General features: G+C 59.6%; 42 protein-coding genes and 2 tRNA genes (1 of these 44 running past the window's edge). 33 read left to right on the forward strand and 11 right to left on the reverse strand.

Annotated elements, in window-relative coordinates; all coding sequences use genetic code 11:
• The 7 genes from HMPREF2527_RS02325 to HMPREF2527_RS02355 all read left to right on the forward strand — a co-directional run.
• Positions 1-2,509: hypothetical protein (locus HMPREF2527_RS02325; protein WP_070506080.1), on the forward strand; the 2,509-nt coding region annotated here is incomplete at its 5' end.
• A gap of 12 nt (positions 2,510-2,521) precedes the next feature.
• On the forward strand, positions 2,522-3,010 hold the full coding sequence (locus tag HMPREF2527_RS02330) for an NUDIX domain-containing protein (RefSeq protein WP_049363050.1): 489 nt from the start codon (positions 2,522-2,524) through the stop codon (positions 3,008-3,010).
• Positions 3,011-3,296: 286 nt separating this feature from the next.
• The gene (gene rpsP / locus HMPREF2527_RS02335) at positions 3,297-3,719 is read left to right on the forward strand and encodes a 30S ribosomal protein S16 (protein WP_005505689.1); all 423 of its coding nucleotides are present in this window, start codon (positions 3,297-3,299) and stop codon (positions 3,717-3,719) included.
• Between the two features lie 2 nt (positions 3,720-3,721).
• Positions 3,722-3,967, forward strand: a complete 246-nt coding sequence (locus HMPREF2527_RS02340) for an RNA-binding protein (protein WP_005505691.1) — start codon at positions 3,722-3,724, stop codon at positions 3,965-3,967.
• A 181-nt stretch (positions 3,968-4,148) separates the two neighbouring features.
• Positions 4,149-4,811 (forward strand): ribosome maturation factor RimM, encoded by a 663-nt coding sequence (rimM, locus tag HMPREF2527_RS02345; RefSeq protein WP_005505693.1) that lies wholly within the window; start codon positions 4,149-4,151, stop codon positions 4,809-4,811.
• Positions 4,812-4,814: 3 nt separating this feature from the next.
• Complete coding sequence (gene trmD, locus HMPREF2527_RS02350) at positions 4,815-5,777, forward strand: tRNA (guanosine(37)-N1)-methyltransferase TrmD (RefSeq protein WP_070506083.1); 963 nt, start codon at positions 4,815-4,817, stop codon at positions 5,775-5,777.
• A 209-nt stretch (positions 5,778-5,986) separates the two neighbouring features.
• On the forward strand, positions 5,987-6,274 hold the full coding sequence (locus HMPREF2527_RS02355) for an antibiotic biosynthesis monooxygenase family protein (protein WP_070506085.1): 288 nt from the start codon (positions 5,987-5,989) through the stop codon (positions 6,272-6,274).
• A gap of 685 nt (positions 6,275-6,959) precedes the next feature.
• Here the strand turns inward: HMPREF2527_RS02355 and HMPREF2527_RS02360 are convergent.
• A complete protein-coding gene (locus HMPREF2527_RS02360; RefSeq protein WP_070506087.1) occupies positions 6,960-7,376 on the reverse strand; it encodes an MmcQ/YjbR family DNA-binding protein in 417 nt (138 codons plus the stop codon).
• A 93-nt stretch (positions 7,377-7,469) separates the two neighbouring features.
• Here HMPREF2527_RS02360 and ettA point away from each other — a divergent pair, with 93 nt between their 5' ends.
• Both ettA and HMPREF2527_RS02370 read left to right on the forward strand, forming a co-directional pair.
• Positions 7,470-9,149, forward strand: coding sequence for an energy-dependent translational throttle protein EttA (gene ettA, locus HMPREF2527_RS02365; RefSeq protein WP_070506089.1), 1,680 nt, complete (start codon positions 7,470-7,472; stop codon positions 9,147-9,149).
• 231 nt (positions 9,150-9,380) lie between these two features.
• A complete protein-coding gene (locus tag HMPREF2527_RS02370) occupies positions 9,381-9,956 on the forward strand; it encodes an HdeD family acid-resistance protein (protein ID WP_049343808.1) in 576 nt (191 codons plus the stop codon).
• 166 nt (positions 9,957-10,122) lie between these two features.
• Here the strand turns inward: HMPREF2527_RS02370 and HMPREF2527_RS02375 are convergent, their stop codons facing one another.
• Positions 10,123-11,031, reverse strand: a complete 909-nt coding sequence (locus tag HMPREF2527_RS02375; protein WP_070506091.1) for an acyl-CoA thioesterase — start codon at positions 11,029-11,031, stop codon at positions 10,123-10,125.
• A gap of 128 nt (positions 11,032-11,159) precedes the next feature.
• On the opposite strand from HMPREF2527_RS02375, the gene HMPREF2527_RS02380 reads away from it, so the two are divergent.
• Entirely contained in the window at positions 11,160-12,014 is an 855-nt protein-coding gene (locus HMPREF2527_RS02380; protein WP_053090273.1) for a DUF8185 domain-containing protein, read from the forward strand.
• 296 nt (positions 12,015-12,310) lie between these two features.
• Positions 12,311-12,913: a phosphatase domain-containing protein gene (locus HMPREF2527_RS02385; RefSeq protein ID WP_049343802.1), complete on the forward strand. Its 603-nt coding sequence runs from the start codon at positions 12,311-12,313 to the stop codon at positions 12,911-12,913.
• 158 nt (positions 12,914-13,071) lie between these two features.
• Here the strand turns inward: HMPREF2527_RS02385 and HMPREF2527_RS02390 are convergent, their stop codons facing one another.
• Entirely contained in the window at positions 13,072-14,226 is a 1,155-nt protein-coding gene (locus HMPREF2527_RS02390; protein WP_246824750.1) for an SGNH/GDSL hydrolase family protein, read from the reverse strand.
• Between the two features lie 286 nt (positions 14,227-14,512).
• Positions 14,513-17,062: an aminopeptidase N gene (pepN, locus tag HMPREF2527_RS02395; RefSeq protein WP_070506096.1), complete on the reverse strand. Its 2,550-nt coding sequence runs from the start codon at positions 17,060-17,062 to the stop codon at positions 14,513-14,515.
• A 379-nt stretch (positions 17,063-17,441) separates the two neighbouring features.
• On the opposite strand from pepN, the gene HMPREF2527_RS02400 reads away from it, so the two are divergent.
• The 9 genes from HMPREF2527_RS02400 (at position 17,442) to HMPREF2527_RS02440 (ending at position 25,168) form a co-directional block, all read left to right on the forward strand.
• Positions 17,442-17,933, forward strand: a complete 492-nt coding sequence (locus HMPREF2527_RS02400; protein WP_005505713.1) for a ribose-5-phosphate isomerase — start codon at positions 17,442-17,444, stop codon at positions 17,931-17,933.
• Between the two features lie 103 nt (positions 17,934-18,036).
• Positions 18,037-18,921 carry an Fpg/Nei family DNA glycosylase gene (locus HMPREF2527_RS02405; RefSeq protein WP_070506099.1) on the forward strand — a complete coding sequence of 295 codons (885 nt, stop codon included), beginning with the start codon at positions 18,037-18,039 and terminating at the stop codon, positions 18,919-18,921.
• Between the two features lie 73 nt (positions 18,922-18,994).
• Positions 18,995-19,065: transfer RNA gene (locus HMPREF2527_RS02410), tRNA-Gly, on the forward strand.
• A gap of 304 nt (positions 19,066-19,369) precedes the next feature.
• A tRNA-Pro gene (locus tag HMPREF2527_RS02415) sits at positions 19,370-19,444 on the forward strand.
• Between the two features lie 107 nt (positions 19,445-19,551).
• On the forward strand, positions 19,552-20,853 hold the full coding sequence (gene tig / locus HMPREF2527_RS02420; RefSeq protein WP_070506103.1) for a trigger factor: 1,302 nt from the start codon (positions 19,552-19,554) through the stop codon (positions 20,851-20,853).
• A gap of 319 nt (positions 20,854-21,172) precedes the next feature.
• Positions 21,173-21,826, forward strand: coding sequence for an ATP-dependent Clp protease proteolytic subunit (locus tag HMPREF2527_RS02425; RefSeq protein ID WP_005505718.1), 654 nt, complete (start codon positions 21,173-21,175; stop codon positions 21,824-21,826).
• A 5-nt stretch (positions 21,827-21,831) separates the two neighbouring features.
• Positions 21,832-22,521: an ATP-dependent Clp protease proteolytic subunit gene (locus HMPREF2527_RS02430; RefSeq protein WP_012903382.1), complete on the forward strand. Its 690-nt coding sequence runs from the start codon at positions 21,832-21,834 to the stop codon at positions 22,519-22,521.
• A 508-nt stretch (positions 22,522-23,029) separates the two neighbouring features.
• On the forward strand, positions 23,030-24,352 hold the full coding sequence (gene clpX / locus HMPREF2527_RS02435) for an ATP-dependent Clp protease ATP-binding subunit ClpX (protein WP_210390356.1): 1,323 nt from the start codon (positions 23,030-23,032) through the stop codon (positions 24,350-24,352).
• A 174-nt stretch (positions 24,353-24,526) separates the two neighbouring features.
• Entirely contained in the window at positions 24,527-25,168 is a 642-nt protein-coding gene (locus HMPREF2527_RS02440; RefSeq protein WP_049363076.1) for a DsbA family oxidoreductase, read from the forward strand.
• Positions 25,169-25,308: 140 nt separating this feature from the next.
• Here the strand turns inward: HMPREF2527_RS02440 and HMPREF2527_RS02445 are convergent, their stop codons facing one another.
• From HMPREF2527_RS02445 to HMPREF2527_RS02460, 4 genes are all read right to left on the reverse strand, one after another.
• Positions 25,309-26,892 carry an LssY C-terminal domain-containing protein gene (locus tag HMPREF2527_RS02445; protein ID WP_070506107.1) on the reverse strand — a complete coding sequence of 528 codons (1,584 nt, stop codon included), beginning with the start codon at positions 26,890-26,892 and terminating at the stop codon, positions 25,309-25,311.
• A 181-nt stretch (positions 26,893-27,073) separates the two neighbouring features.
• Entirely contained in the window at positions 27,074-27,475 is a 402-nt protein-coding gene (locus HMPREF2527_RS09665; RefSeq protein ID WP_141744434.1) for a hypothetical protein, read from the reverse strand.
• A gap of 557 nt (positions 27,476-28,032) precedes the next feature.
• Positions 28,033-30,765 (reverse strand): valine--tRNA ligase, encoded by a 2,733-nt coding sequence (valS, locus tag HMPREF2527_RS02455; protein WP_070506108.1) that lies wholly within the window; start codon positions 30,763-30,765, stop codon positions 28,033-28,035.
• A 19-nt stretch (positions 30,766-30,784) separates the two neighbouring features.
• On the reverse strand, positions 30,785-31,099 hold the full coding sequence (locus HMPREF2527_RS02460) for a hypothetical protein (protein ID WP_070506110.1): 315 nt from the start codon (positions 31,097-31,099) through the stop codon (positions 30,785-30,787).
• A gap of 205 nt (positions 31,100-31,304) precedes the next feature.
• On the opposite strand from HMPREF2527_RS02460, the gene HMPREF2527_RS02465 reads away from it, so the two are divergent.
• The 10 genes from HMPREF2527_RS02465 (at position 31,305) to HMPREF2527_RS02510 (ending at position 48,736) form a co-directional block, all read left to right on the forward strand.
• Positions 31,305-31,619, forward strand: coding sequence for a hypothetical protein (locus HMPREF2527_RS02465; RefSeq protein ID WP_005508144.1), 315 nt, complete (start codon positions 31,305-31,307; stop codon positions 31,617-31,619).
• Positions 31,620-31,754: 135 nt separating this feature from the next.
• A complete protein-coding gene (locus HMPREF2527_RS02470; protein WP_049345606.1) occupies positions 31,755-32,555 on the forward strand; it encodes an SDR family oxidoreductase in 801 nt (266 codons plus the stop codon).
• 542 nt (positions 32,556-33,097) lie between these two features.
• Positions 33,098-34,801: an LPXTG cell wall anchor domain-containing protein gene (locus tag HMPREF2527_RS02475; protein WP_070506111.1), complete on the forward strand. Its 1,704-nt coding sequence runs from the start codon at positions 33,098-33,100 to the stop codon at positions 34,799-34,801.
• A 213-nt stretch (positions 34,802-35,014) separates the two neighbouring features.
• The gene (locus tag HMPREF2527_RS02480) at positions 35,015-36,022 is read left to right on the forward strand and encodes an NADP-dependent oxidoreductase (RefSeq protein WP_070506113.1); all 1,008 of its coding nucleotides are present in this window, start codon (positions 35,015-35,017) and stop codon (positions 36,020-36,022) included.
• 549 nt (positions 36,023-36,571) lie between these two features.
• On the forward strand, positions 36,572-38,557 hold the full coding sequence (locus HMPREF2527_RS02485; protein ID WP_070506115.1) for an adhesin: 1,986 nt from the start codon (positions 36,572-36,574) through the stop codon (positions 38,555-38,557).
• A gap of 297 nt (positions 38,558-38,854) precedes the next feature.
• Positions 38,855-40,669 carry a propanediol dehydratase gene (locus HMPREF2527_RS02490; RefSeq protein ID WP_070506117.1) on the forward strand — a complete coding sequence of 605 codons (1,815 nt, stop codon included), beginning with the start codon at positions 38,855-38,857 and terminating at the stop codon, positions 40,667-40,669.
• Positions 40,670-41,117: 448 nt separating this feature from the next.
• Positions 41,118-42,956, forward strand: a complete 1,839-nt coding sequence (locus HMPREF2527_RS02495) for a hypothetical protein (protein ID WP_246823917.1) — start codon at positions 41,118-41,120, stop codon at positions 42,954-42,956.
• 338 nt (positions 42,957-43,294) lie between these two features.
• Positions 43,295-44,926 carry an enoyl-CoA hydratase gene (locus HMPREF2527_RS02500; protein ID WP_070506121.1) on the forward strand — a complete coding sequence of 544 codons (1,632 nt, stop codon included), beginning with the start codon at positions 43,295-43,297 and terminating at the stop codon, positions 44,924-44,926.
• Positions 44,927-45,104: 178 nt separating this feature from the next.
• A complete protein-coding gene (locus tag HMPREF2527_RS02505; RefSeq protein ID WP_070506124.1) occupies positions 45,105-47,912 on the forward strand; it encodes an HtaA domain-containing protein in 2,808 nt (935 codons plus the stop codon).
• A gap of 83 nt (positions 47,913-47,995) precedes the next feature.
• On the forward strand, positions 47,996-48,736 hold the full coding sequence (locus HMPREF2527_RS02510; RefSeq protein ID WP_210390353.1) for a sirohydrochlorin chelatase: 741 nt from the start codon (positions 47,996-47,998) through the stop codon (positions 48,734-48,736).
• Between the two features lie 140 nt (positions 48,737-48,876).
• Here the strand turns inward: HMPREF2527_RS02510 and nirD are convergent, their stop codons facing one another.
• On the reverse strand, positions 48,877-49,203 hold the full coding sequence (nirD, locus tag HMPREF2527_RS02515; RefSeq protein ID WP_070506128.1) for a nitrite reductase small subunit NirD: 327 nt from the start codon (positions 49,201-49,203) through the stop codon (positions 48,877-48,879).
• Positions 49,204-49,748: 545 nt separating this feature from the next.
• On the opposite strand from nirD, the gene nirB reads away from it, so the two are divergent.
• Together nirB and cobA are read left to right on the forward strand one after the other, a co-directional pair.
• Entirely contained in the window at positions 49,749-52,418 is a 2,670-nt protein-coding gene (gene nirB / locus HMPREF2527_RS02520) for a nitrite reductase large subunit NirB (protein WP_070506130.1), read from the forward strand.
• Between the two features lies 1 nt (position 52,419).
• On the forward strand, positions 52,420-53,331 hold the full coding sequence (gene cobA / locus HMPREF2527_RS02525; RefSeq protein WP_049352392.1) for a uroporphyrinogen-III C-methyltransferase: 912 nt from the start codon (positions 52,420-52,422) through the stop codon (positions 53,329-53,331).
• 229 nt (positions 53,332-53,560) lie between these two features.
• Here cobA and HMPREF2527_RS02530 read toward each other — a convergent pair whose 3' ends face one another.
• Both HMPREF2527_RS02530 and HMPREF2527_RS02535 read right to left on the reverse strand, forming a co-directional pair.
• Positions 53,561-54,517 carry a DUF6318 family protein gene (locus HMPREF2527_RS02530; RefSeq protein ID WP_070506132.1) on the reverse strand — a complete coding sequence of 319 codons (957 nt, stop codon included), beginning with the start codon at positions 54,515-54,517 and terminating at the stop codon, positions 53,561-53,563.
• 343 nt (positions 54,518-54,860) lie between these two features.
• Positions 54,861-55,808: a DUF6318 family protein gene (locus tag HMPREF2527_RS02535; protein ID WP_049362715.1), complete on the reverse strand. Its 948-nt coding sequence runs from the start codon at positions 55,806-55,808 to the stop codon at positions 54,861-54,863.
• Between the two features lie 1,480 nt (positions 55,809-57,288).
• On the opposite strand from HMPREF2527_RS02535, the gene ileS reads away from it, so the two are divergent.
• A protein-coding gene (ileS, locus tag HMPREF2527_RS02540) for an isoleucine--tRNA ligase (RefSeq protein ID WP_070506134.1) crosses the window boundary here: on the forward strand, positions 57,289-57,671 show its start. It continues 2,959 nt past the right edge of the window; only the first 383 of its 3,342 coding nucleotides appear in the window; its start codon is at positions 57,289-57,291; its stop codon lies off the right edge, out of view.

A 57,671-nucleotide genomic window follows, 5' to 3' on the forward strand; every position in this document is an offset into this window, starting at 1 on the left:
CCCCGCCGTTGACGACGTTGCCGCAACCATCCTGAACCTCATTCGTGAAGCCCGCAGCATGCACGATGAAGTGAAGGCGGAAGACCCCGATAAGCAGCGCGCCTGGAACGACCGCACGAAGGTCGACCGCCTCGCTGCAGCCCTTGAGAACGAAGAGTGGACCGTCGATAAGCTCACCGGCATGTGGGATGAGGCCCCCGCACCTGCCGGAACCGGCGAATCGGATAGCCCCGAGTACCTGCGCGCCCAGGACGAGGAGCGCACCGCCGAGAAGCAGCGCAATGAGCGCATCGAGCAGACCATGGAGCTGGAGGAGAAGATTCAGCGCCGCCGCATCATGGCTCGTTCCACTACCGATGAGGAGCTGATTGCCGCCCTCATTGAGGCGACCGCCGCCTCCCCAGAGCTGATTGCCTACGAGATGGGTGAGCATCAGGTGCAGCTCTACGTGCTGTGCGCCGTGGATGATGAGGGCTACATGAACGTGCTGGAGGTCGCTGACGGCCATCTGCACCTGGGTACCCCCGTTGAGGATTACGTGGCGCAGCTGGTGGATCAGCTGCCGGTTACCGGTGCCGCCCTCGAGGGTGAGGCGACCGTGTGGGAGGATCTGCCCGGTGGGCAGGGTGAGCTGGAGTTCCTGGTGGATGGTGACGCCGCGATGCTCGTTGACCTGCCCATTGACATGATTACGGGGCTTCTTTTGGCGTACCTTCCTGCCGGTACTCGGCAGGTTGTTGCCGCGCCGGCGGGGGAATGGACCCTCATTTCTGCCGACCCGGTGGACCTGATGGCGCTGCTGGGCCTGCTGAACTGCAACGCCCTGATTGCTGAGGGCAACGCGAACCAGCAGCACCTGGTGGTCTATGAGGAACCCGCCCGCGAACCCTACTCGGATGAGGAGTGGTACCTGGAGGCGTTCGGCGAACCCTACGAGAATATTGTGGAGGAGTTCACCTGGCAGCGTGTGCCTAAGCGCCTGAACCGTGCCCTCAGCCGTGAGGAAGTCGCACGTTTTGGCGGCGTGTTGGAGGATCTGCTGTCGGAGCTTCCCGGTAGCGCCCCGGAGCTTTCGGGTTCGAAGTTTTTCGGTTCCGATGAGGAGGAAATTGAGCAGGGCATCGCTAATGTCATGGCGATGTTTGGTGTGGAAGCTGACTCCATTGCCGGTCGCCGCCTGAATGCGTACCTGCGCGATACGAGCAATACCCTGGCGTTGGAGTCGGTGCTGCAGCTGCTGGATGTTCCCACGGAGCTGGCGCTGGTGCCGACCACCGGTTTTGATGTGGCGTCGATTAGCACGGCGCGCATCTTCGGCAACGAGGATGAGGGCTTCGCGCAGCCTGCGGCTGACTCTGCTGAGACTAACTCTGCCGACGCAGCTGATTCGGCTGATGAGGCACAGACTTCTGAAGCACTGGACGTTACCTTCCCGCTGGATGACTCCGCTGCCGAGGCTACTTTCTCCGAGAGCACCCCCGTAGAGGACGATTCCTTCGAAGATGACGAGGAGATTGAGCCCTACCCGGGTAACTTCCCCTCGCCCATGGAGCGTAGCTACCGACTGGTTGCGACCGGTCGCCGCGTGACCCTCGCCGAGTGGATGGATGCCATTAGCGAAGGTCATATTCCCTTCGAGTACACTCATATGTCTTTCCCGGAAGACGCTCTTGATGAGGAAGAAGACTTCCTGGACGCTGAGGCGTTTGACGACTTCGAGGGTCCCTACGAACAGGACCGTGATTCCGATAAAGACGACGCGAACCGGCCTACGGGTGGCAGGAATTTCACCCCGGAGGAAGAAGAAGCTATTCTTGCGCATTTGAGGGCTGCCCTCGCACCGCACTCCGCCAAGTCCGCAACAGAACAGCCTGCTGTCTCACAGTCCGAGGCGACCCCGGTTGAGGACGCGCCTTCTGATGCCGCGGGATCTGATGATGCACCGTCTGAGAACGCATCTGCTGAAGATGTTCCGTCTCAGGCAACGCAGGCATCCCCCTCCGCGTGGTCTGTCTCGAAGAAGCCTGCCTCGAAAAAGCGCCTGACTCCGGAGCAGATTCGTGCGAAGACCCGCCGTGTGGGTCTTGTCCTGGGTGCGGATGTGACGGCTCAGAGCGCTATCGCTCTGACCTTGGCGAATGTGGCGCGCCGCCGCCGTGCTCAGGGTAAGGCGAGCCGTAAGTTCTCGGTGGCGGCAGCACTCTTCGCCCTGAACGCTACGGTTGAGTCGGCTCTGATTCCGACGGTTCTGCGTTCATTTGAGCAGACGCAGATGAAGAAGCATGCCCGCCCGGTGGCGGATGCTGAGCTGGTGCATCCGGGTGACACCGCAGGGGAGCAGCCCTCGACCAAGAAGCGCACTCTGATTGATGACCTACGCGAGGGTCACTACCGCACGGTGGAGGAGGCCGCCCCGTCCACGGAGCAGGCACCCTCTGGACTGCGTGAGCGTGCCCTGGGTATAGTGCGTAGCATCAGGCAGCGCGCTGCGAAGAAAACCGACCGCTAAAGGAAAGAAGCCATGAAGGATTCCTATCTGAGCGATGAAGAGCTGAAGGCTTTTATCGCGACCCTGCCTACGCGCCGTTTGGCGGCGGGCGCGCTGATTCGTAATGAGCGCGGCGAGATGCTGCTGGTGAAGCCGAACTATAAGGACGGCTGGATTCTTCCCGGCGGCACCGTGGAGGCTGGCGAGGCTCCCAAGCCCGGTTGCGAGCGCGAGATTGTGGAGGAGCTGGGCCTGGACCTGAAGCTGGGTCGCGTGCTGCTGATTTTCCACGGCCTGTCGCTGGGTGTGTGGGGTGATTCGACCTACTACATGTACGACGGCGGCGTGATTGCAACGGATACGAAGATTACCCTGCAGGATGCCGAGCTGGTGACCTACGAGTGGGTGGCTCCGGAGAACCTGGAGGGTTATGTGCGCCCGTCGATGGTGGAGCGTCTGCGTGAGTGCTACCGCGCCCTGGAGACGGGGGAGACTCTGGAGATGAGCAACCTCGACTCCTAATATCCTCGGCTAGAGCTCGTCGATGAGGGGCTCGCCGGGCGCAGCTATTCAGGTCTAAACCGGGCACAGAACGCCGTTTAAAAGTGATGTTCGGTGCCTGCGGCAATTATTTTTCCGTGTCGCTAGCTTAAAATCTTGGGCTCTGATACCCTAGCTGAGTACCCGGCGACGCGCGACCCCTCTCTTCGCGCGCCGTTGTGTCCATAGAGGCGCCGTGAATGGCCCGCCCCACGGGTGCTGAACCGCGTGCCTCGCACCAAATTATGAAACAGGAGTAACCACTAAAGTGGCTGTTAAGATTCGTCTCAAGCGTATGGGTAAGATCCGCGATCCTCGTTACCGCGTCGTGATCGCTGATTCGCGCGTCAAGCGCGACGGTAAGACCATCGAAGAGATCGGTATTTACCACCCGACCGAGCACCCCTCGCGTATCGAGATCAACTCTGAGCGTGCTCAGTACTGGCTCTCCGTCGGCGCACAGCCGACCGAGCAGGTTCTGGCTCTGCTGAAGCTCTCGGGCGACTGGGCTGCATTCAAGGGCGAGAAGGCAGAGTCCAAGGTTCTGCCCGTCGAGGCTAAGGCTGAGTTCGTTGTTCCCGAAAAGGGTTCCGTGATCCTGCCCGAGGCTATCACCCCCAAGGCTGAGAAGGCTGAAGAGGCTGCTGAGGAAGCAGCACCCGAGGCTGAGGCTGAGGAAGCAGCTGAGTAATTATGTTGGCTGACGCACTCGAACACCTGGTTCGAGGGATTGTCGATCGTCCGGAGGACGTGAAGGTGCGCCTGCGCACTCAGCGTCACCGTGAAACCCTTGAGGTTCGCGTGCATCCGGATGACCTGGGCCGAGTTATCGGCAGGTCTGGTCGTACCGCCAAGAGCATCCGTCTGGTGATGGACGCTATTTCTGATGGCGAGCCGATGCGTATCGACATTATCGACACCGACAAAAAGCGACGCTAGCTCGTAAACGCTTGAAGCCCCCGCTCCCGGAGTTTTTCCGGAAGGCGGGGGCTTTCGCGTACCCGGGTCCCGGTGGTAGTGCGGGCGGCAGCATGCGCCCGTCCTAAGTGCCCGGTAGAATAGTGGGAGCCGTGCACGTGCACGGCGTAGGTTTTTAGCTTGTATCCAGCGGAGGAAAATTATGCAGGTTGTGGTGGCTCGTATCGGTAAGCCTCACGGTATTCGTGGTGAGGTGACGGTTCAGCTCTTTACTGATGCCCCGCAGGAGCGTTTTGCCCGCGGTGAGGTGCTCGGTATCGAGAATTTTAAGCCCGGCTCTGCTGCCGCTTCGGTGGCGCCTACCGGTGAGCTGACGGTTGCCGGTGCCCGCTGGAACAAGAAGATTCTGGTGGTCCGTTTTGATGAGGTGACCACCCGCAACCAGGCTGAGGAGCTGCGCGGTAGCCGCCTGGTCTACGAGGTGCCCGAGGATGAGGGCGATGAAGAGGGCTTCTACGAGCAGGAGCTCGTGAACCTGCCCGTGTACCTGCTGGCGGACGTTCCCGAGGGTGAGAGCCCCGTGGATAACCCGGCTGTGGGCAAGCCGCTGGGTAAGGTGACCGGTTTGCAGACCATGCCGGTGCAGGATTTGCTGCTGATTAAGCTGGCTCGTTCGCCGCGTCTTGCATCCGGTGCGGGTGAAGAGATCATGATTCCTTTTGTTGAGGAGATTGTGCCCGAGGTGGTTCCCTCGACCGAGGATGAGCCCGGCTTTGTGCTGCTGACCCCTCCGGCGGGTTTGATTGACCTGGTCGAGGACGCTGAGCAGGATTCTGCGCAGGCGACCGAGCAGGCGGGGGAGTAGTCCGTGCGCTACGATGTGGTCACGATTTTCCCCGAGTACCTGGAGCCGCTGAAGCTGTCCCTGCTGGGTAAGGCACGCGAGAAGGGTCTGGTGGATCTGCACCTGCACGATCTGCGTGAGTACACGTTTGACCGTCACCGCACGGTGGATGACACCCCGTACGGCGGTGGCGCGGGCATGGTGATGAAGGCGGAGCCGTGGGGTTTGGCGCTGGATGAGGTGCTTGCCGCCTCCCCTCTGAATGCTTCCGAAGACTCTACTGAGGGCACCAAGTCTGAGGGCACTGGGCCCGCCGCCGAACCCGCCGCTGATACTCGCCCGCTGCTGATTGTCCCGTCCCCGGCGGGTGCCGTGTTTGATCAGGCGATGGCGTACGAGCTGGCGGAGGAGAAGCACATCGTCTTCGCCCCGGCACGCTACGAAGGCATCGACGAGCGCGTGCTGGACTGGGCGCAGGAGAGCTTCCGCGTGATGCCCGTGTCCCTGGGCGACTACGTGCTCTACGGCGGTGAGGTCGCGGTCATGGCAATGATTGAGGCTATCACCCGCCTGATTCCGGGCGCGATGGGTAACCCCGCCTCCCTGGAGGAGGAGTCGCACACGGGTGGCCTGCTGGAGTACCCGGTGTACACGAAGCCCGCTGTGTGGCGTGACCGCGAGGTTCCGGAAGTGCTGTTGTCGGGTAATCACGGTGCGATTGCGCGTTGGCGTCGTGACCGTCAGATTGAGCGTACCCTGGAGCGCCGCCCGGATCTGTTGGAGGCGTACCCGGTGGAGCAGTGGGATAAGAAGGACCGCCGTTTCTTGGCTGAGCGCGGGGTGCATTTTGCGAACCCCGCGAAGGCGGCTCAGAAGAAGGCGAAGAAGAGCCCCGCACCGCAGGCTGATACCGCCGCCCAGGCGGATACCGCGCCTCAGGGTGAATCTACTCAGCCCGATACCGCCCAGCCCGAGGCAAATTCCTAGGCCTCGAATAGGCGCTCGCGAGCGCCTCGTAAACCTCTGAATGGGGGTTAGCGTCATATAACTGTTAGTTGGCGCTGACCCCTATTTTTTGTGCCTGCAAACCGTTATTCTGAGGGTAACCTCGCTAAGAACATAGCCTACCTATAGGTGGTGCGAGGTGGTAATACGCTTTCATCGTTGAAAGCACGTACTCAACAGAAGGAGGACACATGTCCGTTGTTAAGGTTCACCGTCTTGCTGTCGTTGGCGACAACCAGGCTGAGCTGGAGAAGCGCTTCACTGCTGCCCGCCACATTGCTGACTCTTTCCCCGGCTTTGAGGGTTTTGAGCTGTGGCGCCCCCTGGATGAGGGCGGCGACTACTTTGTGGTGACCCGCTGGGTTGATGAGGCAAGCCACGATGCGTACGCGGCGGCTCGTCGTGAGCGTGACCCGAACACTGTTGTCTCGCACGCTGATGGCACCATGAGCTTCGAGAAGGTGGAATTCGACGACTAACATCTGTGTTTGTCTGCGTCTGACCGGATTTACGGTTGAAGCCCATGTGAGATGAAGAATTTATCTCATATAGTGAGGGGTCGCGCTGACTTTTCTGAATATTGCTTTAAGTGGGTATTAGCCCATGTGGAGGCGATATAAGGGAGGGTCGGCGCGGCCCCTCCTTGATTTTTCGGGGCATAAAATCTGCAGGTATTTCGTGGTGGTTGGATATGTGGGTTCGGTGCTATAAAACACCTGAATTGTGGTCAATAAATACCCTCTGTATCCTTCAATCCGAAAGTGACACTTTAATGCAAAAAGGTTATTATTGTTCCCGAGAGCACACTTCGTCCGTGCCGGTAGTTCGGGCGAAGACGGCGATCCCCTCTCAGCTGCATCGCATGACGTAGCTGAGTCACTCAAGGGAAATATTCAGCGCACCCAGGTCAGCGCCTCCTCTGCATAGGAGGTTTGGCAAGGGTGCCGACTCAACTATCACGTATTCACACAAGTGGTGCATGGTGCGGAACCCCGCAATATATGGGATGGGAGCTTGGTGGTTCGAGCGTTCATCGTGGTTGATGACCCTCCTTATCGCGGACAGGAAAGTGCTTTGCTTAGCGGGTGGGCAATTCGGTGGTCCGGACCGAAGCTCACCCGCTCCGCTGTTTAAAAGATTCCTTCAGGCCGTAACGCTTTTCGGCTAGTGCTTTTCGGGTACCGGGCGCTCGCGGAACTCGATTGGCCGCTTCGCCTTGGGCAGCGAGTACATGACGCGCAGGTACGCATCCTCCACCAGCTCTTCTAGTACCCGCTCGGTTATGCCTTCGCCGGCGCCCACGGAAATCCAGTGCCGCTTATTCATGTGCCATGCCGGAATAATGCTCGGGTAGATGCGCCGCAGCACCTCCGACTCTTCCGGGTCGGTCTTCAGGTTCACAATGGGGTAGCCGATACCCTCCGTGTACATGGCGAACATCTTGCCGCCGATGCGGTACACCGTGTGCTCGGGCCCGAATGGCTGATCGCGCGTCGCCAGCGGCATGGCGAGCGCGAGGCGGTGCAGGGTCTGCTCCAGGTTCTCGGGTCGCAGAAGTTTGGGGGAGGGGTTTGTGCTCATAGCTTCGAGTCTAGTGCCCCGCACGGTACCCCGCCTAGCACGCAACCTAAAACTCTCGTACTGCCCGGCAAATCCACGCTAAAATAGGTAACTATGGCTGAATTTATTTATCAGATGATCAAGGCCCGCAAGACTGTGGGCGACAAGGTCATCCTTAACGACGTGACGATGTCGTTCTTCCCCGGCGCCAAGATCGGTATGGTTGGTCCGAACGGTGCGGGTAAGTCGACCATCCTGAAGATCATGGCTGGCCTCGACCAGCCCTCCAACGGTGAAGCACGCCTGACCGCAGGCTACACCGTGGGTATCCTCATGCAGGAGCCGCCGCTGAACGAAGAGAAGACCGTTCTGGGCAACGTTGAAGAAGGCGTGGGCGAAATCAAGTCCAAGCTGGACCGCTTCAACGAAATCTCCGCTCTCATGGCTGAGCCCGACGCTGACTTCGACGCCCTCATGGAAGAAATGGGTCAGCTGCAGGAGGCTATCGACGCCGCCAACGCGTGGGACCTGGACTCCCAGCTGGAGCAGGCTATGGAGGCGCTGCGCTGCCCGCCCGCCGACACGCCCGTCACCCACCTCTCCGGTGGTGAGCGCCGCCGCGTGGCGCTGTGCAAGCTGCTGCTGCAGAAGCCCGACCTGCTGCTGCTCGACGAGCCCACCAACCACCTGGACGCAGAGTCCGTGCTCTGGCTGGAGCAGCACCTGCAGTCCTACGAGGGCGCCGTCATCGCCGTGACCCACGACCGTTACTTCCTCGACCACGTGGCCGAGTGGATTGCAGAGGTCGACCGCGGTAACCTCTACCCCTACGAGGGTAACTACTCCACCTACCTGGAGAAGAAGCGCTCCCGCCTTGAGGTTCAGGGCAAGAAGGACGCCAAGCTCGCCAAGCGCCTGAGCGAGGAACTGGACTGGGTCCGCTCGAACTCGAAGGGCCGCCAGGCCAAGTCGAAGGCTCGTCTGGCCCGCTACGAGGAGATGGCTGCGGAGGCTGAGAAGACCCGCAAGCTTGACTTCGAAGAGATCCAGATTCCGCCGGGACCCCGCCTGGGTAACGTGGTTATCGAGGCTGAGAACCTGCAGAAGGGCTTCGACGGCCGCTCCCTGATTAACGGCCTGTCCTTCTCCCTGCCCCGTAACGGCATCGTCGGTGTGATTGGTCCTAACGGTGTGGGTAAGTCCACCCTGTTCAAGACCATCGTGGGCCTGGAGCCCCTCGACGGCGGCACCCTGAAGGTCGGCGAGACCGTGAAGATCTCGTACGTCGACCAGAACCGTGCCAACATCGACCCGGAGAAGACCCTCTGGGAGGTCGTCTCCGACGGTCTGGACTACATTCAGGTCGGCAACGTTGAGATGCCCTCGCGTGCGTACGTTTCCGCGTTCGGCTTCAAGGGCCCGGACCAGCAGAAGAAGGCGGGTGTGCTCTCCGGTGGTGAGCGCAACCGCCTGAACCTGGCGCTGACCCTCAAGCAGGGCGGTAACCTGCTGCTGCTCGACGAGCCCACTAACGACCTGGATGTTGAGACCCTCGCATCCCTGGAAAATGCGCTGCTGGAATTCCCCGGCTGCGCCGTGGTCGTCTCTCACGACCGTTGGTTCCTGGACCGCGTGGCAACCCACATCCTGGCGTGGGAGGGCACCGATGAGAACCCGGATCAGTGGTACTGGTTCGAGGGTAACTTCGAGTCCTACGAGAAGAACAAGATTGAGCGCCTCGGCCCCGAGGCCGCCAAGCCGCACCGCGTGGTGCACCGCAAGCTGACCCGATAGGGTTTGGTGGTGAGCCCCGCCTCCTGATGCTGTTATGGCGCAGGAGGCTGGGCTTTGCTGTGCCCGCTGGACGCCGTAGGCGCTGTATTCCGTATTCGCTGGCGAGCGGCGGCGTGTGTTCACCGGTAGAAATAGTCTGTTCTCTGGTATCGAGCGGATTATGGTGCGGTTCACAGATGTGGTTTAATGGGCACGTATATCTCATGCATGTAATACGAAGGATTGGATGTCATGCTTTCAAAATATAACTGGATGTCCCTAGTCACCGGTCTGCTGCTGGTCGCTGCGGCAGTCTACATGTTCGCCAACCCCGCCACCCCGCTGGCTGTTCTGGGTTTCGTGTTCTCCATCGCGGTGCTGCTCGGTGGCGTATTTGAAGTGGTCCGCTACTTCGGTGTGCTGAAGCCGGCGCGTACCGGCTGGGACCTGGTCAACGGCATCCTGACCGTGGTCGTTGGTCTGATTCTGCTGACCGCGTCTGCGGGCGCGCAGGCGACGTACATTCCGACCATTGTGGGTGTGTGGCTGATTTCCTGGGCGCTGATTCGTCTGATGATCGCTCAGGGGTTGAAATACCTCAGCTATAGTGCTGGCCGACACCTGCAGTTCTCCGCCATCGGAACCCTGATTCTGGGTCTGCTGGTGGTTCTGTTCCCCGTGCTCTTCGGCGTGGCGGCAGTATGGCTGGTTGCCCTGGCGCTTCTGGTGACCGGTCTGGTGTTCGTGGGTGACTTCTTCGTCTCCCGCCGCACCAAGAGCACCGTACACATTTCCTCGGACGGTGTGATTGACGTCGAAGCCAAATAAGAGCTTCTTCAAACCATCTAGGACGTACACTAGAACATAAGAAAGACCGTGTGAGACAACCACCTCACACGGTCTTTCTGTATGCTCTAACGTTTTGAGCTGTCGCTGTGCCGAAGCTTTAGGGTACCTGCGGCTTAGCGGTACTCTACTCTATCGGTACTCTGCTTTAGCGGTACTCCGGCAGACGGAACATCATTTCCTGCGCCACGGTCGCCACCAGCTCACCGGAACGATTGAAAATCGAACCCTGCGCGAGCATCCTGCCACCCTGGGCACTCGGGGAATCCAGCACGTACAGCAACCACTCGTCGGCGCGCGCCGAACGGTGGAACCACATCGCGTGATCCAGTGAGGCGCTCTTGAGGCCCGGCTCCAGCCAAAACTTGCCGTGACGGCGCAGAGCCGGCTCCAACGGCAGATAATCCGAAGCATAGGCGATAGCGGCGCGGTGCTCCGCCTCCGAGGCCTCAGAACCATCAGCGTGCACCAGGCGGTCAAAGGTCTTGAACCACACGCAGGCACGCGGCTGTGTCGAGGAGTCATCTGCCTGAGTGTACAGGGGCGCATCCACGTGTCGCATATCAATCGGGCGTTCCCACGCGACCGCCTGCGCAATCGGATGCGGCAACTCGCCCAGGTAGTCGCTGACCTTCGGCAGTGACTCGGGGTCCGGAACCTCCGGCATGGTCACTGCGGTGTGCTCGGGGCCGCGGCTATCAGACTGGAAAGACATAATCGCCGAGAACATGGGCGCCTCATCCTGGAACACCTGCACGCGGCGGGTCGAGAAGGAACGGCTATCATTCAGACGCTGAGCGGCAAAGAACAGTTCACGCTCAATATCGCCGGGACGCAGAAAATAGGCGTGAATCGAGTGGATGTACTTGCCCTCCACCGTGCGGTCGGCGGCAATGATCGACTGGGCGAGCACCTGGCCGCCAAAGGTACGAGGCTGTTCGCGGGTGAGCGTCACACCGGTGGACACTTCATCGCTACCGAAGGAGGCGGGGGCCGCCTCCACGGGGGAGAGGTCCAGCATCCGCATGAGGTTCTGAGTCACAGTGGGCTTAGTCATGCTTTCATTTTCCCACGTTTTCAGAGGGGCCGAAGGTGGCGTAGAGTGGGAAGGCACACTCTGAGACGCGCGCGGCCTGCACCGACCGCCTCGGAGCGAAGAGATAGAGAATAACCCAAGGAGCTACGATGAGCACCCCGTCCGAGAAGAATCCCGCACCCGCCGCTGAAGACGGCACCCGCGCCCCCATCGAGCTCAAGTACAACCCCCACGAAGGCGTGGAGGAGCCCTACCTGATCCTGCCCGGAGGCGCGCACGGCGCCGCCGTGGTGAAGGACCTGGCCACCTACATCTCCCGCGCTCTGGCCGTAAACCCGGATGCGGCGATCCGCCTGACCGCCCGCGGCCGCGTGCTGGCCGTCTTCGCCTGCTCCCTGGAGCCCGAGGACGCTTCCTCGGCCGCACCCGTCATCATGGGGATGCGCGCCTTGCACCTCGCCGCCGAATCCGCCCTGGACATGACGGTCCGAGCCCAGGCCCTGCAGGAACGCCTGGCTCGGCTGCAGAAGCAGGCCGAACAGCAGGGAGCCGAGCAGCAGAACGCCGAGGGGCAGCAGAACCCCGAGCTCGTGCTCTACATGCCCCCGGTGACCGTCAACGCCGGCTGGACCGGTAAGGCAGCCCCCGTGCGCGGCTGGTCCGAGGTGGGCACCGTGCCGGTCGAGGAGTTTGCCCGAGCCACCGCCGAGGGCCTGGAGGCCGTGGACCGCGCCCTGCCCGAGAACCCGGGGGCTGCGGTTCTGACGACGGTACGCTCTCGCATCTGGTCCTCGCCCATGGTGCTGGAGTACCTGCCCGCCTTTGACGGCGTGCAGGTTCCCACCGGTGCCGCCTTTGCCCTGCGCGTGTACGGTTTCATCCCCGAGGGCTTTACCGGTGAGCTTCCCGTCTTCGCCGCCCGCGTGGGCTCGGACGAGTGGCTGCGCATCGTGGCACCGGCCGGCATGGTGCTGGTGCGCCGCGGCTCCGGTTCCCTAATCTAGTTCTCCGCTCTAGGCGCATAATCGTCGTATTCGGGCCCGTCTCGCCCGCTTCTGTCCTTCACCCCCTCGCGGACCCCGGTCTGCAAGGGGGTGAGATGCGTCCAAAAAGCGATCAGCACGGCTTAATATATGACCGCTGACGAGACAAAACTTTACGGAAAGAGGTAATCTAGAAAGGCTACACCCGCACCGGGGTGTGGCAAACGCACCGATAAACCAGCCACACCGCACGGGAACTCTTCCGCCGCGCCCTCACCAGGCGCATCCTCCCGCGCGGATTGAAAGTGAGACCCCTCATGGACCTGATTGCAGTCGATATTGACGGCACTCTTGCCAGCAACCGAGACCAGATGGACAAGTATCTGAGCGGTTTCTTCACCAGCTACCGCCGCTTTTTCAAGGCCATCCGCCACGCCACCGTGAACGTTGAGGTGGCCGATAGCGTACGCGATATGGCTGAACAGACCGGCGCTCAGATTGCCGTGATTACCGGCCGCGACGGCACCTACATGAAGGAACTGAACGAGTTCATCGCCCGCGCCGACATCAACCCCAAGTACGTGATTGCCAAGCCCGGCCGCGACCAGTCCGACACCGCCGCCTGGAAGAACTCCATCCTGGATTCCCTGGAGGCAGACGGCCACCGCATCATCCACGCCTTTGAAGATAACGAGCACGAGGTGTACCTGCGCCGAGGCATTCCCGTGACCTGGGTGGCCCCGATTCGCGACTACGTGGGCGAGTGGCATTACGAGCCCGTGGGCATCGACCCCGTCGCCTGGGCCGCCGAACAGCGTGAGAAGCAGGCCGCCCGCGAGCGCCAGCAGCGCCGCCTGGCCGACGGCGTGCGCGCCCACGAACGCGCCGAGGCACAGAAGGACCAGCGCCTGGCTGCGTAGACCTCCTCGGTTTATAGGTCTCGGCCATAACCCGGACGCATCGGAGGGCGGCTCCTGACGAGCCCTGCATGAACCCTCCCAATAATTGACCGTAGCGTGAGGCGCCGGAAAGATAGGTTCTTTCCGGCGCCTCACGCTACGCAAAAGAAGATGCGGGGTTAGGAAGCCAGCAACTCGCGTATCCGCGCGGCGAAGGGGGCCGCCATCTTGTACTGGGTTTCGTCCTTCAGATGCAGGCCGTCGGCCATATCGCCCTCGGCCAGGTACAGGGTCAGCCAGTCCGAGGTGTCCATGAAGAGCACGCCGGTCTCGCGGGCACCCTGCCTTGCCACCTCGTTTGCCACGTGACGCTTATGTGCCACCTGCTTATCCGGTGCAGACGCCTCATCCATAGACACCACACCACCGAACACAATCTTCGACGACGGGTACATACGTCGCAGCTGCTCAATGACCTGAGTCTGGTGAGCGTTCACGTGCTCGCGAGCCTTCGTCTCATCCTCGTGAATGTAAATGTCATTGCCGGAGGCGTCCAGGTAAATCACGCCGGGGTTACCGTTCGGCAGAGCCCAACGGCCACCCATCACACCCTGATAGTAGGAAGGGCACACACCCTCGCGGGCGGTCACAAAACCGATGCCGCCGCAACGGAACAGGTACGGGACGAAACCTGCCTGCTTCAGACCCAAACCAACCCAGGAGGTTGCGGTCACCTGCGAGTCACCAATCACTAGGGCGTCCTTAGGGCCAAGAACATTGGTGTTACGCGGCAGACCGTTCGCCTTATCCCAGTAGAGTTCAGCCTTCTCAAACTTGGTGTACAGAACGCCCTTCTTGGATCGCCAGCTCACCGGCAGACCCTCCCAACCGGCAAAGTCGCTGTACCCGCGCTGCTTCCACCAGTGCTCGTAGACGCCGGATTCCACCGCAACCGGACCGTACTTGGGGGTGTACATGACCACGCCACCCTTGAACTGCTGAACCAGCATGTCGGCGGCATCAGCGGAGGCGGGGAACGGCGCCTGAATCTCACCGGTTGCCTGCGCACCCTCCTTGCCGAAGGCGTTCTGCGCGGTGCGTTCCATCTTCTGCGCCGGGGTGGTCGGTTCCGGAGTCGGCTCGGGGGAGGGGGACTCGCTGGGGCTTTCCTGCGCCGACTGGGTAGGCTCGGCGCCCGCAGCAGCGGTAGCGGCGGTGCCACCGGGCGCGATGAAGCCTCCTGCGGAGTACACGCCAAAGGAACCGGCGGCAACCACAGCAAGGATTGTGCCGGTCAGAGAAACTTTCGCGATAGGAGACTTGATAGAAGGCATGCACAACAGTATACGATAGGCGCAACCCCAAGTAGAGAGCTTTTGAGGGATATTCAAATGAAAATAACAAAAAATATGCACCGCAGTGACAAGAATTAGACTCGGTGCGCAAACCGGTGTGCAAACCGGTGTGCAACTTGGGGCACAACTCAAAATAGAACCGGCATAAACCCCATATAGAAACGTCCCCTCCCACCCCGAATCGGGGTAGAAGGGGACGAATAAAAACCCATGAGCAAAACCCTATGAGAGCAGGCAATGAACCCGCCTCAGCTCACAAGCATTGTTAAATGTCAGCCGCCTGAACCCTCAGCGCACGAGCCACGCCGTCGCGTGCCTCCGCAATCTGACGGTACAGAGCCGCAGCATCCTCAGGCAGAGAAGCCAGGTACGCCTCGGTACGCTCCAGCAGCTCAGCGGTCGGCTCGCTCGGGTACATGCCACCAATAATCTGCATGGAAATCTCGTGCGAACGCGAACGCCAAATACCCTCAATCTGCTCGAAGTACGGCTCATTGTACTGGGCAATCAGCTCGGGCTTGCCGGACTTGAAACCGGAAATAGCGTAACGCTGAATCATGTTCGACAGCTCGCCGGTCACCATAATCTTGTTCCAGTACTCAGCCTTTGCCTCCGCGGTCGGAATCGATGCGTATGCCTGAGCGGCGTACTGCTGACCGTTTGCAGTGTTGTCGTTCTCCAGCTCCGCAGCGATCTGCTCGGCGGAGAAACGGCCACCGGTAGCCAGGCGGCACACCAGGTTCCAACGCAGGTCAGCGTCAATATCCAGGCTCTCAAGGGTCAGCTCACCCTCGAAGAGACGCTGCACGTTGTCGTACTGCTCCTCGGTGCGGGTCTGGTTGATGAACGCCTGCAGCAGCTGCAGCTGAGCATCCGAATCGGGCTCTGCAACGCATGCCAGCTCCCAGAGACGGTCAGCGGCACGGTGGCGGGTCTCCTCGCGAGCCTCAGGAGCCACGAAGGAGTGCAGGGTAGCGGACAGGTTGTTAATCTGGGTGCGCAGAGCGGTGGAGTTGGTCTCCTTACCGATGTTGTTCAGCACCAGGTCAACGTACTTACGTGCCGGCATCTGAGCGTCACGCACAGTATCCCAGAGCGAACCCCAGACCACGCCGCGAGCCACGGACGAATCAATGTCGCCCAGGTGCTTGATAGCGGTCTCGATGGAACGCTCGTCCAGGCGAATCTTAGCGTACGCCAGGTCCTCATCGTTCAGCAGCAGCAGGTCGGGGCGCTTCTTGCCGAGAGCCTCCTCAACCACGGTCAGCTCGCCGTCAATGTCCAGCTCGATGCGGTCGGTGCGGGTCAGTTTGCCGTCCACCAGGTTGTAGAAACCAATCACGGCACGGTGCGGGCGCAGAGTCTCGAAGCCCTCAGCGTAGGACTGGCGGATGCCCAGGTTCGAAATGTTGCCCGCCTCATCATTCTCAACCTCAACGGCGAGAGTGTTCACGCCAGCGGTCTCAAGCCACTTAGCGCTCCACGCACGCACGTCACGGCCGGAGGTGCGCTCCAGCTCAACCAGCAGGTCGTCCAGAACGGTGTTGCCCCAGCTGTGCTTATCGAAGTACACCTTCAGAGCAGCCATGAAGTTCTCCTGGCCAACCCACGCCACCATCTGACGCAGCACCGAAGCGCCCTTCGCGTACGTAATGCCGTCGAAGTTCACCTGAACATCGGCAAGGTCACGGATCTCAGCCACAATCGGGTGAGTCGAAGACAGCTGATCCTGACGGTACGCCCAGGTCTTCTCCGATGCGGCGAAGGTAGCCCACGCCTCCTTCGCGTAGCGGGTGTTCTCCGCAGCAGCCAGGGTCGACATGAACTCAGCGAAAGACTCGTTCAGCCACAGGTCGTTCCACCACTTCATGGTGACCAGGTCGCCGAACCACATGTGCGCCAGCTCGTGCAGAACGGTGATAGCGCGGCGCTCACGCAGAGCCTCCGCAACCTTGGAACGGAAGACGTAAGTCTCCAGATAGGTCACGCAGCCAGCGTTCTCCATCGCACCGGCGTTGAACTCGGGCACGAACAGCTGATCGTACTTCTCGAAGGGGTACGGGGTCTTGAACTGCTCCTCGTAGAACTCGAAGCCCTGACGGGTCAGCTCAAACATGTCCTCAGCATCCACAAACGGCATGAGGGACTTACGAGCGTACACGCCCAGCGGAATCACGCGACCCTCAGAGTTAGTCAGCTCGCTGGTGACCTTCTCGTAGGGGCCAGCCACAATCGCGGTAATGTACGAAGACATGCGCGGGGTCGGCTTGAAGAACCAAGTCTTCGCACGGCCGCAACCGCACTCCTTCTCCTCAACCTTCACCTCGGGCTGGTTAGACACAACCACCCAGTGCGAGGGAACGCGCACAATAAACTCGAACTCAGCCTTCAGGTCGGGCTGCTCAAAGACGGGGAACACGCGGCGGGAGTCCGGCACCTCAAACTGGGAGTACAGGTACACTTCGCCGTCGGCGGGGTCCACGAAACGGTGCAGACCCTCACCGGTGTTGGTGTAGAACATCTCTGCGTCAATGACCAGGGTGTTCTCAGCAGCAAGGTTCGGCAGCTGGATGCGCTCGCCGTCCGCCAGGTCGGTGCTCAGCTCTTCGCCGTTGAGGTTAATGGACTTGACCGAGGAGGTGATGGCGTCAATGAAGGTGGAGGCACCTTCCTGAGCGTCGAAGCGAATCTCAACCTTCGAGGAGAAGACGTCTTTGTCCTTCGGCAGGTCAAGTTCAATACGGTACGAGTGCACGCGCTTAATAATGGATGCGCGTTCGGTTGCCTCATTGCGGGTTAGGTTCAGGCCGGGCATACAGCTCCCTCTCCTTAGATGTGAATAGCGTGCCGTGTTGACACGCCCTGTCATGGTGCGCTGGTTCCCGAGGTGCGCGGCTCCTGCGACGCTGCATACGTAGCGCTGGAGGCGTTCAAGTTTGGGCGCGGCGAATCGGGACACCAAAAAGTGCCATATCCCACAGTCTACCGTATAGGTGGGGGTCTAGAAGGCTCCGCATTACCCGAACCCGCGCGAATTCGATACAGTTAAGACAGAAAAAACCCAAACGGGGAAGCGTATCCCACCTGATGGATGCGCGGCGCACTCTAGCAACGGCGCTCAGAACTGAGAACCGGCGCCTCCCACGAACGCACAAACGCACGTCACACCAAGACAAAATCACCAGGAGAGTACCTTGCGCGTACACATCGCAACCGACCACGCTGGCCTCGAGCTGAGCCACTACCTGATTGAGTCCCTCACCGCTGCGGGCTACGAAATGATTGACCACGGCCCCGCCGACTACGACCCGCTGGACGACTACCCCTCGTTCTGTATTAACGCAGCCCTTGGCGTGAAGCGTGACCGCGAGGCTGGCCTGGACTCCCTGGGTATTGTGCTGGGCGGTAGCGGTAACGGCGAGCAGATGGCTGCGAACAAGGTTGATGGTATCCGCGCGGCTCTGGCATGGAACCACGACACCGCGGCACTGGCTCGCGAGCACAACAACGCACAGGTTGTAGCTGTGGGCGGCCGCCAGCACAGCAAGGAAGAAGCGCTGGAAATCATCAAGGTCTTCCTGGCTACCCCCTGGACCAACGAGGAGCGTCACGCACGCCGTATCGGTCAGCTGGCTGAGTACGAGCAGACCGGCGACATTGCCGGCAAGCAGATTGACGCTGCCTAAGCTCTAAAATCTGAGGCGCATAGTGCAGGCTATGCGCCTCAGTCGTCTCTGCACCCCATATAATCCACGCTATTTCTAGCCGACAAGTTTTCGAGGAGAACCCGTGCCCGAAGGCCACTCCATCCACCGTATAGCCCGCCAAATCAGTGACGTCTTCACCGGCGAGCGCGTGCAGGTTTCCTCCCCACAGGGCCGCTACGCTGAGGGTGCCGCCCTGCTGGACGGGCACACCATCACCGGGGCGTACGCGCACGGTAAGCACCTGTTCGTGACCTTCGAAAACGACCTGACCCTGAACGTGCACCTGGGTATTTACGGTAACTGGAGCTTCGGCGGGGACGAGACGTTCACGGGTGCTTCGAGCATTGGCGCGCCCCGCAAGATTGGTGAGAAGGAATACGCGGCGGGGGAGGAGCAGCCCTACGCCGGTCCTCCCGAACCGAAGAGTACGGTGCGTTGCCGTATTGTTTCGGAGCACGGCTGGGCGGATCTGGTGGGCCCGACTATCTGCCGCACCCTCACCCCGGAGGAGGTGCGCACCGTCCGCTCCAAGCTCGGCCCCGACCCGCTCAACCCGGATGCCGACCCCGAACAGTTCTACCGCGCGGCACGTAAGAGCTCCCGCCCGATTGGTGTGATTCTGATGGACCAGGCGGCAATCTCCGGCGTGGGCAATATCTTCCGCGCCGAGTCGCTGTACCGCCAGGAAATTGACCCGCTACGCCCCGGCAAGAGCCTCAGCGACGAGGAGCTGAAGCGACTCTGGGAAGACAATAAGCACCTGCTGGTCATCGGCGTGCGCGTGGGGCGCATCATCACCACCGAACCCGAAGACCGCCCCGGCGTACCCGAAACCGAAGCGTGGCCCGACCACGCCAACTACGTGTACATGCACCACGGCGAGCCCTGCCGCCGCTGCGGAACCACCATCCGCATGGAAGAAATCGCAGGCCGCAAACTCTACTGGTGCCCCGGCTGCCAGGTCTGAAAACAGGTCTAAAAACTACTCAAATATTTGACAGCCCAGATGGAACCTCGCTACTATAGTCAAGTTCCATTCCGGGGATGTAGCTTAATGGTAAAGCCTCAGTCTTCCAAACTGATTACGCGGGTTCGATTCCCGTCATCCCCTCGAGATTTAGGGTCTCGACGCTTTCGCGTCGAGGCCCTTTCTTTTTCCCTCGAGGGGATGACGGGAATCCCTTCCGCATGCGGATTTATTTCCTCGCGCGCTCGGAATCCGCACGCTCCAGCTCGTCATCCCCTCCACCTCGCATCCACACAAAACACCCTACAAAACCAAGGGAGATAGGGGAGTACGCGCTCAGTGGAAATAAACCGCGCACGAGCCGCTGTGTTGGGCATTTAGCGGGAAAACAGGTAAACTAGGGCACTGACTGTGTTAAACACGCAAGTGCGCAACACGGTCGGTTTCACGGGGCGTGGCGTAGCTTGGCTAACGCGCCTGCTTTGGGAGCAGGAGATCGCAGGTTCGAATCCTGTCGCCCCGACGTGAAACGGTTGCCGCGACGCTACAAGGTCGTGGCGCTCTTTCCACTAAGCAACCGCGGCACACACGATTCGTGCCGCACCGAAACTATATGAGGAGATCACGGACGTGAAGACCGCCGTCGAGAAGCTCAACCCGACCCTCGCAAAGATTGAGGTCGAGGTTCCCTTCGCAGAATTCAAGCCCTACCTGGACCGCACCTACAAGAACCTCTCGGGTCAGATCAGCGTTCCCGGCTTCCGCAAGGGTAAGCTGCCCAAGCAGCTCATCGAGCAGCGTGCGGGCTTCGACTACATCGTCGAGGCATCCCTGAACGACGCTCTGAACGACTACTACGCACAGGCACTGGGCGAGAACGAACTCTCCCCCCTGGCGCAGCCCGAGCTGGACGTTCAGTCCCAGCCCTCCACCGAGAACCGTGAGGCAGACGTCAAGCTGACCATCACCGTCACCGTCCGCCCCGAAATCGAGTTGCCCAATTACGAGGGCCTCGAGGTTGAGGTTGACGAGGTAGAGGTCACCGCTGAGGACGAGGTTCAGGCACTGGACGCTCTGCGTGAGCGCTTCGGCACCCTGAAGACCGTTGAGCGCCCCGCAGCTGACAAGGACTTCGTGACCATCGACATCGCCGCAGAAATCGACGGCGAGCAGGTAGATGCAGCAAACGACCTGTCCTACCAGATTGGTTCCGGCACCATGCTCGACGGCATCGACGAGGCTCTGACCGGCCTGTCCGCTGGCGAGGACGCAACCTTCGAGACCAAGCTCTCCGGCGGCGAGCACGCAGGTGAGCAGGCAGTCATCAAGGTCAAGCTCACCGCAGTCAAGGAGCGCGAGCTGCCCGCAGCTGATGACGAGTTCGCACAGCTGGCTTCCGAGTTCGACACCATCGACGAGCTGAAGGAAGACATCAAGAAGCAGGTTGCAGAAGCTAAGGTTGCCGAGCAGGGCACCCAGGCACGCGACAAGGTCCTCGCAAAGCTCGTTGAGCTCGTCGAGATCCCCGTCCCCGAGAAGGTTATCGAGGACCAGCTCGAGCAGCACTTCAACAACCCCAACGCTGAAGCAGACCACGACACCGAGGAGCACCGCGCCGAGGTTCGCGAGAACACCGAGACCGCATTCAAGAACGAGATGGTTCTCGACGCTGTTGCGGACAAGGAAGAAGTGACCGTCGACCAGGCTGAGATGATCAACTACATCATCACCATGAGCTCCCAGTACGGCATGGACCCCAACCAGTTCGCACAGATGCTGGACGGCTCCGGCCAGGCAGGCGCACTGGTCGGCGAGGTTCGCCGCTCCAAGGCTCTGGCAGCAGTGCTGAAGACCGCAGTGGTCAAGGACACCAAGGGCAACGTTGTTGATCTGTCCAAGTACCTGGGCGAGGGCGAAGAGGCAGCTGCCTAAATCCCCGCCACGGTCTGCAAGAAGCCACCCCGCTAGAGGGCGTGAGCTGATTGCTTGAAACGTGTAGCCTCAGCGGGCATCCACCGAATTACCGGTTGGGTGCCCGCTGAGGCTCTTTTTACCCCAAACTATTCCGTTCTCAAGTTATTCCGTACCGAGGTTATCGCCTCGGCTTCACCCCCTGGCGAACGAACAACCCGAAGGGAAGCGGGGGAGAGCAACTATCGGTAAGGTAGTAGCAACGAAACTTTTCGCGTGCGCTCCGGCGCGTAAATCGCGCAAAGATGCAGCGAAGACCCATTAGAGAAGAAGAGGAAGAATGTCCAGCTACATGCCTCTGCCCATCGGCGCCTCCCAGGCAGCCGGCGTGGCGCCCGCGCCGTCTATGGCAACCCCCATCGTTGGTGCCCAGGAAGATTACGTCTACAACAGCCTCCTGAAGGAGCGCATTATCTGGCTCGGCTCCGAGGTGCGCGACTCCAACGCCAACCTCATCTGCTCCCAGATGCTGCTGCTCTCGGCTGAAGACCCCGAGGCAGACATCTACCTGTACATCAACTCTCCCGGCGGCTCCGTCACCGCCGGCATGGCTATCTATGACACCATGCAGCTCATCCCGAACGACGTGGTGACCGTGGTGACCGGTATGGCAGCATCCATGGGTCAGTTCCTGCTCACTGCAGGCACCATCGGCAAGCGCTACGCAACCCCGAACGCCCGCATCCTCATGCACCAGCCCCTCGGCGGTATTGGCGGTACCGCATCGGATATCCGCACCCAGGCTGAGCTGATTCTGGACATGAAGAAGCGCCTGGCAGAAATCACCGCTGAGCGCACCGGCAAGAGCCTCGAGACCATCCTGAAGGATAACGACCGCGACAACTGGTTCAACGCGGAAGAAGGCCTGGAATACGGCTTCTTCGACCACATTGCCACCACCGCCGGTAAGCTGCCCGAATCGAAGAACGCATAAGGGAGATGCACATGAACTACCTGCCGAACGATATCACCACCTCGGCGCCGGCTATGCCGAGCAACCGCTACGTGCTCCCCAGCTTCGAGGAGCGCACCCCCTACGGTTACAAGCGTCAGGACCCGTACGCAAAGCTGTTCGAGGACCGCATCATCTTCCTGGGCACCCAGGTGGACGACGCATCTGCTGACGACATCATGGCTCAGCTGCTGGTTCTGGAGGCGCAGGACCCCGAGCGTGACATCACCCTGTACATTAACTCGCCCGGCGGCTCCTTCACCGCAATGACCGCCATCTACGACACCATGCAGTTCATCCGCCCCGAGATCCAGACCGTGTGCCTGGGCCAGGCGGCATCCGCTGCAGCGGTTCTGCTGGCTGCCGGTACCCCCGGCAAGCGTCTGGCACTGCCGAACGCTCGCGTGCTGATTCACCAGCCCGCGCTGAGCGGCCAGCAGGGCGGTCAGGCATCTGACATCGAGATTCACGCGAACGAGGTTATGCGTATGCGTGAGTGGACTGCACAGACCCTGGCACTGCACTCGGGCAAGACCTACGAGGAAGTTGACCGTTCCATTGAGCGCGACAACATTCTGACTGCGGCTGCTGCCCTGGAGTACGGCCTGGTCGATAAGGTGCTGGAGTCTCGTAAGCTGCGTAAGCCTGCGACCAACACCGCTATTTCCCACACCTAAACTTTAGTTTTGAGGAATATTCCCGAGCGTTTTTCGGGGGAGGGGCGGCATCGCTCCGTGTGCGAGCCTTCGGGCTGGTGCGCGGTGCGGTGCCGCCCTTTTTGCGCCCGCCGGGTGGGGGCGGCGAACCAAGCTGATATGTGGCGTTGACCTGCGCTTTCTTGCCGGGCTTTAGCGTCACATACCTATCGTCATATGCCGGAGTATCAGCCTCGCCGCCGTCATAAAAGACGCGCTTTGTCATATGCCCGGTAAGTCCGTTCATTTGCGGTGCGTAATTCTGAGTTCCGGGGTGAACTCCGGTAGCCTTAGAGAAGGAGAAAATTCGAGTATTTCATACCGGTTTCTCACTCAAACTAAGGCGCCCACCCACCACCGGTGCCCCTCCTGAGAAATCACCGCAGATATCAGGTCACTGACCCTTCTGCACCGATTTCACCACGCCGATCGAAAGGGAATCTTCGTGGCCACAGACATCATTGTGCCTCCCGAACAGCCCAACGCCAGCATGCGATGCTCCTTCTGCAAGAAGACTCGCGCGCAGGTTTTCAAGATTGTGCTCGGCCCGAATGTTTCCATCTGCGACGAATGCGTGGAGCTGTGCGAAGAGATCCTCGCTGAAGAGCGTCTGAAGGTGAAATCCTCCGCGGCGGCGCCTGCATCTCAGCTGGCTACTCCGCGCGAAATTTACAGCTACCTCAACGACTACGTCATCGGTCAGGACGCGGCGAAGCGCACCCTGGCGGTGGCGGTGTACAACCACTACAAGCGCATCCACGATATTGATAACCCGGTGCTGACCTCCCGCATTCTTTCGGCGACTGCGGGGGAGCAGGTGGAGCTGGGCAAGTCGAATATTCTGATGCTCGGCCCGACCGGCTGCGGTAAAACCTACCTGGCGGCAACCCTGGCGAAGAAGCTGGATGTGCCCTTCGCCCTGGTCGACGCAACCACTCTCACCGAGGCGGGCTACGTGGGTGATGACGTGGAGAACATTCTGCTGCGCCTCATCAACGTCGCTGACGGCGATATTGCTAAGGCTCAGCGCGGCATCATCTACATTGACGAGATTGACAAGATTGCCCGTAAGGGCGGCGAGAACCTCTCCATCACCCGTGACGTGTCCGGTGAGGGCGTGCAGCAGGCGCTGCTGAAGATTATTGAGGGCACCGTGGCGACCGTACCCCCGGAGGGCGGCCGCAAGCACCCGGCGCACGCGAACATTGAGATTGATACCTCGAACATTCTCTTCATCGTGGCTGGAGCCTTCGACAATATTGACGACCGCATCGCAGCCCGAGTGGGCGCCGGCGGCATCGGTTTCGGTGCTGAACTGGGTGGCTCCGTGAAGAACCCGCTGGACCAGATCATGCCCGAGGACCTGGCGCACTACGGCATTATCCCCGAGCTGATTGGCCGCCTGCCGGTCATCTCGACCCTGAGTGAGCTCAACGAGGAAGAGCTGGCTCGCGTGCTGACGGAACCGAAGAACGCACTGCTCAAACAGTACCGTCACCTCTTCGCCCTGGATGGCGTGGACCTGGTCATCGACGACGCAGCGATTGCGGCTATTGCCCGTCTCGCCGCCGAACGCGGCACCGGTGCCCGCGGCCTGCGCGCCATGATGGAGCAGATTCTGCAGCCGATTATGTTCGACATCCCGGACCGCACCGATGTGGTGTCCATCGTCATCGGTGAGGACACCGTGCTCAACGGCACGGAACCCCGCTACGTGCTGCAGGCACCCGACCCCGAAACCGAGACCACCCGCACCGTGAAGGGGGAGGCGAAGGCTGCCTCCCTGAAGGAAGCGGACCGTCAGGCGGCATAACCGAATACTTCCAGCCGATAGGCTAGGGAATAAAGAAGCCGTCGCCCCGGTTATACGGGGTGACGGCTCACTAGCAGGTACTGCTCTCGCTGGCGTGTCCTGATGAGCGTGTACCGAAGAATAAGCGCCGGCTCATAGAAGCGGCTGGCACAACCGTATGAGAGAGGAACACTCATGGCTGAGAACGCACCCGCACAGATTGATTTCTGGTTCGACCCGATCTGCCCCTGGTGCTGGATTACCTCCCGCTGGATTGGCGAGGTGCAGAAGGTCCGCAACGTTGAGGTGACCTGGCGCCCCTTCTCGCTGTCCATGCACAACCAGGGCCGCGACCTGCCCGCCGACTACCAGGCAATGATGGACCAGTCCTGGGCGCCGACCCGCCTCATCACCGCTGTGCGCGAGCTGCACGGTAACGAGGTTATTAAGCCCCTCTACGACGCTCTGGGCGAGCAGATTCACCACAACAGCAACAAGGCCGATTCCTACCGCGATGCAATCGTCAAGGCGCTGGAGGAGGTCAATCTGCCCGCAGAGCTGGCGGACGTAGCCTTCACCGATCAGTACGATGAGCAGATGCGCGCCTCCCTGGACCTCGCACTGGAGACCGTGGGCGGCACCGATGTGGGTGTTCCGCTGATTTCCATTAACGGCACCGCTTTCTTCGGCCCGGTCATCTCCCCGAGCCCCGCCGGTGAAGAGGCAGGTAAGCTCTTCGACGGCGCCCTGGCGCTGGCTTCCTACCCCGGCTTCTTTGAGCTCAAGCGCCCCCGTAACGTGGGCCCGATTTTCCACGGCGAAAAGGGTGAAGCCTAAGAAGCCTGCAATGTGCTGAGATTCCTGCAATGCGCGCAGGCCCGGTAGAGTCTGCGGCTGCAGAGCAAAAAAGTACCGCCCGATCATGTACTGACCGGGCGGTACTTTTCTATTCACTATGTTGCGCTGAAACGTGCAATCTACGCGCGGTGAGCGTTGCTTGCAGAGGTAGCTTTGCGTGCCTTCTGCGCATTGTGCGTCTTCTGCGCTTTCTGGGCTTTCTGAGCCTTGCGCTGTGCCCTGTGCTCGAGAACCTTCGGGTGCGTTGCGCGCTGCACGATCTTCGTATCGCGCATGTGGAAGGTGCGGGTTGCCGTGTACTGGACCGCCGCATCCGAGGTGAACGCCAGCATCGCAAACACCGCAACACCCAGCTGGAAGAAAATCGTGGACAGCGGCAGGGACTGGTGGCCCCACAGCACACCGCCGGTAATCGCTGCGAAGTTCAACGCAGTCAACAGCAGAGCCAGGCGACGAGCCTTCGACGAGCCGCGCAACGTGCTCCACAGCAGGAACAGGTGCACCGCCGAATAAATTGCTACAAAACCCACCAGCACGGTGCCGGTAATGGTGAGCAGCACGTTGCTATCCACCTGATCGAAGAGGTCCAGCAGCTCAATGTCGTTGCCGGAGCCTTCCTCCAGCAGCTTGGCGCGAAGTGCCGGGCGGCTGAGCGCCAAAATGACGCTGTTGACAATGTCGGCGAGGGTCACAGCGATGAGCATACCCGAACCAACCAGCAGGCTCAGCGGCATGCGGTACGCCAGGTCGTGCGCACTGGAGAGGTGAATTTCTTCCTGCTCCTGCGGCTCCAGTCCCTCATTGTTTAGCACGATGACCGGGAGCGCGCCGTCCGTGCGGATCGCGTCACCGCCGCCGTTACGGGCGTGGTAGCCGGAGGAAAAATCGTGCAGAATCTCAACGTGAGTTTCCGGGTGAGCGTACTGAATGGACTCCACAATGTAGTCGCGTTCAAAGTCGGTTTCAGCGTCAATGCGGTGCGTGACCTGCAGAGTGAAGAAACTGAAACCCACACCAGAGTCGTACGTGCCCGCCGCCAACCAATCCACCTGGTGACCGCCCGGCAGAAGCCAGCCGTCCGGGGTTTTCCAGAAGCGCACGTGGTGGCGCTTCTCGGGGTTGCCGTCCACTTCCTTCTGGTAGGCGAAAGCCTGCGTCTTACCAAAAATTTTCAGCGGGGAGACGGGTGCCTCCGCGTAGGAACGGCGGGTGATGGTGGAAAGAATAATCTTCCAGGAAGAGACGAGGGTGACGTCATCAGCGCGGGTCCAGCCGGCGTCCTGCATGACCTGGTGAATCTGCTCCTCGGTACCAATCAGACCGATATTGACCGGGTCACCGAGCAGACCGTCCGGGGTGCGGGTGCGCCCAATAAAGTAGTCGGGCACGTAGATGCGGGTCATGATCGCGTGAAAACGCGGTAGCGTCAGGTACGCGGTGACCGCCCAGAAAATGAAGGCGATGGGGAAACCCCAGAAAGAATGGCCGACCGTATTCGCCAGAATCATGAAGGTCAGCACGAGGGCGGCGACGCCGGCGAAGATAAAGAAGAGAGTGTCCCAGAAATCAACCCAGAAGCTACGCGGCACGAGGTCTTGCGCCGCACCGCGCGTGTCAATATCGCCACGGTAAACCGGTGGCGAGGTGACTGGGGGAGCAACATCGCTACGTATAGGCCGCAGGACGCGTTTTTGGTGGGACATTCCCGCCCTTTCTGCAACATAGTTAGGGTCTTTGAATATCCATAACTATAGCAAGGGGCAGGTTATGTGAAGTACGCATTCCGGGCAGGGCTTAATCGCTTGGCTCGATAGCCCCGCCGCAGAAAAACGCGGTACAACGCGGAGTGCTGGCGTTGCCGCGCGAAAGAAATAAAGGGTGACCCTACTCGGGGAGGGGCTTAGCCTCAACCGCAGCACGTGCGGCGGCAATGGAGCTTTCGTGGTGCAGCATATCGCGGCTTTCACGCATGAGGCGCACCCACTTGCGGGTCAGTTCCTCAAGTTGCTGAGCGGTCAACGAACCGGAGGCGATGCTCGCCTCATCGGTGGCGGCGCTGGTGGAAATGTGCTGATGCCACAGGTCGTACACTTCGTTGGTGTAGCTGGCACGCAGCGCCTGGGCATGTTCACGTGCCTGGCTGATGTACTCGTTCAGGCTCGTGTGATAGTGCTGAAGCTGATCGGGGGAAATGTTGGCTTGTGCTCCTGGCGGCGTGCTCGGGGTTGAGCTCTGCCTCGCCTGGGGTTTGTTCGGTAATCCGGAAGAGGATGAGTATGAATTCATGAGGATATGGGGTGCGCCTACTTTGGCGCGGGTCAGAGTCAGGACGCATCGCTGCGCCTGACGGGTGGTTTATTGTCGTGCGGTTGGTCGGGGTATGTCTTGCTCGTACCGGTGATTTGTCTGTTGCTGAAGTTGAATAGAGGGTTGTTCCCGATGGTAAAACCCTCGCATCAACAATCATACATAAAGTGACAGTCAATCTCATAAGGTTGATTATGCTCTTTGCACATTGATGAACAGAAAAAGGGATTGAAAATCCCACATAATCCCTACAGAACAGCAGACTAAAACCCACATTATTGGGGGAGGAGGTTGTGAAGGTGCTAGGGATGGGTACGGGCACCCGCGGGTACCGAATGTGTAAAGCCTCTAGTCAGAGTCGTAAAAGCGCCATACAAAGCACCGCCCGCAGTCGAGCATCACGCTCTCCGGGTACCTTGCCTGCAGAAACCAACGAACCGCAGACACAGAAAACGGGGCGGTACCGTCAATCGGTACCGCCCCGTCCTCAACACCAACTCGGTGTTATGTCACTAAGCAATGAACGTTAGATTCGATTACTCAGCTGCTTCTTCCACAACGAGTACAACGTCGCGAACCTCCAGCTCGCCCTCAGCTGCCACCAGGGACAGCTCACGAGCGTTACCGGCAGCCTTCAGGTCAGCCAAGCCAGCGGCAATGCGATCCAGCTGAGCCTGAGGAGCCGCAATAGTAGCGGACTCAACCTCGGTGCGCTGCTTGACCTTCGCGTCGCTCTTAGCCTTACGCAGACCACCCAGAGCCTCAGCAACATCCGGCAGGATCTGCTTGAGCGACTCAATCTGAGCCGGGTCAGCGTCCGCCAGGACCCACTGAGCAGAAATGCCAGCAGTCGGGTTCTGTGCGGAGTACTCAGCCAGCAGGGTGCCCTCCAGGATGGGCAGTGCCTGCGGCCACTCGGCGCGGTGCACGCTACCCGCACGCCACCAGGACCAAATCTCTTCGGTCACGAAGGGCAGGAAGGGCGCGAACAGGCGCAGCAGAGCGTCCAGGGTGGTGGCCAGAGCGGCCAGAACCGAAGCCTGCTCCTCCTCGCCGCGAGCACCGTAGGCACGGTCCTTAATCAGCTCGACGAAGTCGTCGGTGAAGGACCAGAAGAAGCTCTCGCAAATCTGCAGGGCACGAGCGTACTCGTACTTCTCAAATGCTGCGGTTGCCTCTTCAACCAGGTACGCCAGGCGAGCCAGCAGGGAGCGATCCAGGGCGTTGATGAGCACGCGACCCTGAGCCTGCGAGGTGATGACGGACTTCTCGGTTGCACCCAGGTTCAGCACGAACTTGGATGCGTTGAGCAGCTTGATGGCCAGGCGGCGGCCAATCTTCATCTGACCCTCGTCGTAGGCGGTGTCGGCACCCAGGCGAGCGGAAGCAGCCCAGTAGCGCACAGCGTCCGAACCGTACTTCTCCAGAACCTCGTTCGGGACCACAACATTGCCCTTGGACTTGGACATCTTCTTGCGGTCCGGGTCGAGAATCCAGCCGGAGAGCGCGGTGTTGTACCACGGCACGGAGGACGCCAGGGTCTCCGCGCGAACAGCGGTGGAGAACAGCCAGGTACGGATAATGTCGTGACCCTGCGGGCGCAGATCCATGGGGAAGGTCTTCGCGTGCAGGTCCGGGTTCACACCCCAGCCGGTCGCAATCTGCGGGGTCAGAGAGGAGGTAGCCCAGGTGTCCAGAACGTCCGGGTCAGCGATGAAGCCGCCCGCTACGCCGCGCTGATCCTCGGTGTAACCGGGAGCAGCCTGAGATGCGGGGTCAACCGGCAGCATCTCTTCGGTGGGCAGAATCGGGTTCTCGTAGTCCGGCTCGCCCTCAGCGTCCAGCGGGTACCAGACGGGGAAGGGAACGCCGAAGAAGCGCTGGCGAGAAATCAGCCAGTCGCCATTCAGACCCTCAACCCAGTTCTCGTAGCGGCTACGCATGAAGGAGGGGTACCAGTTCATCTCACGGCCGCGCTCGATGAGCTTCTCGCGGCGTGCAGCGTCACGGCCACCGTTGCGGATGTACCACTGACGGGAAGCAACGATTTCGAGGGGCTTGTCACCCTTCTCGTAGAACTTCACGGGGTGGGTAATCGGCTTGGGGTCGCCGTCCATTTCGCCAGCCTCAACCAGCATTTCCACGACGGTCTTCTGTGCGGTGAAGACGGTGGTGCCAGCCATACGCTCGTAGCGCTCGCGGCCCTCAGCGGAGGTGATCCACTCGGGGGTTTCGCGGGAGAAACGGCCGTCGCGACCGATGAGGGCGCGGGTGTCCAGCTGCAGTTCACGCCACCAGGTGACGTCGGTGGTGTCACCGAAGGTACAGATCATGGCGATACCGGCACCCTTGTCGGGCTGTGCCAGCGGGTGCGCCTTAATTTCGACCTCAACGCCGAACAGCGGGGAGGTGACGGTGGTGCCGAACAGCGGCTTGTAACGCTCGTCGTCCGGGTGCGCCACGAGAGCCACACAGGAGGGCAACAGCTCGGGGCGGGTGGTCTCAATCCAGACCTTCTCGCCGTTGGGGCGGTGGAAGCTGATGCGGTGGTACGCGCCGGGGCGTTCCTTGTCTTCCAGCTCAGCCTGTGCCACTGCGGTGCGGAAAGTGACGTCCCACATGGTCGGTGCTTCAGCCATGTAGGCGTTGCCTGCTTCCAGGTCCTTCAGGAAGGCGAGCTGGGAGACCTTGCGGGAGTGCGCGTCGATGGTGCGGTAGGTGCGCGACCAGTCAACGGACAGACCCAGGGTGGTGAAGAGGTTTTCGAAGACCTTCTCGTCTTCAACCGCGAGCTCTTCACAGAGTTCAATGAAGTTGTTGCGGGAGATACGCGGCCACTTTGCCTGGCTGCGGTCGGGCTTGGGGGTGCCGTCTGCCTTCCAGGTGATCAGGTCACGGAAGGAGTCGTTGTCTGCCACGGAGGGGTCGCAGAGAACGCCGTAGTAGTTCTGAACGCGGCGTTCGGTGGGCAGGCCGTTGTCATCCCAGCCGAGGGGGTAGAACACGTTCTTGCCGGTCATGCGCTGGTAGCGTGCAATGACGTCGGTCTGGGTGTAGGAGAACATGTGACCCACGTGCAGGGAGCCGGATGCGGTCGGCGGCGGGGTGTCAATGGAGTAGACCTGTTCGCGAGTGGTGTTCTCGTCGAATGCGTAGGTCTTCTCGTCGGCCCAGCGCTGCGAGAGCTTCTCTTCGAGGCCTTCGAGGGCGGGGCGGTCGGGAACGTTAATCTGTACGGGCGAGTCTGAGCCCAAAATGTTTTCAGCCATAACGGCTATTTTCTCATATTCACGGCATTCTCTCAGCTCCAGGGGAATTCTGCGCCGCACCGTGCTGTTCGTACCGCTCGATGGCGGCTTCTAGGCGCGCCAGGAGGTGCCGGTACCGGCTCACAAATTGTGCCCTGCGCACTGCGGCGCGTACCCCGCCGGAGGCGGTGAGATCCTGCCAGCTGGCGGGGTCGAGGTAGCTCTGCCCGAGCAGTAGGTGAACTTCGGAACTGTAGGGGAGTCCGGTGGTGGCACGGATGCTGCGCGCCCGCTGCTGGAGGGTGCGGCGCTGCTCTTTAAGGTCGGTGATGTGCTGGTGCGGTGTTGCTGTCATGTGGAGGCTCCCTATATGAGGAGTAATTGGCGATTCAGTGACAAACTCGGTGGAAACGGTAATGGGGGAGAGACCCCCTAATATTGCTGCCCCTGATTACCTGCAGTGTAGGCGCGAAAATCCGCAGTATCAACAGTCGGCGAATCCTTCTCAGGGGCGCGGGCACGGCGTAGACTGAAAGTACACGACCTTTGAGGAGTTGCCAATGAGTTCTCTGAGTATTTTTGGTTTGGGCACGTCTGAAACTGTTCTGCTGATACTGCACCTGGTGCTGGTTGCGTTGTGCGTCTGGCATTTGACGGTGCGTAGCGGCTATGGTGAGGCGCGTATGCGTTTCGTGCTACCGCTGATTATGTTCATGCCCGGCGCTGCGGTTCTTTATCTGCTGTCTGCGCGTGAAGGTACGGTCCCTCCGGACACGATTAAGACCGGCAGTAGCTCGCCCGTGTACTTTGAGCATCGCCTCGGATTCCGTGACGGCGGCAGGAGCCGCTGGGGTCTGCCGCGCCGCCGCAAGTAGCACGGGTGATGGTGTCTGTATCGTTTGTTCTGAACGGCGGCGGGTACCTATCTCACTATCGAAAATTTCAAAATATATGCCCGCGAGTCTGCTCGAACTGAGCACCCGCGGGCATCACTCTACTAGGATTAAAGTATGACTGAGAACACCCACATTCCTGCATCTCCTTTCCTGCCCCATACCGGTGACGGCAAAGTGGCCGTGGTGACCGGCGCATCCAGCGGTATTGGCCGAGCCACCGTACAGCAGCTAGTAGCAAGTGGCTGGACCGTCTACGCCCTGGCTCGTCGTACCGACCGTCTTTACACCCTTTATGCGGAAACCGGCGCTCACCCGGTGACCTGCGATGTGACCGATGAGCAGTCCGTTCAGTTCGTAGCCGAGCAGATCCTGGAGGAGCAGGGCACCATTGACGCCCTGGTCAATATTGCCGGTGGTGCTATTGGCGTGGATAAGGTTGCCGACGGCAAGCCTACCGATTATTTGAAGATGTACCAGATGAATGTTCTCGGTATTCTGCACATGGTGCGTGCCTTCGCGGAGGCGTTGCGCCTGAACGGTCACGGCACGATCCTGAACCTGACCTCCACCGCTGCCGAGCACGGCTACGAGGGCGGCGCCGGATACAACGCGGCGAAGTTCGGCGCTCGCGGCCTGACCGAGGCGCTCCGCCTGGAAGAAGCGGAACATAACGTTCGCGTGATTGAGATTTGCCCGGGCATGGTGCACACCGAGGAGTTCTCCCTAAATCGTCTGGGTTCTAAGGAAGCTGCAGAGCGCGTCTACGCGGGCGTTGAGAAGCCGCTAACCGCCGAGGATGTAGCGCAGACCGTGACCTTTGCGTTGAACGTTCCGCACCACGTGAACCTTGACCGCATTACGATTCGCCCGGTGGCGCAGCCGAGCCAGTTCAAGGTGATTCGCAAGGAGAGCTAAGCTTTGTGCTCTTGCGTCCGCTGATGCGGGGTTTTGTGTTTGCCTCGCCTGCATTCCTGATTCTTGGGATGCGGGCGAGGCTTTTTGTTTGTACGCGGGGAGGTCTGTGGCTTGTGTGGAGCTTTGATCCGGGTGCCAAGCGGGGCGGGAATAGGTGGGGGAGAGGTATCAAGGAGTACTTGATGGAACTATAAAGTGGTACGTGAGACTTTAAGGTTCACCATGGTGAAATAGTTGGGGTGAAATCATCTATGGAAAGTATTATATTTTCTTCAAATGCAATCAAAATGTAGGGTTACCGGTGTTCACATGTCAGTATATGACCACAAAACACCATAATTGGTCTGTAATAACCCTCAACTTGAGGGGTGGTTTTATAACGATTTCATTACAGTTACTTAAAGCGGGCATTAAGAGGGCAGAAGACTCAGAGTTGGGTGTTAGCCTTTTAGCAGTCACACCCATGTGTGAATCTGCGCGCCCCTCAAAGACGGAGGCACACCGCGTAGGTTCACCACCGATAATTCAGAGATCGAGGAAAAATGTCGAAGACTACCCGTCGCGTTTACAAGATCGCAGCTGCGGCAGCTTTTACCGCTGGTTCTGTGGCAGCAATCCCGGCAACCTTTGCGGCAGAAGCACCCGCCGATCAGCAGCAGCAGGTTGTTGATCAGAAGGCATCTTCTCAGACTTCTTCCCTGCCCGGCGGCAACGCAACCGAGACTCCCAAGGCTGAGGCTCCCAAGACTGAAGCTCCTAAGGCTGAGGCAACTGAAGCACCTAAGGCTGAGGCTCCCAAGGCTGAGGCAACCGAAGCTCCTAAGGCTGAAGCACCTAAGGCTGAGGCTCCTAAGGCTGAGGCAACCGAAGCTCCTAAGGCTGAAACCCCTAAGGCTGAGACTCCTAAGGCTGAGACCCCTGCTCCCGCAACCCCCGAGCCCACCACTCCCTCCACCCCGGCTCCCGAGGTGAAGCAGGCTAACCCCTTCGTCTCCATCGAGAACGCACGCTTCTCCGGTGATGCGCAGTTTAACACCGTGAGCGTTGTTGGTACCGGCTTCTACGGCGAGAAGGTCGGCCCCGGCGTTCAGGTCAGCATCTACGCGCTGGATGAGAACCAGCAGATTACCGGCGACGTCATTACCACCGTGTCCGTGTCTGCGGACCAGATTCAGGATGGCTCCTTCAAGACTTCCTTCACTGTCGAGGCAAGCAAGCTGCCCGCCGGCGCTTCCTACGCTCTGGTTGCTGTGAGCAACCCTCAGGCTGCTCAGGCTGACCAGAAGCTCGTGGCTCTCTCCTCCTTCAAGGTCACCGAGTCCACCTCTCCCGAGGCACCCAAGAACAAAGAGACCCCCGCTCCCGTGACCCCGGCACCGGAGACCCCCAAGGCTGACGAGACCCCGGCACCCGAGGCTCCCAAGACTGAGGCTCCCAAGGAAGAAACTCCTGCTCCGGAAGCACCCAAGGCTGAAACCCCGGCACCCGAGCAGACCGAGACCCCCGCTCCTGAGGCTCCCGCAGCACCTGAGAACGCAACCCTCACCACCGAGGATGCATCCCTGAATCCGAACGACCAGTACAACGTCCTGACCTTCAATGGCTCCGGCTTCACCCACGAGTCTGTCGCTAACGGTGTGCAGATTGCTATCTTCCGCCTGGATGCAAACGGCAACATCACCGGTGATGCTCTGGCAACCCACGATGTGCCTGCTTCTGAAATCGTGAACGGCACCTTCCGCGTCAAGGTCAGCGTTCTTGCTGAACTGCTGCAGCCCGGTTACGCATACGCAATGGTGGCAACCAGTGACCCCAACGGCCTGGTACACCAGGTGGCAGTCACCACCGCTACCGTGAGCGATGCGAACAACCCCGCACCGACCCTGCCGGCAGCTACCGAGGATGAGAGCACCACCGTTCGCGATAACGGCGACGGCACCACCAGCGTCTTCACCGCTGAGATGCGCGAAGATGGTTCGGTTGTCGTAACCGAGACCCGCATGCCTTCTTCTCAGGCACCCAAGGCTAAGGTTGGCAACGCTTCTGCTGCTACCTCCTCTAGCTCCAAGGGTCACACTGTAGGTGTCTCCGGCACCAAGGGTTCGACTTCGACCTCTTCTTCGGCTTCCTCGAAGCCGCAGCTGGCTAACACCGGTGCTGAGGGTGTTGCAGGTATTGCAGGCGTTGGCGCCGCAGCTCTGATTGCTGGTGCCGCACTGATGCTCCTGCGCCGCCGCAGCCTCTAAGGTTTATCCTTTCGTATAGAGTCTTATGAAACGCCCTCGCGGTCTCTTTGGGAATAAAATATTCCTAGGAGACCGCGAGGGCGTTTAGGCGGTATTTTGCGGAATGTAATAACCGCATGAGACGGGCAAACCGGTGCAGATTTGTTTGTTGCGGGTTTCCTGAGTCTGTGAGTTTTGGAGTCCCGAATTGGGAAGAGAGAGGAATGAGAAACGATGAGTGTACAGGCAGTACAGTACGACCACTTTGGGCCCGTGGAGAATCTGAAGTTCGTGAGTGTACCGGAGGAGATTCCGGGGGAGGGGCAGGTAAAGATTGCGGTGCATGCGGTCGGCCTGAACCCTGTGGACTATAAGATCTTTGAGGGCGCTCCGCAGCTCAGGATGCTCTCGCGCGTCATGAAAATCAGGAACCCCCGCCGTTGGTTTGAATCAAAGAAATCGCAGTTCCCTCGTGGAGTAGGGCGTGATTTCTCCGGCACGGTGCTCGAGGTGGGGCCCGGCGTATCGGGTTACCATGTGGGTGACGAGGTCTTCGGAACCATTGTTAGTGCCCCCGGTCTGGGTACCAAGAGGGGGTCTCTAGCTACGGAAATTTGTGTGAATACCGGTGATATTGCGCTTAAGCCCGCCTCCATTGATTTTGACCATGCCGCTGCAATGGGTGTCGCGGCCTTGACCGTGGGAGGCGCCTTCCGCCATATTGGCGTGGGTGCGGGCGATACTGTGGTCATTTCTGCAGCCTCGGGCGGAATTGGGTCCACCGCTGTGCAGTATGCGGTGGCTCGTGGCGCACGGGTCGTCGGAATCGCGGGGGCTGCGAATGCCGAATTTGTTAGGTCGCTGGGTGCTGTTCCGGTTGCCTACGGTGAGGGCGTTAGGGAGCGTGTGCTCAAAGCTGCTGAGGGCCGCGTGACGAAGTTCCTGGACTGCTATGGTGGCGACTACGTCAGCTTGGCATTCTCGCTGGGTCTGAAGGGTAAAGACATTGGAACTCTCGTTCCTTCGCCCAAGGTCATGATCCGGGGAGCGCAGTTTACCGGCCCCCGCCACTCGGAACACGGGGATTTTGAAGCCCTAGCCGAGCTGGTTACTGAGGGAAAAGTGTCAATTCGGCTGGATCGCGTGTACGGGTTCACGATTGAGGACGTCCGTGCAGCCTACCGCGATTTGAAGGCTGGCCATACGCGTGGCAAGAGAGTCGTTCGTATTACCGATTCATAGGGAGTTTATTACTGAGGGTGCTGGGGTGGGGTGGCGGAATCATTTTGCTGGGTTATTTTGTGCGTGGTTATTGGTACGCACGCTTTTAATCAATGTGCGGGAAAAGCGCTGTGACCTGCAATTTTTTCACTTAAAAGAAATAAATTAAATGCATGGATGTGCAGAATATTTTTATCTCAAATCCATTAAAACTGCATATGCATGCAATAAAACCTTGAGCCTCAAGGGAGAGTTGAAAAATTTCGCCTAGTCCATGCAATTTGAGTACTCTTGATACTGTTCCGGAGAGTAAAAAATATTCCATGTGGGTTATTGCACAAGAAAATAGTCAGGACGTAAAGCGTATTTACAGCAATAACCTAAAAAGTATTGTTAGTGTGGAATTACCGATAAATAGAGCGATTCCCTTCGCGGTAACTTCCACCATTACAGGAATGTTATGACTAGTCCGTGCGTTATAGCGGTCAATCCCGAAGAGACACCCGTCCAGCTTCGATCCGTGGCACCCTCCGGAGGGTATCGTTCACACTCACAGAAAAGGTGTGTTCCATGCCCGAACCCGCTCACTCAAAAACCCGAGCAACAGCCGCTATTGCTGCATCCGTCCTGTCCGTTACCGGTGTTGGTGCTGCGCACGCAGATGTGCAGGTGCAAAATACTGGCGGAATTGCTTCATCGACTGCGGTAGAACCCGACAATCCCCCCTCCGCAACAAACGCAACCCCCATCGAAAACGTTGCCACCCAAACCTCCCCGCAGGTGTACGTCGAGCAGGGCGTCGTCATTAACCCGGCACGTTCCCAGAGCATTACCGTCACCGGTGAAGGCTTCACCGGCGGTGCCGTTGAACGTTACGGTGTGGCGGTGTACGTGAGCGAATACCGCCAGTACCCCCTCTACGCACTGGGTCGCGGCTCCGCAGTGACGATGACCCTCGTACCCGAACTCGATGTGGACGGTGGCCGCTTCAGCACCCAGTTGACCCTGCCCGCAGGTACCCTCGACCCCAACCAGCAGTACGTCGTCGCAACTGCTGTGGTCGACCCCGGTAAGGGCTACGCAACCGAGGACCCCTCCTACAACTCCTCCGCACCGCTGGAAGTGCTGCCCGCCGACACCCAGGATGAGCCGCTCAATGCTCGGATTCTTTCGGGGCAGCTGGAAATCCCGCAGGATAAGAACCTTGTCGTCTACAAAGTCACCGGTCTGGGTGAGGCGCAGGCTTTCGAAGTCATGACCTACGCCTACGCCCTGGATAGCCAGGGTAACCGCATCCTGCTCGCTGCCTCTCCCGCGCGCGCCGACGTTATGAACGGCACCCTCCTGGACGGCATTGAAGTGCCCGGATCCAGGCTGGAAGAAGTGCAGGCTGTTCACGAAGACCTGCGCTACGTGCTGAGCGTTGAGGTTGCGCCCTCTGCCGCTAATGGTTACACCGCCCAGGAAGTTGAGGTTCCCTTCATGAATGGTTGGAATGTACAGAATGGCTCCGCTCCGGTTGCGACCGCTGAGCGTGCAATGGCGGAGCAGGCACAGTTTGAGAAGAAGCAGTCTGCAGAGGAGGCGCAGCCCGCGCAGAACGCCCAGGCTGATTCTGAGCAGGTAGTTGCCGTGAGCCCCGTCGAGAAGTTCGACCACGTATTGCCCGAGGATGACCCGCGCCGCCACTACAGCCTGCCGCGCGACACTCGCTTTGACCGCGTCCACGACACCACTGAAGAACAGAACAACACCTCTAACCCCGTGATGACCGCCCGCCTGCACGTAGAAGAAACCGTAGTTCCCGAAAACGATTCCGCAAAGACCCTGACCCTGCGTGGAGAGGGCTTCACCGGCGTCAGCTCGGTGCACCTGATGGTTAGCGCTATCGATGAATACGGAGTAGCTACCGGCGGCGTGATTGCGTCGGCTGACGTCTCTGAGATTGACGACTCCGGTGCTTTCACTGCACAGGTACAGATTCCCGGCTCGGAGCTCAAGCCCGGTGCCACCTACCGTGTGAGCGCCGTGGCGGAGGATGAGCAGGGTACTGTGCGCATGGTCAATGGCGGCTTTACCGTCGAGCGCGATAGCGTGGATAGCTTGCCCGCGGCCCCCGAGCAGGATGCGCCCACTGTCGAGGCTCCCGTAGCCGACGCTCCCGCTGTCGAGACTCCCGCGGTCGATGCTTCGGTGCCTACTGAGCCTGCGGCTGATCAGGCTTCTGTTACCGAGCAGAAGGCGGGGGAGAGCGGTTCTGAGCAGAAGAAGGACGCTCCGGCTGGTGTTCAGGGTGCTCCCGCGCAGAATGTTTCTGCACAGAATACCTCTGTGCAGAAGACTGAAGCGCAGAAGGGCAACGCGCAGAAGGTCGAAGCACAGGCATCTGGCTCCCAGAAGGTTGCCTCCGGTGCCCAGCAGAAGCGTGAGCAGCTGGCGGCTACTGGCGCCTCCAATATGTTGGTCATTAGTGCCGCTGGATCGCTGTCACTGCTTGCCGGTATGCGTTTGAGCCGCCGTCGCCGTAGTGAGATGCAGCTCAGTTCTCGCCGCTAAAACGGGTCAATTATTGCCCCACTAGGCAAAATATGCATATAGATGTAGGGATGTCCGAAATGCAAGATTCGGGCGTCCCTACATCTTTAACTTTTTCTAAGGTTATACCTATAATTTAGAGTGCTGTCATAGACGGTACTATCACTCTTTACCACCTCGTTCACCCGAGGTGAGGAGTCGCTGTGAAGCGCCTCCGGTCACCGATATCAGAGAACCGTTATTCTGTGCCTACTTCCGACCTTTGGGCGCAGGAGTCACACGACGATTCATCACACTCACTCACGAAAATAGGTGACCATGTTTTCCACGCAGCGAACTGCTCGCGGCGCGGCGCTAGTAGCGTCTGCCGCCCTCGGTTTGGGCGGCTCCGTCGCGCCTGCAACTCTGGCCCCTGCCACCTTTGCCTCTGCCGCTCACGCGCAGACTCAGCAGACCCCGAAGCCTGAACTTCCCATCGCCGTTGCCACCGATGTGGTTAGCCACGACATTACCCTGGACCTGGTTGCTCAGAGCAATGACTACACCCTGCTGTCGTTGACCGGTGTAACCTCTTTGGAGAATCTGAGGGTTCGCCTGGTCGCTATTTCCGTTGACGATGGTATCGTGGCGGCGATGACCGTGCCTGCCTCCCAGATGACTGCCTCTCTGAACGATGAGGGTGCGCTAGAGGTCAGTATTCACCAGCGCCTGAACGTTGAGCAGCCGTACATGGTTGAGGTGCAGAACCTGAGCACCAAGGATGCTATTTCGGTTGAGTTCATGCCTGAACAGGGCGCGACCGTTGACGAGATTCTGGCGAGCCGCCAGAACATTTTCTTCCCTGACACCCCAGGCGTTCCCCGTGCTAACCGCGTGGAGGCGAATCCCACCCCCGAGGTGTCCCTGAGCCCCAGTGCATCCCCGAGCGCCGCGAAGGATAGCCCGCGCCCGACGGTCGCCCCGGTACCTTCTGAAGCGCCGTCTGCATCGCAGAAAGTTTCGGCTCGTCCTTCTGCGAGTGCATCTGCTAGCGCCTCGGTGAGTGCGTCTGCCAGTGCTTCTGCTTCGGTGAGTTCTTCTACCGATGATGCGGCACCCGCTGAGGTGACCGAGGATCGTCTGCTGGTGCACTCCCGCTCCGATCGGGCTCCCGCGGAGACCCGTGAGGCGACCCTGGAAATTTCTACCGCAGAGCTGCGCGGATCGGATGAGCTGCAGCCGATTAGCGTGCGCGCTAGGAACGTGGCGGAGAGCGGCCTGGGCTATGACGTGATGGTCTTTGAAATGCCTGCTGACGGCGGTGCCGTGGGTTCACCGCTGGCGACCACGCATGTGAGCCCTCAGCAGGTGACTGATGCTTCTTTCTCTGCTGATTTGAAGGTTCCCGGTACCTCTTTGCATGCGGGTAAGCGCTACCGTGTGGTTGTGGTGGGTGGTAACTCCACTGAGGAGCTGCAGCTCATGGCGACCAGTGCTTTTGGTGTGAGCGTGATTCAGCGTGCGGTTCCTGTTGATCCGGCTCCGAAGCCTACGAATACTGTTGTTCACCCGCAGGTCCCGATGATTTCTGATGCGAATCAGCGTGTGAGCCCTTCGGCCCCTTCGGGTCGCGTGAGCACTGTGGATTCTTCAGGTGCCTCTGCGGATGCTCAAGATTTGGTGACTGATTCTGTTGCTAAGATCCCGTCGGTGGATAGCGCTCTGGGCTATATTGTGCAGGCGCAGCAGTCGGCGCGTGCGATTACCGCGCAGGCTCGTAATTCTGTGGCTGAGACTGCGGTGGTTCCTTCGACGATGGTGATGTCTGGTTATGCGGTGATGTTGCCGGGGCGTACCGTGGTGAACCTGTTGGGTTACCAGTCTGCTGAGGGGGAGACGGTGACTGTTGCTTCGCCTCAGGAGAATGTGGGTGCTGCAGGTTCGGGTAGTTTCTATACGCGTAGCTCGAAGTCGCGCGGTGATTCTGCCGGTTCGAAGCTGGAGGCGAGCGCTCAGGATAATGGCCCGCTGCCGGAGGGTACCTTGCCGCTGAGTATTGCTCTGCTGGGTTCGGTTGCCTTTGTGGGTACTGCTGTTGCGGTTAATGTGTATCGTCGCCGCCTTGAGGGTGCTGAGGAACTGGGTGCTGAGTAGTTCAGCTATTTGCCGCTTAGCGCTGTGAGGCGTGGCTCTCTGTAGGGGAGTTGTTGAGTGGGAGGCGCTCTGTCGGGTGCGTGCCGTGTGGGTGCGTGTTCGGTGGGGCGCCTTCTGCGTGCCCGGATGTTTGACTCTATTGCGCGGTGGTCTGGTGCGCCTTGGGGCGGTGTAATAATCTCTTTTTGGTGCACTCTGGAGAATATATTTTGACATTCGAATTTTGCGTTATTTATATCTCAGTAAAGTAATTAATTCCCTTTTATTTCGGTAATTATTGCGACATAAAGTTTTAGCACATGAATGCAATGCAACATTAAGTGCAATATCCGTGTTAGGCTAGGGTGTAACCGACGTACTGGTGCGCAAATACTTGGATAGAAACACCGGCTTGTGGTGAGCCTTCCCTAGTCCACGCTTTGCGCCTACATCGATCGAAATGGCGCACATGACTATCACTCGACTTCCGAAACGCATTCATGCTCTTTCGCTTGCCGCCGCTTTAGGTGCAAGCGCTTTTGTGCTTCCTGGCGCCTCCGCAGTAGAGGCTGAAGCAATTAACGTGAATGATTGCCTGGCGGCTTTGGTTAATAGCGAATTTAATTCAAGCTGCCCCTACGAAGACCTCGAAATTGAGGTCGATACCATTGAGATTCAGATTCAGTCCATCAAGGACGGTCAGGCAACCATTAAGCTCGCCCCCCTCTATGAGGGCGGCTACGTGGGCGATGCCTCTAGGGTGTACCTGGTAATGCAGTACTACGGCACCACCGGCACGGTGCTCGGATCTGATACCTACGAGCCGTCCGCACTGCAGGTTGAGCGTGCTGACGACGGCTCCATGCTGGTCACCTTTGAGATGCCGCAGATGCCCCAGGAAGGCTACTACTCCATGAGTGTCATGGACCTGGTGACCTCCGATGCGGGCTACGGCGAATTCATGATCTCTGAGGGCTCTCTCGTGCCGCATACTATCCCGGTAGAGGACGACTCTGACGAGGTAATGGTGGATAAGAAGGAAACTGCCCACCAGGTGCCGACCATTGACGAGCTGAAGACGATGGAAAAGCTCCGTGAAGAGGAGCAGAAGAACCAGCAGGCTGCAGATCAGAAGGGTAGCAGGGATAAGGTTAAGACTGAGGCGCCTTCCGAGTCTGCTGAAAACCCGAACTCCGAAACCCACACGCAGAAGCTGGAGCAGATCCCCGGCGGATCGACCTCTTCTCGCGATATTCAGACCCTGAGCGCTACGGAACTGAAGGTTGCGTATGCTGAGGTTCGCTCCGATAAGGAAACCAAGCCGGTGACTATCAGTGCAGCGCGTCTGGCTGCGAATGCGGCTGGCTACGACCTGATTGTGGTTGAAACCGACATGAGTGGCAACCATAAGGGTGATGCGCTGTCCATTACGCACATCAGCTCTGATCGCATTGTGAATGGCGCGTTCAAAGAAGAGATTGGCATGCCCGGCTCTCTGCTGAAGACCGGCTCGGTGTACACCGCCTACCTGGTGCGTGCGGACGATACTGAGTATGCGGAAGAAGTTGTCTCGGTGCGATTCAAGGTCAGTGGCGAGGCGACCGGCAACTCAACCTCCTTGACGAAAGATGAGTCGCCTCGCCAGGATGCAAGCGCATCGCTCACGCCCAGCGCCAATGCGGCCGAGGCGACCGGTGCCACTCAGGGTAGCCCCTCGGCTGCTACTAGCGCCGTCTCCAATAACGCCGTCTCGACTCGTTCTGACGCAACCCAGTCGGGCTCGGGTCAGTCTGCCGCGAGCGCGCCCCGCTCCACCCTGGATGCGGTGAGCGCCATGTCCAAGGCTAAGGAAGCGAAGGCTGAGCGTCAGCGTCAGGCTCTGCAGACTTTGGCTCAGGCGCGCACGATGAGCCCGCGTTCGGCTTTTGAACCGACCCGCACTAACCAGATTTCGGCGTATAGCTCGGGTTCTGACCCGGCGTCTATTGCTGTTGCCGCAAACCTGGACGCTCTGACCGATGAAGAAAAGGCGGCTTCGTCGAAATCCGGTAATGGTAATAAGGGTTTTACTCCCGTCATTCACTCGGAGCCTAACACTCGTTCCGCTGCGGTGCACTCGAACACCACCCAGGTGTACTCGAACGCTGACCGTCAGGACGGCGTGAAGGCTGCGGTTTCCACTGCGGCTCCTGCGAGTGAAGAGGTTGCTCAGCACGGTGTTGCCTTCTGGGCTCTTGGTGGCGTTGGTTTGGCGCTCGTGGTTGGTGCCGCCTGGATGGCTCACCGCCGCGGTTTCTTGGGCGGCTAATGCGCTAGTCAGGCGTTTTCTGCCGGCCCTGTATAGTATGTTTTTCGTTTCATGAGGAATGCTCGCCCCCGCTATCTGTAGGTGCAGATAGCGGGGGCGAGTCGCGTGTTCAGGGTGTTCAAAAAAACTCTACCCTCGCGTGAATAAACCTTAAGGTTCGTGATAGGGTTGAAATAACCGATAAATAGATGCGAGCTATTGTCAGGTCTTCACCACCTGAAATACGAAGCGGAGCATGGTACGACGAATCCGGGTACATGACGCGCCCGAAGGGCTCCACGCGGCACGTGAAGAACAAGCAATAGTGCGCACATTTCCACCACGAAAAGACGCATTGCATGAGTATTTATTCAGCGAAGCACCGTATTGTCACCGCAACCATTTTGGCTGCGGGGCTTCAGTGCGGGCTTGTTGTACCCTCTGTCGCGGCGGAGGCACCCGTCACGACGCACTCTGCCGTGCAAAAAACCGCCACCCTGACCGCAACCCCGAACCAGGCTGAAGACAATCAGCAGGTGCAGGGCGCAGCCTCCACAATCACCATGAAGGCGCAGCTCAAGGACGGCAGCTACCTCCTGCGCTGGACGGGCTTCCCTGAGGGGCTGGAGGCTTCCAGCGTGCTGGTTGACGTGAACTTCTACACCCCTTCCGGTGAGTACGGTGGCTCCGTCCTGGAGAGCCCGACCCTAACTGAGGGAACCAAGGAGGGGGAGTTCCGCCTCCTGATGAGCCCGGCGACGGACTCGAACGTCGTGTACGTGATCGTTCTGGAGGATACCGCGCACGGTGTCTCCTACGAATTCTTTGTGACCGAGCAGGGCAACCGCCTGGTCCAGACCGCTGACCCGCGCAACGGCAAAGCAAAGCCCACCGAACCGCCGGTCGATATTGAGCGTGAAGAAGCAGAAACCGGCGAGGCGACTGCTCAGCCGACCCCCGAAGCGGTGAACCTGCCGTCGCCCACCGCTACGTCATCCACCGATACGAGCGATGACACGGTTCGCCGTACTGTAGATAACCCGCAGAACCATGATTCTGGGCAGTACGTTATCTCCGAAGACAACAGCGTGTACGATCCGATGAACCAGAGGGATGGCAAAGCGCACCTATCCATTCAGGATTCGCAGGGCGACTCTCAGGATGACACGAAGCCCGTCACGGTCCGCGCCACGAACTTCCCCCGGAATGACAAGGGCTACGACCTGATTGTCATGGAAATCGACACCAACGGCAACACTGTTGGTGATGCGCTCGCCATTGTTCATGTTGGCCCGGAATCCATTTCTGCGGGCGCTTTCGAGGCTGTGATTGGCGTGCCCGGTGCGTCCCTGCAGATCGGTAAGACCTACCTGGTGGCGGCTTTCGACGCAGGCGATGATGGCAACCTTCAGCTCAATACGGTGCGTTTTACGGTGACCCAGGCGTCTGCCGAGAATGGTGGCTCGTCATCTAATTCTTCCTCTAAGGACGAGGGTAACCCAGCTGTGGAGTCTTCCGCCTCTCCTTCGACTGCCTCTGAGACTGCGAACGCATCCGGCGCGAAGGCACCCGCTGCGGGTTCTACGTCTAAGACCCGCGGTATTCAGGCTGATACCGCTATGGCTCCGGGTACTAATGACGCCACGATTTCTGTTCCGCGCCCCTCGGGTGGTTCCGCTACCGAGTCTTCCTCGGCTCTTGGGTACCGCACCGGGGAGGCGCAGCCTGTTCGGGTTGCGACCCCCGATTCTAACCTACCTTCGGGTACTGATTCGGCGGCGCAGTCTCGCCGTGCCGCGATTCTGAACGGTTCTTCCTCTCAGGTTCGTACTGATCCCGGATCGCCGAATGGTGTGAAGGCAACGGAGGCGCAGATTACCCACAACATGGATAAGAGCTCGCCGCTTCTGCCGATTTTGGTGACCCTGGGTGGCGGTCTGATTCTTGGTGCTCTGGGCATGTCACGCATGCATACCTCGAAGAAGGATTAGTCGCGTAGGGGGTGGGGGAGTAGCGGCCCCTGTTGCCTGTTGAGGGGGTATTGCCCTGTCGGTGTGCTGTGGGATGGTTTGTCACAAAACGGTTTCTTGGAACCTGATGTTGAGAAATACTCACGCTATCGATATAGTAAGCCTGTCCTAACAGTGTCGATAGTATGGATACACACCAATGAAGATTTTCACATCTGGCACCCGCCTCTCCAAGGGAGCCTGCGCCCTCGCTGTCGCTGGCGCTGTCGCCCTGCCCCTGGCACCCGTTCTCGCCGAGAACATTAATATCGCTGCCCAGAACGTTGCCGCACAGAACGTCGCTGCAGGCGACCAGGCAACTGCAGGCGCGTCCTTCGGCTGGGGCGTGCGCGCCTCCTTCCTGTCCTACAACGGTATGCCCCGCGAAATGACCGACGGCGCAGCCTGGGACGCAACTGCAAAGCAGTTCACCTTCACCCCGACCTCCACCACCGTCTCTGAAGACGGCAAGCAGGTCACCCTGCAGGCTGCCGGCCGCCTCTGGTTCACCGGCCACTGCGCCGAAGGTCAAGACCCCGAAACTGGTTGCGCCCTGAACCTCACCTTCTCCAACCCCCGCGTGGAACTGAACCTTGCTGACGGCACCGGCTCCCTCTACATGACCGTGCGCACCAAAAACTACGCCTCCGGCAAGTTCGAGGGCCCCATGGAAGTCAAGATGGCGACCCTGAGCACCGGCACCGCCAAGCAGAGCGAGAAGGACGGTGTGGTCAGCATCAGCGGCATCTCCGCGAACCTGACCGCCGACGGTAACCACGCCTTCTCCGACTTCTACAACGAAGGCGCTAGCCTCGACCCGCTGAGCATCTCCTACAACGGTAGCGCAGCTAACACCCCCAAGAGCGCCTACAGCGTCGCCGAGTCTTACAACACCGGCGCGGGCGTGAACCTGCCCCAGAACACCGCACGTCTGGGCCAGAACCACATCGTGCACGTGGCACCCCCGAGCTTCGGCGGCGACACCACCTACACCGTGCTGACCAGCTCCAACCTGAAGATGACCGACACCGGCGTACTGAAGGCCAACAAGGGCGTTTTCGCCGTGGATGCTGACGGCAACCGCATGCTCGTCATCAACAGCGAGACCAACAAGCCCGAGCTGTACACCGTAACCGCTGAAGGTAAGCTCGTCTCCTCCGGCACCTACTCCGACGTAGACCTCGGCACCACCACCGTCAAGGCAATCGGCTACAACCCCGCCAACAACACCTGGGGTATCGTCAGCATTGACGGCCAGGGCGGCGGCAAGCTCACCATCATTGACGCATCCGGCAAGGCAACCTCGCAGGCTCTGCCGAAGCCCGACTCGATCGACCCGCAGGTTGTGAACGCCTACTCGCTCGACGAGTACTACGGCGACTCGTTCTCCAACAACACCGTGACCCTCGCACCGCTGCCCGACGGCAGCTTCGTGTACGCGCCGTCGACTTCCATCTACGATGCGGCCGGCGAAAAGGCGGTTCAGAAGGGTCACCTGCTGCACATGAGCAGCAACGGCGTGTCCCTGGTGCCGAACTCTTCACCCGCAGGCTACGACACCGCCCTGCCCTCGACCCTGGTCAGCCCCAAGGGCTACATTTACCGTTGGAACAACTGGTACGGCGGTAAGGTGCAGATCCTCAAGTACGAGAACGGCACTTTCAGCGTGGTCCGTGAGTCCGCAACTCTTGAGGGCTTCGAGAAGACCGAGGTTGCCACCATGTTCCTGACCCGTGCGGGCAACGTGGTTGTGGTGGACGCATCCGGCTCCCGCCTGGTGTTCATGGATGAGACCCTGAACAAGGTGAACGAGGTGGTGCTCTCCTCGATGCGCAAGACCGACAAGAGCGGCGGCTACAACGCTCTCGAGCTGCCCAACGGCGATATTATCTACCCGACCAGCTTCGAGAACCCGAACACCTACGAGGATCAGCTGTGGCTGAACCGCCTGGCAGCGAACTCGGCACCGACCCCGGCACCCGAGCCGACCAAGGCACCTGAGCCGACCGTTGCTCCCACCGTAGCTCCGACCGTGGCACCGACTGCTGAGCCGACTGCCGCGCCTTCTGCTGAGCCTACCGTCACTGCGGAGCCGACTGTTGCTCCGACCGAGGCACCGACCGCAGAGCCCACTAAGTCTGCTGAGCCGACTGTCGCGCCCACCGTGGCACCGACTGCAGAGCCTAGCAAGACTGCAGAACCGACCGTGGCACCGACCGAGGTTCCCTCTGCAACTGCTGAGCCGACCGTCGAGCCCTCGGCAACTGCAGAGCCTAGCGTGACCGCAGAACCTTCTGCAGAGCCGACTATGGAGCCTTCCGCAACCGCTGAGCCTTCCGCAACCGCCGAGCCCACCGCAGTGCCTTCGGAGGAGCCCACCTCGCCGTCTCTGCCGACCGCATCCGTGGCACCTTCTGTAGCACCTTCTGCAACCCCGAGCGCATCGGTGAGCGCTTCCCCGACCGCGGTTCCGAGCGTTCCCGCCGTGACCCCCTCGGTGAGCGCGTCTGCAACGGCGTCCGCTAGTGCGTCTGCTTCTTCGAGCGCGTCTGCGAGCGCGTCGAGCTCCGCAAGCAGCTCCAGCAGCGCTTCGGCGACCGCATCGGCTAGCGAGTCTGCATCTGCGAGTGCATCCGCGTCCGCGAGCGCTTCCGCAAGTGAGTCTGCATCCGCGAGCGCTTCCGCTTCTGAGAGCAGCACCGCTAACCAGAACGCAGCCGGCCACAAGGGCGGCTCCAACGGCGGTTCTGATGCTGGTTCTGGTGCCTCCGACAACTTGGGTGTGAGCGGCTCCAATGGCGGTTCCTCTAACGGTGGTTCTTCCGCAGGTGGTTCCTCGACCTCCGGTAGCTCCTCCTCGAAGCTGGCACAGACCGGCGCATCCGGCGCTATGTTCGCCGCAGCAGCTGGTGCTATCACCCTGGCTGCGGGTACCGCACTGGTCGTGGCTCGCCGCCGCAAGAGCTAAAATTTAGCCTTCGTGCAACACCCCGCTTCGCCACTCGTGTTCATGAGTGGGGGAGCGGGGTGTTCCTTTCATACAATGGAAATATGACTATTCTGAATGTAATCGCAACTTCGCACGGCACTGACTCGGTCGCCGGTCGTGAAGCTATCACGCTGATTCGTGAGCAGATCAAGTTCCTGCTTGCCCAGCGTAACGATGGTATGGAGTACCGTGTTCACGCCGCATACGTGGATGTGGAATCTCCCAGCGTTGATGACGCCGCAGCCTCCCTGCCTAAGGATGAGCCCTGCGTTATTGTGCCGATTCTGCTGTCGACTGGCTTCCACACTCAGGTGGATTTGCGCCGTGCCGCACGCAATAGCGGTATTGAGCGTATTAGTATTGGTGAGTCTCTGGGCCCGGATGCGCGCCTTGCCGCGCTGACCCGCGCCCGTTTGGAGGAAGCTGGCTGGACTCCCGGCGACGGCCCTGTGGTTCAGGGTGCTGCCGGTTCTTCTCGTGCTGATGGTCGTGCGGACATGAGCCGTGCCGCTGAGCTGCTGGCTGAGGAGTTGCACGTTCCGGTGCATCACGGCTTCGTTGCCGCGATTGATCCGAAGTTCCACGAGGTGGTTGCTGAGCATCAGCCTAAGTTTGCCGCGACCTACCTGCTGGCGGAGGGGTTCTTCGCCGGTAAGATGCGCCGTGATGCTGAGTCGACCGGTGTGCCGGTGAAGGTTGCCGCGCCGCTGGTGAACGCGCAGGGTGGCGCTTCTGCTGCCGTGGTGGCGGAGTGCTTTATTGACCGCATGGATGCCGCTATTGCGCAGCTGGATGCCGCCTAGATGACTTAAAATCAGGCTAGTGCGCTCGCTGTTCACTCGCCTGATGAGAGGCTTCTGAAAACCCATACAAAAAACCTCGGGACGTTATGTTCCCGAGGTTTTTGTGTTGCTGTGTTTGAGAGCCGTAGACGGCTGAGCGTTTAGGCGGTCTTGAGGTAGACGTCGCCGTCGCGGACCTCTACGGGGTAGACCTTGATGGAGTAGGAGGGGTCAGAGACGCACTCGCCGGTGGTCAGGTCGTAGACCTCCTTGTAGAGGGGGGAGGTGATGGTGGGGTTGCCGTTCTTTTCACCGACGATGCCGCGTGCGAGGACCAGTGCCTGGCTGTGCGGGTCGAGGTGGTCGCCGGCGAAGATGCCGTGCTTGGTCTTGTAGATGGCGTACTGGTAGCCGTCGATCAGGGCGACTTCACCCCAGTTTTCTTCGAGGTCAGATTCGGCGCAGATGCGTACCCAGTTCTCAGCCATGGGGGTTTCCTTTCGAAGTGGTGGTCTGCGCCGCGCGGGGTGCAGGACACAATAGCGGTTCGTGTGTTCTTTGTTTGGAGTTTACCTTATGAAACCCACATTTGGAAATGGGGCACGCGGAGGGTGCTAAAGGTTATTTTTACCCTAAAAGATGATCTCAAATTTTATAGATTAGCCTTACCTAAATTAGGTTTAGATAAGGTAAGAATACCCTATTCCAGCCCGGTATTCCGCGGATTTTTTGGAAAATTTTCCCAAAAAATACGGATTTTCGATACTTCGACCCCGCGCTAGAGTGTACGATAAAAGTCGTAGTTTAAAACGCCTTTTGACTGCCTGAAGAAAACAACATAATCCCACACAAAAATGTTTCGTAATTTTCAGATGCATTCTAAAGAAGCGGGCGCTCCAACTACTCGGTACGCATCAGGTACGAGCCCAACGGTACGGAAACTAGGAGTTCCAATGCGGGGCACGATCCAGTCGCACACTGAGGGTAGATAAGTGCCATGAACTACCTGCATTACAACTAGGAAGGAAAATCCATGTCGCACACCCCCCGCAACATTCTCGTTGTCGGCGCAGGCCCCGCTGCGTGGCGTTTTGTACGCGCGTACCACGAAGGCGCTGAAGCTGCCGGTCGCGCAGCGGACACCATCACCGTCCTCAACGATGAGCCCTACATCCCCTACGACCGCGTTGCTATCGAGAAGATTTTCAAGGACACCGAGAAGGACCTGACCCTCGGTGACCCCGAACTGTGGAATGCAGAGAACATCAACCTGGTCAACAACTGCCACGCAGAGAAGCTTGACCGCACCCGCCGCGTCGTCACCGACACCGAGGGCAACGAGTACCCCTACGACGTACTGGTCTTCGCGACTGGTTCCCGCGCGGTTCGTATCCCCATTCTTAACTCGGACGCCGCACACGTCTTCCGCACCATTGACGACGTGAAGAACATGGTCTCCGAGGTTAACCGCCTGCAGGACACCCTCGGCCGCGCACCCCGCGGTATTGTCGTCGGTGGCGGTCTGCTCGGCCTCGAAGCAGCTGAGGGTCTGAAGGACCTGGGCGCAGAGCCCACCATTCTGGATGTGGCTCCCTGGTTGCTCTCCGTTGAGGTTGACCAGGGCGGCGGTTACGCCGTGAACGCCCAGATTAAGGCAACCGGCATTGAGATTGAGACCGGCGTGTACATCTCCGGCATCAACAAGGATGCTGACGGCAACGTCGTCTCCGTCTCCATCGCAGATTCTCCCTCTGAGGATGCAGAAATCCGCACCCTGCCCGCCGACATGGTGGTCTTCGGTGCCGGTATTCGCCCCAACGACGAGCTGGCACGCGACGCCGACCTGGCACTGGGCGAGCGCGGCGGTATTCTCGTCAACGACGCATGCCACTCCTCCGACGAGCACATTTGGGCTATCGGTGAGGTCGCCTGCGTGCTGGGCCGCACCTGGGGTCTGGTCGCACCGGCTAACGCTATGGCTGATGCTGTGGCAGCTAACCTGCTCAACGACAACGAAGAAGCTCAGGTTGAAGAGTTCGACATCGCAACCAAGCTGAAGTTCTCCGGCGTTCAGGTGGCTGGCTTCGGTGACCGCCGCGGCACCACCGAGGGCTGCCTCGAGGTTCTGTTCGCAGACCCCGCACGCGGTATGTACCAGAAGATCGTGACCAGCGGCGACGCAAAGACCCTGCTCGGTGGCGTGTTCGTCGGTGACACCGCTCCCTTCGACTCCCTCAAGCCCCTGCTCGGCCGCGAACTGCCCGCTGAACCGAACGTTTACCTGACCGCAGCTGGCGGCGGCGACGGCATCCCCGACACCGAACTGCCCGACGACGCAATCCTGTGTTCCTGCAACAACATCAGCTTCGGTGCTGTCCGCGAGGCAATCGTTGACGGCAACCACGATGTTGCATCCCTGAAGTCCTGCACCACCGCGGGTACCCAGTGCGGTTCCTGTGTTCCGATGCTACAGAAGACTCTGGAACAGCAGATGAAGAAGATGGGTCTGACCGTCTCCAAGGCACTGTGTGAGCACTTCGACTTCTCCCGTGCAGAGCTGGCTGAGGCTGTGCGTCTGACCAGCCTGGACGACTTCGACTCCGTTCTGGCACGCTTCGGCCGCGGTGGCGACGGCTGTGCTATCTGTAAGCCGACCGTTGCATCGATTCTTTCCTCCTTCCGCAACTCCTACGTCCTGGACGCAGGCCGCGGTGGTATTCAGGAGACCAACGACCGCGCACTGGCGAACATGCAGAAGAACGGTACCTACTCCGTCGTTCCGCGTATTCCCGCAGGTGAGATTCCCGCTAAGAAGCTGGGTGTCATCGCTGAGGTTGCTGAAGAGTTCGGCCTGTACGTGAAGATTACCGGTGCGCAGCGTATCGGTATGTTCGGTGCTCGCCTGGAGCAGCTGCCCTACATTTGGGAGCGTCTGGTGGATGCCGGCTTCGAGTCCGGTCAGGCATACGGTAAGTCCCTGCGTAACGTGAAGTCCTGCATGGGTTCGACCTGGTGCCGCTTCGGTGTTCAGGACTCCACCGGTATGGCAATTCAGCTGGAGAACCGTTACCGCGGTCTGCGTTCCCCGCACAAGTTCAAGTTCGGCGTTTCCGGTTGTAACCGTGAATGTGCTGAGGCGCAGGGTAAGGACGTTGGTCTGATTGCAACCACCAACGGCTGGAACCTGTACCTGGGCGGTAACGGTGGTGCAAACCCCGCTCACGGTCGCCTCTTCGTCAAGGACGCCTCCAGCGAGGACATCATCCGCTACATCGACCGCTACCTGATGTACTACATCCGTACCGCAGACAAGCTGCAGCGTACCGCTCGCTGGCTTGAGGACCTGGATGAGGAGCACGGCGACGGTCTGGCACACCTGCAGTCCGTCCTCATTGAGGACTCCCTGGGCGTGTGCGAGGACCTGGAGCGCGACATGCAGCGTCACGTTGACTCTTACGAGGACGAGTGGGCAGCAACCCTGCGTGACGAGCGCCGCCTGCGCCGCTTCCGTGCCTTCATCAACGAGCCCAACGGCAGCGACGAGGGTTCGCACCTGTACGTGCTGGAGCGCGAGCAGATTCGCCCCGCAACCCCCGAGGAAATTGCGGCGGCAGAAGCTGGCGAGTCCGACACCGTCCTGCTGACCGGTACCAAGATTCCCGTGGGTAAGCCCAGTGACCTCAACCCGGTCCCGGCAGCATAGTATGTGCCCGAAGATTCCTCCGTTCCCGCCCCGCGAGTTCGCCACTATCGACGAAGTACTCGCGGGCGGGGCGCCCGGGCACAGCCTGGACGATAGCGTGACGGAACGCGGCATTCTTCTGCCCGGCGAGCCTGCTGAGAACCCCGGCAAGGTCTACATTGTGGGTGGCGGCCCCGGTGCCGCTGACCTGCTGACCCTGCGTGCGGCACGTGCCCTGAGCGAGGCGGACGTGGTCCTTCTGGATCACCTCGCCCCGCAGGAGTACGGCGAGTACGCACCGAACGCCCTCATCGTTGATGTGGGCAAGGTTCCCGGTAAGCACGCTGTTCCGCAGTCCCGCATTCAGCAGCTCATGATTGATTACGCGCTCTCGGGTAAGACCGTGGTGCGTTTGAAGGGCGGCGACCCGTACGTGTACGGTCGCGGCGCTGAAGAGCTGGATGCGTGCATCGCCGCCGGCCTGGAGGCTGAGGTTATCCCCGGCATTACCAGCGCCATTGCGGTTCCTGCGCGTGCTGCGATTCCGGTGACCCTGCGTAAGGTATCCTCGATTTTCACCGTCATTTCTGGTCACTCCGGCCTGTCGGAGACCGAAGTGTCGGCGGTTGAGGCGACCCTGCGTGCCCAGGGCACCGTGGTGCTGCTGATGGGCGTTCGTACCCTGCCCGATACGGTGGCGTCTCTGCTCTCTCGTGGGATTGAGGCTGACACGCCGCTGGCAACCATTGAGAACGGTTTCTCTGAGAAGGAGCGCGTGACTGTCACGACCCTTGAGAACGCTCAGGTAGATTGCGCATCGGTTAAGGCGCCGGCTATTACCGTCATCGGTGAGGTCGTGCATTATGCTCGCGATAATCAGAACCGCTTTGTGAGCGAGGTTCACGAGCGTCTGCGTGAGCGTTCCACCTCCTAGAGGCGGTGCGCCAGATAGTATTGCACGGCCCCGCATCCTTGGTTTTCCTAGTTGCCAAGGGGCGGGGCTGTTGCTGTGCCGGGTTATATTGCTACGCCGGGAGCGCCGCGGAGCAAAAACAGCGGCACAAAAACATACGAAAGCGGGGCGGGTATCAGTTGATACCCGCCCCGCTTTCGTCAGGGGTGCTGCGCTCAAATCCTAATCTTGGAGTTTAGAGTCTCAGCGCCTAGATCTTGAAATCGCTGCTGCTACCGGAACTAGAGCTACCGGAGCCGCCACCACTGGACTTGCTTGCCGAAGCCGATGAGGAGGGACCCTCAAAGACCTGGCGGAATCGGTCGCTGTACTCCGACACGAAGTACTCGCGGCTGGTCACGCGCCACTTGCCCTCGGCGTACACCACATAGATAACGACATCCAGGGTGCTTGCCTTCTGAACCTCACCGGTGCCCTTCTGGTAGATGGTGTATTCCTTGACGACATCCCGGCAGGGGAACGCCACAACAGCCAAATCGGAAGAGGCAAGAGCCTTCGCATCGAGATCGTCACGGATGCTCAGCTTGCTCTCGTAGTCCTTAGTCCAACCGCCCGCAGCGTAGAGCTTAGCAATAGCCTTCAGGTTGTTGACCAGACCGCTGTCAGCGCCGTGGACCAGACCCTTGAGGTACTGCAGGTCGCCGTTGTACATCGCAGCGATGTACGCGCTCTGGTAAGCAGCCAGGGTCTTGTAGGCGCCCTCGAGACTGACGGTACGCTGAGCCACAGTATCAATGACCGGGATCGGAACGTTCTTCGCGGGGGAGGTGTCGGTCGGCTCAACATAGTGCGCAATGGCGGGCTTGTACTCGTACTTGACGTCGCCAATGTACTTCTTATAGTCCTTCAAGAATTCGTCGGACGGAATAATCTTCGCACTGTTACGGCTTGACGAGGACGAAGACGAAGCGGATGCCGAAGCCGAGGCAGACTCAGAAGGCGAGGCCGACGCAGACGCCGAGGGAGAGGCGCTCGGGGAGCCGGAGAAAGTGTCGCCGCTACCGGTGGGGCGAATATCCTTGTTGAAGGCGCATCCTGCTAGAGTCAAAGCACCGGCGGTCAGACCGCCAAAAAGAACGGCGCGGCGGGTCAATCCGTTTCGGTCGTTAGCAGAGAAGCTGGTGTGTGCACTCGGCCGGAAGGACATGGTATCTCCTGAAAGTGGTTGATCGAGGTAGCTCGCTTCACAACGCTGTGATGCGTACGAAAGGATCCGCCTCATCGTTTTTGTATGGTGCGCGGTACAGGGGGGGGGTACCGGGATACGGGTGTGCCGGAGCGTGAACTGCGGCGGTATGAAGTATCCACTTCTTACTATAGAAGACTGGTTTTAAAACTTCGTCAAAAAACCCTGAACATTGTCTTTAAGACGCAATAACCCAAAGTCGGTGAGGTGCAGGGGAGTGCGCCTCCTCGACTTTGGGCTAGTGCGTATGAAATTGATGAAACGGGGCTAGTTTAGACCTCGCCGGAATTAGACTTTGCCGGATTTAGACCTTAGTGGAGCCTCGGCCCGAGGACGAAGAACCGCTAGAACCGGCAGAGCTGGAACCTCCGGAACCAGAAGAGGCGGAAGAGCCCTTGCCGCCATTCAGACGCTCGTTCAGATAATCGTTGCCGATTCGCCACCACTTACCCTCGGTGTAGAGCATCACGTGCGGAATGGCTACCTGGGTAATTGCCGGTATCTTGCGTTCGGTGCCGTCCGGCTGATGGATGGCGGTGGCAGAATACTTGGCGTCCATCATGATTTCTACGTAGCCGTCACCGTTCTTCAGGGCGGTTCGAGGCTCCGTATTCCGCATGGAAATGCTGCACGTGAAGTCCATGTACCAGCCGTTCTGCTCATACAGTTCCTTGACTGCTTTAACCTCGTCGATGGCGCTCTTGTCTGCCGGGTAGGTCAGCTCAATCGCCTGATCTGCATAGTGGCCATCCTTGAGTGCGGTGATCTGAGCACTGTAGTAGGCACGCAACGTCTCGTAGGCGCCCTGGAAGGTCGGTTCCTCACGGTGCGGAACGGTCTTGAGGGGCTTAGGTACGTTCTTCGCAGGGGAAGAATCCGTTGCGGGCTGGTACTCGCCCATGTATTCGCCGGTCAGTTTCAGGGGACCGGGGTACTTTTCCCAACCCTCAACGAGTGCATCCTTAGATACGGGTACGCGTGCCGCGCTGGACGAGCTGCTCTTAGCGCTTGCTGAAGCGCTCGCAGAGGACGTAGCGGTAGCAGACTGTGAAGCAGCTGGTGAACTAGATGCAGAAGCGGTCGCGCTCGCGGACGGGGTGGGGGAGCCTACCTTAGCTTTTGCTTCTTCGCTCAGCGGGCGAATATCGGAGGCGCAACCGGCCATGAGGGAAACCGCGCCACCGAGCAGTAGGGCGCGGCGGCTCATAAGGCGGGAAGTAGCGGAACGGGTGCTCGAAGAGGGCGAGAGCATCGGTGAACTCCTTGATTTATCGTGATCTAGTCCGAGGGCGGGCTCGGGGCACCCGGCGGCGGGCGCGTGGTTGTATGGCGTGTTGGGTGAGGTCGTGAAAGGGTGAAAACTGCGGGCGAATGCCGCGGTTTCAGTCCACATCCGGAAGTAACCTCGGGTGTACCTCACGCCGTGGGCGAGGGGTACTGGTGAACTCATCGTTGAGACAGCTGTTCTGAGACTGCTGTGGTCGCGCCCCGGTGAGAGGGTAGATGTTATCGAATCATCATTGATGTGTTACACGATTCATTTTAGACTATTTTGAGCTCAAAATGCACGAAAAAGCACCTTAGTAATCCCTGAGAGCCTATGGGGCATTCAAGATATCAATCACTGTAAAGTATTACGGCTGCCCCCTGCTGGTGAGGAGTTATGTGATGGAGGCGACTACTTGGCGAGGGGGTTGCGCGCATGTCGAGCTAAGTGATTTCGGTCATATTTATGACTTGAAAAATAAAAGAGCTGCGCCTCAGTATTTCCAAAAGGCGGGGGAGAGGAGGGTGTTTAGTTTAATCTTCTGACCGTAAGGAGGTCTTCAATAGTCCAGAAGAAATACCCGATTCAATAAGGGGAAACCCGCTCGGCAATCCCCAAATATGCACTCTATTCACCCGCTATGCATTGCTGAACCATCCGGAAAAACCGGTTCCCACACGGAATACTGAGGGGATGAAAACGTGCAGAGGTGAATATCTAGTGGAATTACATCGGTGTTCACCCCATATCTTGTGGTTGCACTGACTGCAATCCCATGGGCTCCCTCGAAAAAATCGAAACCCACTTAAAGCAACACGCAAGGAATGTAAAAACATACATCCTTAAACACGCCCGAGTGCGGGGTGGGGCAAGACCCCTTAAGCCCCCTACTCGCTCTAGATATCGCCGAACGAAGAACCATTCTGTTTTGCGCCTCCAGTATCGGTGCATTAGAAAAGTGCTGTTCAAACCCACACCCCGCGGGGTTGCATACAGACACAAAAGCCACATAAACTATTAGTGTTTGCAACGACCCGGCCATCACCGGCGAGCAATTCGGAAGAACGGACCGCACCTGCGGACACCCGCCAATCGCTGCGGCGAGGGTGTCTTAGCGGAAGAGATGTAGTCCCAGTAGAACCGGACGGTTAAGCCCGATATAGCTGTAATAAGCGACTGATACCCGCCCAACGCGCCGCTCTTCCGGTGGCTAGGTATCGCGGACATACACCGCGGCACCCCGTAGCCCCGGGAGGGTTCGGTGCGTTGAGCTGTTAAATCAGTAAGCAAGGTGGTACCGCGCCGCATCCTGCCCCCGGCACAGCCCGGATCAGTCAGTGATGCCCAGGCGTCCTTGCACCCGTCATGTCAATCCTCACCCGCTGAAACGGCGCGGACGACGAGTGCTACGTACCCTGTCGCCCCAGCCTCTCAGCGTTGAGAACAACAGATAAGGGCGCACCCAATGTCTAACGTATACCCCAAGGCGAGTGCCTTCGAAGCCGCAGGAAGCGGCGTCACCGCATCGCCTAAGTTCCCCGCGCTGGAAGAAGCAGTCCTCGACTACTGGAAGAAGGACAACACCTTCTCTGCATCCGTCGAGAACCGCCCCGCAGGCGAAAACGGCGAAAACGAATTCGTCTTCTACGACGGCCCTCCCTTCGCTAACGGCCTACCCCACTACGGTCACCTGCTCACCGGTTACGCCAAGGACCTCGTCGCGCGCTACCAGACCCAGCGCGGCCACAAGGTAGAACGCCGCTTCGGCTGGGACACCCACGGCCTGCCCGCAGAACTCGAGGCAATGAAGCAGCTCGGCATGACCGACAAGCGCGAAATCCTCGAAAT

The organism is Rothia sp. HMSC071B01 (assembly GCF_001808945.1).
GTDB lineage: Bacteria > Actinomycetota > Actinomycetes > Actinomycetales > Micrococcaceae > Rothia.

What these genes read in the sequence shown, in the direction of transcription:
- rimM (WP_005505693.1), top strand. Translation starts at nt 4,149, where the DNA reads ATGCAGGTTGTGGTGGCTCGTATCGGTAAGCCTCACGGTATTCGTGGT.
- HMPREF2527_RS02500 (WP_070506121.1), top strand. Translation starts at nt 43,295, where the DNA reads ATGAGTATTTATTCAGCGAAGCACCGTATTGTCACCGCAACCATTTTG.
- HMPREF2527_RS02490 (WP_070506117.1), top strand. Translation starts at nt 38,855, where the DNA reads ATGTTTTCCACGCAGCGAACTGCTCGCGGCGCGGCGCTAGTAGCGTCT.
- HMPREF2527_RS02475 (WP_070506111.1), top strand. Translation starts at nt 33,098, where the DNA reads ATGTCGAAGACTACCCGTCGCGTTTACAAGATCGCAGCTGCGGCAGCT.
- valS (WP_070506108.1), bottom strand. Translation starts at nt 30,765, where the DNA reads ATGGCTGAAAACATTTTGGGCTCAGACTCGCCCGTACAGATTAACGTT.
- HMPREF2527_RS02440 (WP_049363076.1), top strand. Translation starts at nt 24,527, where the DNA reads ATGGCTGAGAACGCACCCGCACAGATTGATTTCTGGTTCGACCCGATC.
- HMPREF2527_RS02360 (WP_070506087.1), bottom strand. Translation starts at nt 7,376, where the DNA reads ATGAGCACAAACCCCTCCCCCAAACTTCTGCGACCCGAGAACCTGGAG.
- HMPREF2527_RS02430 (WP_012903382.1), top strand. Translation starts at nt 21,832, where the DNA reads ATGCACATGAACTACCTGCCGAACGATATCACCACCTCGGCGCCGGCT.
- HMPREF2527_RS02480 (WP_070506113.1), top strand. Translation starts at nt 35,015, where the DNA reads ATGAGTGTACAGGCAGTACAGTACGACCACTTTGGGCCCGTGGAGAAT.
- HMPREF2527_RS02375 (WP_070506091.1), bottom strand. Translation starts at nt 11,031, where the DNA reads ATGACTAAGCCCACTGTGACTCAGAACCTCATGCGGATGCTGGACCTC.
- HMPREF2527_RS02510 (WP_210390353.1), top strand. Translation starts at nt 47,996, where the DNA reads ATGACTATTCTGAATGTAATCGCAACTTCGCACGGCACTGACTCGGTC.
- nirD (WP_070506128.1), bottom strand. Translation starts at nt 49,203, where the DNA reads ATGGCTGAGAACTGGGTACGCATCTGCGCCGAATCTGACCTCGAAGAA.
- HMPREF2527_RS02390 (WP_246824750.1), bottom strand. Translation starts at nt 14,226, where the DNA reads ATGCCTTCTATCAAGTCTCCTATCGCGAAAGTTTCTCTGACCGGCACA.
- HMPREF2527_RS02330 (WP_049363050.1), top strand. Translation starts at nt 2,522, where the DNA reads ATGAAGGATTCCTATCTGAGCGATGAAGAGCTGAAGGCTTTTATCGCG.
- HMPREF2527_RS02530 (WP_070506132.1), bottom strand. Translation starts at nt 54,517, where the DNA reads ATGTCCTTCCGGCCGAGTGCACACACCAGCTTCTCTGCTAACGACCGA.
- HMPREF2527_RS02465 (WP_005508144.1), top strand. Translation starts at nt 31,305, where the DNA reads ATGAGTTCTCTGAGTATTTTTGGTTTGGGCACGTCTGAAACTGTTCTG.
- HMPREF2527_RS02380 (WP_053090273.1), top strand. Translation starts at nt 11,160, where the DNA reads ATGAGCACCCCGTCCGAGAAGAATCCCGCACCCGCCGCTGAAGACGGC.
- cobA (WP_049352392.1), top strand. Translation starts at nt 52,420, where the DNA reads ATGTGCCCGAAGATTCCTCCGTTCCCGCCCCGCGAGTTCGCCACTATC.
- HMPREF2527_RS02505 (WP_070506124.1), top strand. Translation starts at nt 45,105, where the DNA reads ATGAAGATTTTCACATCTGGCACCCGCCTCTCCAAGGGAGCCTGCGCC.
- HMPREF2527_RS02425 (WP_005505718.1), top strand. Translation starts at nt 21,173, where the DNA reads ATGTCCAGCTACATGCCTCTGCCCATCGGCGCCTCCCAGGCAGCCGGC.
- pepN (WP_070506096.1), bottom strand. Translation starts at nt 17,062, where the DNA reads ATGCCCGGCCTGAACCTAACCCGCAATGAGGCAACCGAACGCGCATCC.
- HMPREF2527_RS02370 (WP_049343808.1), top strand. Translation starts at nt 9,381, where the DNA reads ATGCTTTCAAAATATAACTGGATGTCCCTAGTCACCGGTCTGCTGCTG.
- ettA (WP_070506089.1), top strand. Translation starts at nt 7,470, where the DNA reads ATGGCTGAATTTATTTATCAGATGATCAAGGCCCGCAAGACTGTGGGC.
- HMPREF2527_RS02355 (WP_070506085.1), top strand. Translation starts at nt 5,987, where the DNA reads ATGTCCGTTGTTAAGGTTCACCGTCTTGCTGTCGTTGGCGACAACCAG.
- HMPREF2527_RS02460 (WP_070506110.1), bottom strand. Translation starts at nt 31,099, where the DNA reads ATGACAGCAACACCGCACCAGCACATCACCGACCTTAAAGAGCAGCGC.
- HMPREF2527_RS02495 (WP_246823917.1), top strand. Translation starts at nt 41,118, where the DNA reads ATGACTATCACTCGACTTCCGAAACGCATTCATGCTCTTTCGCTTGCC.
- HMPREF2527_RS02340 (WP_005505691.1), top strand. Translation starts at nt 3,722, where the DNA reads ATGTTGGCTGACGCACTCGAACACCTGGTTCGAGGGATTGTCGATCGT.
- HMPREF2527_RS02470 (WP_049345606.1), top strand. Translation starts at nt 31,755, where the DNA reads ATGACTGAGAACACCCACATTCCTGCATCTCCTTTCCTGCCCCATACC.
- HMPREF2527_RS02485 (WP_070506115.1), top strand. Translation starts at nt 36,572, where the DNA reads ATGCCCGAACCCGCTCACTCAAAAACCCGAGCAACAGCCGCTATTGCT.
- clpX (WP_210390356.1), top strand. Translation starts at nt 23,030, where the DNA reads ATGCGATGCTCCTTCTGCAAGAAGACTCGCGCGCAGGTTTTCAAGATT.
- nirB (WP_070506130.1), top strand. Translation starts at nt 49,749, where the DNA reads ATGTCGCACACCCCCCGCAACATTCTCGTTGTCGGCGCAGGCCCCGCT.
- HMPREF2527_RS02535 (WP_049362715.1), bottom strand. Translation starts at nt 55,808, where the DNA reads ATGCTCTCGCCCTCTTCGAGCACCCGTTCCGCTACTTCCCGCCTTATG.
- HMPREF2527_RS02385 (WP_049343802.1), top strand. Translation starts at nt 12,311, where the DNA reads ATGGACCTGATTGCAGTCGATATTGACGGCACTCTTGCCAGCAACCGA.
- HMPREF2527_RS09665 (WP_141744434.1), bottom strand. Translation starts at nt 27,475, where the DNA reads ATGAATTCATACTCATCCTCTTCCGGATTACCGAACAAACCCCAGGCG.
- HMPREF2527_RS02445 (WP_070506107.1), bottom strand. Translation starts at nt 26,892, where the DNA reads ATGTCCCACCAAAAACGCGTCCTGCGGCCTATACGTAGCGATGTTGCT.